The sequence below is a fragment of the Kribbella sancticallisti genome (assembly GCF_039530625.1).
Classification (GTDB): Bacteria; Actinomycetota; Actinomycetes; order Propionibacteriales; family Kribbellaceae; genus Kribbella; species Kribbella sancticallisti.
Genome location: NZ_BAAAOS010000017.1, coordinates 1 through 55,189, shown reverse-complemented (window position 1 = coordinate 55,189; position 55,189 = coordinate 1). Strand labels below are relative to the sequence as shown.

At 68.7% G+C, this 55,189-nt stretch carries 58 protein-coding genes (1 of these 58 cut by a window edge); 30 read left to right on the top strand and 28 right to left on the bottom strand.

Going from position 1 to position 55,189, the window contains the following annotated elements; genetic code table 11:
* On the top strand, positions 1-1,205 hold the 3' portion of the coding sequence (locus tag ABD255_RS07895) for an NACHT domain-containing protein (RefSeq protein WP_344211392.1). It extends 1,078 nt beyond the left edge of the window; only the last 1,205 of its 2,283 coding nucleotides appear in the window; its start codon lies off the left edge, out of view; it ends in the stop codon at positions 1,203-1,205.
* On the opposite strand, the gene ABD255_RS07890 is transcribed toward ABD255_RS07895, so the two are convergent.
* From ABD255_RS07890 to ABD255_RS07870, 5 genes are all read right to left on the bottom strand, one after another.
* On the bottom strand, positions 1,188-1,796 hold the full coding sequence (locus tag ABD255_RS07890) for a TetR family transcriptional regulator (RefSeq protein WP_344211390.1): 609 nt from the start codon (positions 1,794-1,796) through the stop codon (positions 1,188-1,190). The two genes, ABD255_RS07895 and ABD255_RS07890, sit on opposite strands and share 18 nt — an antisense overlap.
* Entirely contained in the window at positions 1,793-2,617 is an 825-nt protein-coding gene (locus ABD255_RS07885; RefSeq protein WP_344211388.1) for an SDR family oxidoreductase, read from the bottom strand. Before ABD255_RS07885 ends, ABD255_RS07890 begins: the two co-directional genes overlap by 4 nt.
* A complete protein-coding gene (locus tag ABD255_RS07880; RefSeq protein WP_344211386.1) occupies positions 2,610-4,175 on the bottom strand; it encodes an AMP-binding protein in 1,566 nt (521 codons plus the stop codon). The genes ABD255_RS07885 and ABD255_RS07880 overlap by 8 nt, the downstream gene beginning before the upstream one ends.
* A 75-nt stretch (positions 4,176-4,250) precedes the next feature.
* A complete protein-coding gene (locus ABD255_RS07875) occupies positions 4,251-5,408 on the bottom strand; it encodes an acyl-CoA dehydrogenase family protein (RefSeq protein ID WP_344211384.1) in 1,158 nt (385 codons plus the stop codon).
* Positions 5,405-7,444, bottom strand: a complete 2,040-nt coding sequence (locus ABD255_RS07870; RefSeq protein WP_344211382.1) for an acetyl/propionyl/methylcrotonyl-CoA carboxylase subunit alpha — start codon at positions 7,442-7,444, stop codon at positions 5,405-5,407. Before ABD255_RS07870 ends, ABD255_RS07875 begins: the two co-directional genes overlap by 4 nt.
* A 59-nt stretch (positions 7,445-7,503) precedes the next feature.
* Here ABD255_RS07870 and ABD255_RS07865 point away from each other — a divergent pair, with 59 nt between their 5' ends.
* Positions 7,504-8,700, top strand: coding sequence for an RNA-guided endonuclease InsQ/TnpB family protein (locus ABD255_RS07865; RefSeq protein WP_344211380.1), 1,197 nt, complete (start codon positions 7,504-7,506; stop codon positions 8,698-8,700).
* A 32-nt stretch (positions 8,701-8,732) separates the two neighbouring features.
* Here the strand turns inward: ABD255_RS07865 and ABD255_RS07860 are convergent, their stop codons facing one another.
* From ABD255_RS07860 to ABD255_RS07840, 5 genes are read right to left on the bottom strand one after another with little or no spacing between them, the layout of a single operon-like run.
* On the bottom strand, positions 8,733-10,319 hold the full coding sequence (locus ABD255_RS07860; protein ID WP_344211378.1) for an acyl-CoA carboxylase subunit beta: 1,587 nt from the start codon (positions 10,317-10,319) through the stop codon (positions 8,733-8,735).
* Complete coding sequence (locus ABD255_RS07855; protein ID WP_344211376.1) at positions 10,316-11,437, bottom strand: acyl-CoA dehydrogenase family protein; 1,122 nt, start codon at positions 11,435-11,437, stop codon at positions 10,316-10,318. The genes ABD255_RS07860 and ABD255_RS07855 overlap by 4 nt, the downstream gene beginning before the upstream one ends.
* On the bottom strand, positions 11,434-13,155 hold the full coding sequence (locus tag ABD255_RS07850) for an acyclic terpene utilization AtuA family protein (RefSeq protein ID WP_344211374.1): 1,722 nt from the start codon (positions 13,153-13,155) through the stop codon (positions 11,434-11,436). Before ABD255_RS07850 ends, ABD255_RS07855 begins: the two co-directional genes overlap by 4 nt.
* On the bottom strand, positions 13,152-13,940 hold the full coding sequence (locus ABD255_RS07845; RefSeq protein WP_344211372.1) for a TIGR03084 family metal-binding protein: 789 nt from the start codon (positions 13,938-13,940) through the stop codon (positions 13,152-13,154). The genes ABD255_RS07850 and ABD255_RS07845 overlap by 4 nt, the downstream gene beginning before the upstream one ends.
* 60 nt (positions 13,941-14,000) lie before the next feature.
* On the bottom strand, positions 14,001-14,456 hold the full coding sequence (locus tag ABD255_RS07840; protein WP_344211370.1) for an NUDIX domain-containing protein: 456 nt from the start codon (positions 14,454-14,456) through the stop codon (positions 14,001-14,003).
* A gap of 72 nt (positions 14,457-14,528) precedes the next feature.
* Between ABD255_RS07840 and ABD255_RS07835 the strand changes: the two genes are divergently transcribed.
* On the top strand, positions 14,529-15,269 hold the full coding sequence (locus ABD255_RS07835; protein ID WP_344211368.1) for a GntR family transcriptional regulator: 741 nt from the start codon (positions 14,529-14,531) through the stop codon (positions 15,267-15,269).
* On the opposite strand, the gene ABD255_RS07830 is transcribed toward ABD255_RS07835, so the two are convergent.
* Positions 15,244-15,714 (bottom strand): MarR family winged helix-turn-helix transcriptional regulator, encoded by a 471-nt coding sequence (locus ABD255_RS07830; protein WP_344211366.1) that lies wholly within the window; start codon positions 15,712-15,714, stop codon positions 15,244-15,246. The two genes, ABD255_RS07835 and ABD255_RS07830, sit on opposite strands and share 26 nt — an antisense overlap.
* 177 nt (positions 15,715-15,891) lie before the next feature.
* Between ABD255_RS07830 and ABD255_RS07825 the strand changes: the two genes are divergently transcribed.
* Positions 15,892-16,287, top strand: a complete 396-nt coding sequence (locus ABD255_RS07825) for a hypothetical protein (RefSeq protein ID WP_344211364.1) — start codon at positions 15,892-15,894, stop codon at positions 16,285-16,287.
* A gap of 41 nt (positions 16,288-16,328) precedes the next feature.
* On the opposite strand, the gene ABD255_RS07820 is transcribed toward ABD255_RS07825, so the two are convergent.
* Positions 16,329-16,772: an SRPBCC family protein gene (locus ABD255_RS07820; protein WP_344211362.1), complete on the bottom strand. Its 444-nt coding sequence runs from the start codon at positions 16,770-16,772 to the stop codon at positions 16,329-16,331.
* A 55-nt stretch (positions 16,773-16,827) separates the two neighbouring features.
* On the opposite strand from ABD255_RS07820, the gene ABD255_RS07815 reads away from it, so the two are divergent.
* The gene (locus ABD255_RS07815) at positions 16,828-18,492 is read left to right on the top strand and encodes an amidohydrolase (RefSeq protein WP_344211360.1); all 1,665 of its coding nucleotides are present in this window, start codon (positions 16,828-16,830) and stop codon (positions 18,490-18,492) included.
* A gap of 84 nt (positions 18,493-18,576) precedes the next feature.
* On the opposite strand, the gene ABD255_RS07810 is transcribed toward ABD255_RS07815, so the two are convergent.
* Complete coding sequence (locus ABD255_RS07810) at positions 18,577-19,407, bottom strand: LLM class flavin-dependent oxidoreductase (RefSeq protein WP_344211358.1); 831 nt, start codon at positions 19,405-19,407, stop codon at positions 18,577-18,579.
* A gap of 145 nt (positions 19,408-19,552) precedes the next feature.
* On the opposite strand from ABD255_RS07810, the gene ABD255_RS07805 reads away from it, so the two are divergent.
* From ABD255_RS07805 to ABD255_RS07795, 3 genes are read left to right on the top strand one after another with little or no spacing between them, the layout of a single operon-like run.
* On the top strand, positions 19,553-20,440 hold the full coding sequence (locus ABD255_RS07805; protein WP_344211356.1) for an N-acetylglucosamine kinase: 888 nt from the start codon (positions 19,553-19,555) through the stop codon (positions 20,438-20,440).
* Positions 20,437-21,126 (top strand): N-acetylmannosamine-6-phosphate 2-epimerase, encoded by a 690-nt coding sequence (locus ABD255_RS07800; RefSeq protein WP_344211354.1) that lies wholly within the window; start codon positions 20,437-20,439, stop codon positions 21,124-21,126. The genes ABD255_RS07805 and ABD255_RS07800 overlap by 4 nt, the downstream gene beginning before the upstream one ends.
* A 43-nt stretch (positions 21,127-21,169) precedes the next feature.
* On the top strand, positions 21,170-22,417 hold the full coding sequence (locus ABD255_RS07795; RefSeq protein WP_344211352.1) for a neutral/alkaline non-lysosomal ceramidase N-terminal domain-containing protein: 1,248 nt from the start codon (positions 21,170-21,172) through the stop codon (positions 22,415-22,417).
* A 29-nt stretch (positions 22,418-22,446) separates the two neighbouring features.
* Here ABD255_RS07795 and ABD255_RS07790 read toward each other — a convergent pair whose 3' ends face one another.
* Together ABD255_RS07790 and ABD255_RS07785 are read right to left on the bottom strand one after the other, a co-directional pair.
* Positions 22,447-24,021, bottom strand: coding sequence for a molybdopterin-dependent oxidoreductase (locus tag ABD255_RS07790; RefSeq protein WP_344211350.1), 1,575 nt, complete (start codon positions 24,019-24,021; stop codon positions 22,447-22,449).
* An 86-nt stretch (positions 24,022-24,107) separates the two neighbouring features.
* Complete coding sequence (locus tag ABD255_RS07785; protein ID WP_344211348.1) at positions 24,108-24,659, bottom strand: MarR family winged helix-turn-helix transcriptional regulator; 552 nt, start codon at positions 24,657-24,659, stop codon at positions 24,108-24,110.
* Positions 24,660-24,844: 185 nt separating this feature from the next.
* Between ABD255_RS07785 and ABD255_RS07780 the strand changes: the two genes are divergently transcribed.
* From ABD255_RS07780 to ABD255_RS07770, 3 genes are all read left to right on the top strand, one after another.
* Positions 24,845-25,639 (top strand): DUF8175 domain-containg protein, encoded by a 795-nt coding sequence (locus tag ABD255_RS07780; RefSeq protein WP_344211346.1) that lies wholly within the window; start codon positions 24,845-24,847, stop codon positions 25,637-25,639.
* On the top strand, positions 25,639-26,931 hold the full coding sequence (locus ABD255_RS07775) for a TrbL/VirB6 family protein (protein ID WP_344211344.1): 1,293 nt from the start codon (positions 25,639-25,641) through the stop codon (positions 26,929-26,931). The genes ABD255_RS07780 and ABD255_RS07775 overlap by 1 nt, the downstream gene beginning before the upstream one ends.
* A gap of 181 nt (positions 26,932-27,112) precedes the next feature.
* Positions 27,113-27,898: a metallophosphoesterase family protein gene (locus ABD255_RS07770; protein WP_344211342.1), complete on the top strand. Its 786-nt coding sequence runs from the start codon at positions 27,113-27,115 to the stop codon at positions 27,896-27,898.
* 25 nt (positions 27,899-27,923) lie between these two features.
* Here ABD255_RS07770 and ABD255_RS07765 read toward each other — a convergent pair whose 3' ends face one another.
* Positions 27,924-28,568, bottom strand: a complete 645-nt coding sequence (locus tag ABD255_RS07765) for a GNAT family N-acetyltransferase (RefSeq protein ID WP_344211340.1) — start codon at positions 28,566-28,568, stop codon at positions 27,924-27,926.
* Between the two features lie 140 nt (positions 28,569-28,708).
* On the opposite strand from ABD255_RS07765, the gene ABD255_RS07760 reads away from it, so the two are divergent.
* Positions 28,709-29,635 (top strand): hydroxymethylglutaryl-CoA lyase, encoded by a 927-nt coding sequence (locus ABD255_RS07760; protein WP_344211338.1) that lies wholly within the window; start codon positions 28,709-28,711, stop codon positions 29,633-29,635.
* Positions 29,636-29,638: 3 nt separating this feature from the next.
* Here ABD255_RS07760 and ABD255_RS07755 read toward each other — a convergent pair whose 3' ends face one another.
* The 3 genes from ABD255_RS07755 to ABD255_RS07745 all read right to left on the bottom strand — a co-directional run bounded on the left by ABD255_RS07755 (position 29,639) and on the right by ABD255_RS07745 (position 31,820).
* Complete coding sequence (locus tag ABD255_RS07755) at positions 29,639-30,013, bottom strand: VOC family protein (protein WP_344211336.1); 375 nt, start codon at positions 30,011-30,013, stop codon at positions 29,639-29,641.
* Positions 30,013-30,708 carry an EcsC family protein gene (locus ABD255_RS07750; protein ID WP_344211334.1) on the bottom strand — a complete coding sequence of 232 codons (696 nt, stop codon included), beginning with the start codon at positions 30,706-30,708 and terminating at the stop codon, positions 30,013-30,015. Before ABD255_RS07750 ends, ABD255_RS07755 begins: the two co-directional genes overlap by 1 nt.
* Positions 30,709-30,902: 194 nt before the next feature.
* The gene (locus ABD255_RS07745; protein ID WP_344211332.1) at positions 30,903-31,820 is read right to left on the bottom strand and encodes a class I SAM-dependent methyltransferase; all 918 of its coding nucleotides are present in this window, start codon (positions 31,818-31,820) and stop codon (positions 30,903-30,905) included.
* 95 nt (positions 31,821-31,915) lie between these two features.
* On the opposite strand from ABD255_RS07745, the gene aat reads away from it, so the two are divergent.
* Both aat and ABD255_RS07735 read left to right on the top strand, forming a co-directional pair.
* Positions 31,916-32,581, top strand: a complete 666-nt coding sequence (aat, locus tag ABD255_RS07740; protein WP_344211330.1) for a leucyl/phenylalanyl-tRNA--protein transferase — start codon at positions 31,916-31,918, stop codon at positions 32,579-32,581.
* Between the two features lie 117 nt (positions 32,582-32,698).
* A complete protein-coding gene (locus ABD255_RS07735) occupies positions 32,699-33,160 on the top strand; it encodes a nitroreductase family deazaflavin-dependent oxidoreductase (protein ID WP_344211328.1) in 462 nt (153 codons plus the stop codon).
* A gap of 1 nt (position 33,161) precedes the next feature.
* On the opposite strand, the gene ABD255_RS07730 is transcribed toward ABD255_RS07735, so the two are convergent.
* Positions 33,162-34,058, bottom strand: a complete 897-nt coding sequence (locus tag ABD255_RS07730; RefSeq protein ID WP_344211326.1) for a DMT family transporter — start codon at positions 34,056-34,058, stop codon at positions 33,162-33,164.
* On the opposite strand from ABD255_RS07730, the gene ABD255_RS07725 reads away from it, so the two are divergent.
* The 6 genes from ABD255_RS07725 to ABD255_RS07700 all read left to right on the top strand — a co-directional run bounded on the left by ABD255_RS07725 (position 34,057) and on the right by ABD255_RS07700 (position 39,852).
* Positions 34,057-35,499 carry an aminotransferase-like domain-containing protein gene (locus tag ABD255_RS07725; protein WP_344211324.1) on the top strand — a complete coding sequence of 481 codons (1,443 nt, stop codon included), beginning with the start codon at positions 34,057-34,059 and terminating at the stop codon, positions 35,497-35,499. The two genes, ABD255_RS07730 and ABD255_RS07725, sit on opposite strands and share 2 nt — an antisense overlap.
* A gap of 30 nt (positions 35,500-35,529) precedes the next feature.
* Positions 35,530-36,606 carry an adenosine deaminase gene (locus tag ABD255_RS07720; protein WP_344211322.1) on the top strand — a complete coding sequence of 359 codons (1,077 nt, stop codon included), beginning with the start codon at positions 35,530-35,532 and terminating at the stop codon, positions 36,604-36,606.
* Positions 36,607-36,646: 40 nt separating this feature from the next.
* Positions 36,647-37,153 (top strand): GNAT family N-acetyltransferase, encoded by a 507-nt coding sequence (locus tag ABD255_RS07715; protein WP_344211320.1) that lies wholly within the window; start codon positions 36,647-36,649, stop codon positions 37,151-37,153.
* A 67-nt stretch (positions 37,154-37,220) separates the two neighbouring features.
* Positions 37,221-37,916, top strand: coding sequence for a PadR family transcriptional regulator (locus tag ABD255_RS07710; protein ID WP_344211318.1), 696 nt, complete (start codon positions 37,221-37,223; stop codon positions 37,914-37,916).
* Positions 37,917-38,068: 152 nt separating this feature from the next.
* Entirely contained in the window at positions 38,069-39,055 is a 987-nt protein-coding gene (locus ABD255_RS07705; protein ID WP_344211316.1) for an ATP-binding cassette domain-containing protein, read from the top strand.
* On the top strand, positions 39,055-39,852 hold the full coding sequence (locus tag ABD255_RS07700; protein WP_344211314.1) for an ABC transporter permease: 798 nt from the start codon (positions 39,055-39,057) through the stop codon (positions 39,850-39,852). Before ABD255_RS07705 ends, ABD255_RS07700 begins: the two co-directional genes overlap by 1 nt.
* Here the strand turns inward: ABD255_RS07700 and ABD255_RS07695 are convergent.
* Positions 39,837-40,265, bottom strand: a complete 429-nt coding sequence (locus tag ABD255_RS07695; protein WP_344211312.1) for a GNAT family N-acetyltransferase — start codon at positions 40,263-40,265, stop codon at positions 39,837-39,839. The two genes, ABD255_RS07700 and ABD255_RS07695, sit on opposite strands and share 16 nt — an antisense overlap.
* Entirely contained in the window at positions 40,265-41,218 is a 954-nt protein-coding gene (locus tag ABD255_RS07690) for a helix-turn-helix domain-containing protein (protein WP_344211310.1), read from the bottom strand. The genes ABD255_RS07695 and ABD255_RS07690 overlap by 1 nt, the downstream gene beginning before the upstream one ends.
* Positions 41,219-41,301: 83 nt before the next feature.
* On the opposite strand from ABD255_RS07690, the gene ABD255_RS07685 reads away from it, so the two are divergent.
* Positions 41,302-41,571 (top strand): hypothetical protein, encoded by a 270-nt coding sequence (locus ABD255_RS07685; protein WP_344211308.1) that lies wholly within the window; start codon positions 41,302-41,304, stop codon positions 41,569-41,571.
* 90 nt (positions 41,572-41,661) lie between these two features.
* On the opposite strand, the gene ABD255_RS07680 is transcribed toward ABD255_RS07685, so the two are convergent.
* From ABD255_RS07680 to ABD255_RS07670, 3 genes are read right to left on the bottom strand one after another with little or no spacing between them, the layout of a single operon-like run.
* On the bottom strand, positions 41,662-42,855 hold the full coding sequence (locus ABD255_RS07680; RefSeq protein WP_344211306.1) for a DUF418 domain-containing protein: 1,194 nt from the start codon (positions 42,853-42,855) through the stop codon (positions 41,662-41,664).
* An 18-nt stretch (positions 42,856-42,873) separates the two neighbouring features.
* Positions 42,874-43,398: a hypothetical protein gene (locus ABD255_RS07675; RefSeq protein ID WP_344211304.1), complete on the bottom strand. Its 525-nt coding sequence runs from the start codon at positions 43,396-43,398 to the stop codon at positions 42,874-42,876.
* Positions 43,395-43,940 carry a superoxide dismutase family protein gene (locus ABD255_RS07670; RefSeq protein ID WP_344211302.1) on the bottom strand — a complete coding sequence of 182 codons (546 nt, stop codon included), beginning with the start codon at positions 43,938-43,940 and terminating at the stop codon, positions 43,395-43,397. Before ABD255_RS07670 ends, ABD255_RS07675 begins: the two co-directional genes overlap by 4 nt.
* 142 nt (positions 43,941-44,082) lie before the next feature.
* Between ABD255_RS07670 and ABD255_RS07665 the strand changes: the two genes are divergently transcribed.
* The 4 genes from ABD255_RS07665 to ABD255_RS07650 are packed head-to-tail and all read left to right on the top strand — an operon-like array spanning position 44,083 to position 46,798.
* Positions 44,083-44,613, top strand: coding sequence for an RNA polymerase sigma factor (locus tag ABD255_RS07665; RefSeq protein ID WP_344211300.1), 531 nt, complete (start codon positions 44,083-44,085; stop codon positions 44,611-44,613).
* Positions 44,610-45,230, top strand: coding sequence for a hypothetical protein (locus tag ABD255_RS07660; RefSeq protein ID WP_344211298.1), 621 nt, complete (start codon positions 44,610-44,612; stop codon positions 45,228-45,230). The genes ABD255_RS07665 and ABD255_RS07660 overlap by 4 nt, the downstream gene beginning before the upstream one ends.
* 33 nt (positions 45,231-45,263) lie before the next feature.
* Positions 45,264-45,791: a hypothetical protein gene (locus ABD255_RS07655; RefSeq protein WP_344211296.1), complete on the top strand. Its 528-nt coding sequence runs from the start codon at positions 45,264-45,266 to the stop codon at positions 45,789-45,791.
* 35 nt (positions 45,792-45,826) lie between these two features.
* A complete protein-coding gene (locus ABD255_RS07650) occupies positions 45,827-46,798 on the top strand; it encodes a DUF6528 family protein (protein WP_344211294.1) in 972 nt (323 codons plus the stop codon).
* On the opposite strand, the gene ABD255_RS07645 is transcribed toward ABD255_RS07650, so the two are convergent.
* Positions 46,762-47,154, bottom strand: a complete 393-nt coding sequence (locus tag ABD255_RS07645; RefSeq protein ID WP_344211292.1) for a hypothetical protein — start codon at positions 47,152-47,154, stop codon at positions 46,762-46,764. The genes ABD255_RS07650 and ABD255_RS07645 overlap by 37 nt on opposite strands.
* A gap of 10 nt (positions 47,155-47,164) precedes the next feature.
* Between ABD255_RS07645 and ABD255_RS07640 the strand changes: the two genes are divergently transcribed.
* Complete coding sequence (locus ABD255_RS07640) at positions 47,165-47,671, top strand: class I SAM-dependent methyltransferase (protein ID WP_344211290.1); 507 nt, start codon at positions 47,165-47,167, stop codon at positions 47,669-47,671.
* A gap of 134 nt (positions 47,672-47,805) precedes the next feature.
* Here the strand turns inward: ABD255_RS07640 and ABD255_RS07635 are convergent, their stop codons facing one another.
* Positions 47,806-47,949: a hypothetical protein gene (locus ABD255_RS07635; RefSeq protein ID WP_344211288.1), complete on the bottom strand. Its 144-nt coding sequence runs from the start codon at positions 47,947-47,949 to the stop codon at positions 47,806-47,808.
* A 144-nt stretch (positions 47,950-48,093) separates the two neighbouring features.
* On the opposite strand from ABD255_RS07635, the gene ABD255_RS07630 reads away from it, so the two are divergent.
* A complete protein-coding gene (locus ABD255_RS07630) occupies positions 48,094-48,951 on the top strand; it encodes a DNA-formamidopyrimidine glycosylase family protein (RefSeq protein WP_344211286.1) in 858 nt (285 codons plus the stop codon).
* An 84-nt stretch (positions 48,952-49,035) separates the two neighbouring features.
* On the opposite strand, the gene ABD255_RS07625 is transcribed toward ABD255_RS07630, so the two are convergent.
* Entirely contained in the window at positions 49,036-50,010 is a 975-nt protein-coding gene (locus ABD255_RS07625) for a trypsin-like serine peptidase (RefSeq protein WP_344211284.1), read from the bottom strand.
* Between the two features lie 197 nt (positions 50,011-50,207).
* Here ABD255_RS07625 and ABD255_RS07620 point away from each other — a divergent pair, with 197 nt between their 5' ends.
* The 3 genes from ABD255_RS07620 to ABD255_RS07610 all read left to right on the top strand — a co-directional run bounded on the left by ABD255_RS07620 (position 50,208) and on the right by ABD255_RS07610 (position 55,101).
* Positions 50,208-50,543: a rhodanese-like domain-containing protein gene (locus ABD255_RS07620; RefSeq protein ID WP_344211282.1), complete on the top strand. Its 336-nt coding sequence runs from the start codon at positions 50,208-50,210 to the stop codon at positions 50,541-50,543.
* A 169-nt stretch (positions 50,544-50,712) separates the two neighbouring features.
* Positions 50,713-54,237 carry a phosphodiester glycosidase family protein gene (locus ABD255_RS07615; RefSeq protein ID WP_344211280.1) on the top strand — a complete coding sequence of 1,175 codons (3,525 nt, stop codon included), beginning with the start codon at positions 50,713-50,715 and terminating at the stop codon, positions 54,235-54,237.
* A gap of 201 nt (positions 54,238-54,438) precedes the next feature.
* Positions 54,439-55,101, top strand: coding sequence for a flavin reductase family protein (locus ABD255_RS07610; protein ID WP_344211278.1), 663 nt, complete (start codon positions 54,439-54,441; stop codon positions 55,099-55,101).
* Positions 55,102-55,189 lie beyond the last annotated feature (88 nt).

Here is a 55,189-nt window from a genome sequence, read left to right as displayed (position 1 = left end):
GGGACATCGCAGCAGGCGCGGTAGAGGACCACCGCCGGGAGTTGTTCGACACCTACGTCTCCGAGGTCCTCGCCCGCTACCGGCCGACCAGCCGTCAGTACGGCTCACGCGCGGCGGTCCGCTCGCTGTGGTGCCTCGCCTGGTGGAGCAAGACCCGGGCCGGCGACCAGATCGCCATCCCGCGCCGCCTGACTCCCACTGGTTGGTACGGCCTGGACCTACCGGCTGTCACCTTCCTGGCCCACATGGTCTGCCTACCGGCCCTGTTCGCCGGCCTCACCGCTGGAGCCACCCTCGCCACCACCATCCTGTACGGCGTACCGGCGGGGCTGGCCGTCGGCGCGTACGGACTCATCCTGGTCCACGTGCACCCACGGACCTGGTGGGTCCTGCAGGACCGCCAGCAGCAGCCGCGAGCTCTACTGGCCGCGGTGATGGTCGCAGCGAGCCTGGTCGCCGGCACGGCGTCGATCTATCTGGTGGTCGGCGTGGTGTCGGTGCTGCCGCCCTGGCTGGCTCTGGCGGCACAGGCGGCGATCGTAGGTGCCTCCTACGGGCTGGAGTTCATCCTGTCGCCCGGCAACCAGCGACGGTTCCTCCTCAGTGGCCGACTGATCACCGTGACCGTGCTCAGCGTCCTGGTCTTCTCCTGGGCGGACGATCCCAGCGCTTTCGTCACCGGCACCGCGATCGGCCTGATGGTTGCCCAGGGCATCCGCTTCGTGAAGGCGCTGCCACTGGATCACCAGGTGCACCCGCACGGCCCGCACGAGTCTCAGGAGACCCGGCAGGCGATCTGGCGGATGGACCCCTGGGTGGCGGCGGGTGTCCTCGCGGCGGTGCTGGCGGCCGCCGTACTGGGTGCTGGACTCGGTGGGCCCGAGGCAGTCCTCGGAGTACTGGCTGGTGGGTTCGCCGCCAAGGCCTGGCGGCGGCGGGCGCCGTTCTTCGCGGGCGGATTCTCCCGGTTGCTGCACGGCTTCCTGCTCCGGTGGAGCGGCTACCTGCCCTGGCGGCTCCGCTCCTTCCTCCGGTACGCCGCCGACCGCTACGTCCTGGCCCGGACCGGCCGAGGCGAGTACGCGTTCATCCACCTGCTCGTCCGCGACCATCTGGCCGACTGCGACCCTGATGCGCTGGCACAGAAAGTAGACGAGCGAGTCGCGGCCCGAGCCGCTCGCCGACAACTAGCGCGCAGCAACTAGCGCCTGGTCGAGGATGTGCGCCCACTGCCGCACGATCCCTCGCCGCCGCGGCGCATCGTCAGTGAGCAGGTCGGCAAGCCCCAGTCCTCGAGCCATGTCCAGCACACCCTGCACGGTCTCGCGGACCCCAGGAGTCCGCTCATCGACCGACAGCACCTCCAGCAGCGCCCGGTGCGCCTGCCGCCCGACGTGAGCTTCCAGCCGCACGATCTGCTGCCGCAGCGGCTCCTCAGTAGAAGCCGCAACCCACAGATGCAGCGCAGCCCGGAACAGCGGACCCGTATAGACGTCCGCCAGCATCCCGACGATCGCCTCTGTCCGCCCCTCACCGCTGGGCAGCCGCCCGGCCTGCTGACGAATCTCCGCCAGCCGCACCTCGGTCATGTACTCCACAGCCGCCGCAAAGAGGTCCGCCCGCGTCGGAAAGTGGTGCTGCGCAGCACCCCGCGACACCCCGGCCCGAGCGGCGACCACGGCGACAGTGGTCGCCGCGTACCCGACCTCGGCCAGGGACTCCAGCGCCGCTTCCAGGAGCTTCTGCCGGGTGGCCCGGCTCCGGTCCTGCTGCGGCTCCCGCAGGGCCTCGCTCACTGCGACTCCAGGAAGATGTCCGGCGCCAACTCCGCCTCACTCGCACCCAGCCTGTACTGCGAAAAGTCCGTCACCCCTGCCCCGGCAAGAACCTCATCATCGATCAGGAACTCCCCGGTCCGCCGCCCCGTCAGTACGACGTACGCCGCGTCCGCCACGATCTCCGGACTCCGCGACCTCTTGCTGGCCTCGGTGCCGCCGAGCAGGTTCTGCACAGCCGCGGTGGCGATCAGCGTGCGCGGCCAGAGCGAGTTCACGCAGATCCCGTCGCCCTTGAGCTCCTCGGCCAGCCCCAGCGTCGTCAGGCTCATCCCGTACTTCGCCATCGTGTACGCGAGGTGTCCACCGGCCCAGCGGGGATCCAGGTTGAGCGGAGGCGACAGCGTCAGGATGTGTCCGGCGGGGGACTTGCGGAGCCAGGGAATGCACGACTTGGACAGCAGGAACGTGCCGCGCGCGTTGATGTCCTGCATCAGGTCGTACCGTTTCATCGCGATGTCCGCGGTCGGCGTGAGGTCGATCGCGGAGGCGTTGTTCACGACGATGTCGATCCCGCCGAACTCCTCGGCCGTACGCCGTACCGCCTCGGCGACGGACTCGTCCGAGCGGACGTCACCGACGATCGGCAACGCCCGCCCGCCGGCCGCCTCGATCTCCGCGGCGGCTGTGTAGATCGTGCCCGGCAGTTGCGGATGCGGCTCGGCGGTCTTCGCCAGCAGGGCCACGTTCGCGCCGTCGCGGGCGGCCCGGAGCGCGATCGCCAGGCCGATCCCGCGACTGCCGCCGGACATCAGGATGGTCCGGCCGGCCAGATCACTCACGCGTCGCCTCCCTTGCCCTCAGCTCGCGCCGCAGAATCTTGCCCGAAGCGGCCTTCGGGACGGCGTCGATGAACTCCACCTGCCGGATCTTCTTGTACGGCGCCACCCGCTCCGCGACGTACTGGATCACGTCCTCAGCGGTCAGCGAGACCCCCGGCATCGGCACCACGAACGCCTTCGGTACCTCGTTGCCCTCAGCCTGTACTCCGATCACGGCGGCATCGGCGATCCGGTCGTCCGTCAGCAGCACCGCCTCCAACTCGGCCGGCGGCACCTGGTACCCGTGGTACTTGATCAGCTCCTTGACCCGGTCCACGACGTACAGGTAGCCGCGTTCGTCCACCCGGCCGATGTCGCCGGTGTGCAGCCAGCCGTCCGGGTCGATCGTCGCGTCGGTCTCCGCGGGCCGGCCGAGATACCCCTTCATCACCTGTGGGCCGCGGATCCAGATCTCGCCGGACTCGCCCTCGGGTACGTCGTCGCCGTCGGCACCGACCAGCCGCATCTCGGTCGACGGGAACAGCTTGCCCACCGCGCCGGACGGCGGATCGATGGCATCCTGCGGTACTGAGTGCGTCCCCGGCGAGAGCTCGGTCATTCCATAGGCCTGCAGCACCGCGTGCAACCCCAGCCGCTTCGCGCACGCCTCGGCCAGGTCGCCGTCCAGCGGAGCCGCGGCACACGTGACGTACTTCAGCGCAGACAGGTCCACGTTGTCGACGGCCGGGTGCTTGGCCAGCGCGAGCACGATCGGCGGCGCCACGAAGGCCCGGGTGATCTTCTGCTCGTCGAGCACGGTCAGGAACTGCTCCAGGTCGAACTTCGGCAGCACCACCACCGTCGCCCCGAGCCGCAGCGGCAGGTTCATCAGCACGGTCAGCCCGTAGATGTGGAAGAACGGCAGGATCGCGATGATCCGCTCGTTCTCGCCGACCTGGATCGTCGGCTCGGCCTGGGAGATGTTCGTCGCGATGTTGCGATGGGTGAGCATCACGCCCTTGGCCGCACCGGTGGTGCCACTCGAATACGGCAGGACCGCGACGTCGTTGGCCGGGTCGATCTCCACCACCGGCTCGGGCGCGGTGGTCGCCATCAGGTCCATCACCGACCGGTATCCCTCGGCCGCGTCGCAGACCAGGATCTCCTCGACGTCGGTGCCTTCCACCGCGGCCGTCGCGACCGGCAGGAAGAGCGAGATCGTCACCAGCAACTTCGCCTTCGAGTCCACCAGTTGCTTGTGCAACTCGTTCGCGGTGTAGAGCGCGTTGACCGTCGTGACGGTGGCGCCGGCCCGGGTCGCGCCGTAGAAGACCGCCGGATAGATGATCGTGTTCGGGCTGTACAGCGCGATCGTGTCGCCGTGCTTGATACCCGACTCGGCGAACCCGGCGGCCATCCGCCGGCTCATCCCGTCGAGCTGGGCATAGCTGATCTCGCGACCGCTGACACCGTCCACTAGGGCCGGCCGGTCGCCGTACTCCTGGGCGCGGCCGAGCACGGCGTCGTGGATCGGCACGTCCAGGATCTCGACGGGTGGGAACTCACTCTGGATGACCACTGGCGGGGTCCTCTCTGCTCGGCCTGTCAGGTGCGGACGACGATGTCTGATTGCGGCGGGGTGTCTCGTGCACAGCTAGTAGGACTTCGGTAGACCAAGGCTGTGTTGCGCGACGAAGTTGAGGATCATCTCCCGGCTGACCGGAGCGATCCGGCTGGCCCTGGCGGCGTTGACCAGCGACGCCACGCCGTACTCCACCGTCATGCCGTTGCCGCCGAGCGACTGGACGGCCTGGTCGGTGGCGCGGGCGGTCGCCTCGCCGGCGGCGTACTTGGCCATGTTCGCGGCCTCCCCCGCGCCGAGGTCGTCACCGGCGTCGTACAGGGCGGCGGCCTTCTGCATCATCAGCCGGGCCAGCTCCAGCTCGATCTTGCACTGGGCCAGCGGGTGCGCGATCCCCTGGTGGGCGCCGATCGGGGTCTTCCAGACCTGGCGTTCCTTGACATAGGCAACGGCCTTGCCGAGGGCGTGCCGGCCGATCCCGATCGCGAACGCCGACGCCATGATCCGCTCGGGATTGAGCCCCGCGAAGAGTTGCATCAGACCCGCGTCCTCCGAGCCGACCAGCGCCTCGGGCGGTAGCCGGACGTCGTCGAGGAAGAGCGCGAACTGCTTGTCCGGGCTGATCAGGTCCATCTCGATCCGCTGGAACTCGACGCCGTCGGCATCGGTCGGCACGATGAACAGAGCGGGTTTGAGCTTGCCGGTCCTGGCGTCCTCGGTCCGCCCGACGACGAGCACGGCCTTGGCCACGTCGAGCCCGGAGATGTAGACCTTCCGGCCCGACAACGACCAGCCCGCGTCCGTACGCCGGGCGGTGGTGGTGATCCCGTGCGAGTTGGACCCGGCGTCCGGCTCGGTGATCGCGAAGGCCATCGTGGTCGTGCCGTCGGCCAGCGTCGGCAGCCACCGCTCATTCTGCCCGTCGGTGCCGAACCGGGAGATGACCGTGCCGCAGATCGCCGGCGACACCACCATCATCAGCAACGGGCACCCGGCCGCGCCGAGCTCCTCCAGCACGATCGAGAGGTCGCCCATGCCGCCGCCACCGCCGCCGTACTGCTCCGGCAGGTTCACGCCCAGGTAGCCGAGCTTCCCGGCTTCCTGCCACAGCTCGGTGGTCTGCCCGCCGCTGCGCGCCCGCTCGTTGAAGTAGGCGTACCCGTATTTCTTGCCCAGTTCGCTCACCGCCGCCCGCAACGCCCGGCGTTCCTCGGTCTCGACGAAGCTCATCCGTCCACCCCTTCCGGTCCCTGTACGACGGCCAGCACCGCGCCGACCTCCACCTGCTGCCCCGCACTCACCGCGAGCTCGACCACCACTCCGTCGGCCGGCGCGGAGATGGTGTGCTCCATCTTCATCGCCTCCAACCAGACCAGCGGCTCGCCTTGCTTGACCGAGTCCCCGGCTTCCACGCCCACTCGGATCACCGTCCCCGGCATCGGCGCCACCAACGACCCGGCCGCGATCTGCTGCGCCGGATCCGGGAACCGCTCTACCGGTGCCAATGCCACCGACCCCAGCGCGGAGTCGACGCACACCAACCCCGGGTACGCCGCCACCGCAAACCTCCGCCGGACGCCTCCGACGTCAAGCACCACCAGCTCGGAGTTGACGTCCACCACCTCGAGATCACCGTCCACAACCCACCCGTCGCGGGTCGCCCGATAATGCACCTCGTACGTCGAGTCGCCGACGCTGTACGCCTTCTTCTGGGACTGGGAAGGCAAGTTTCGCCATCCGGCAGGCAACCCCCGCTGGACCTTCGCCTGACTCCGACTCCTCGCGGCGTCCGCCAGCGCAGCCACTATCGCGGACAAGTCCTCCGTCGCCGGATCAGCAAGCGGTTCCGCCAGCCCAGCCACCTCCGGCTCCGCACTCCGCGCGGTCGCGGCAGGCTCGCGCTTCAAGCCGTGGCGTTCGAAGAACGCCGTGTCGGTGTCTCCAGCGAGGAAAGCGGGGTGTCGCAGGGTCCGAACCAGCAGGTCCCGGTTGGTCCGCACTCCGTGGATCTTCGCCTTCGACAACTCCCCAGCCAGCCGGGTTGCCGCCTCACCCCGGGTCGCGCCCCAAACGACCACCTTCGCCAGCATCGCGTCGTAGTACGGCGAGATTTCCGAACCGCTGTCCACGCCCGAGTCCACCCGCACCCACGGCATGCCCTCCCGCGGACCGCCCGGGGCGAAGGTTGAGCCGGGTAGCTCGAAGCGATGCAGCGTGCCGGTCTGAGGTTGCCAGTCGCGCGCCGGATCCTCGGCGTACAAGCGCGCCTCGATCGAGTAGCCGACCGCAGCGGGTGGCTCACCACCCAGTGCCTCGCCGGAAGCGATCGCGAACTGCAGTGCGACCAAGTCCAGCCCAGTCGTCGACTCCGTCACCGGATGCTCGACCTGGAGCCGCGTGTTCATCTCCAGGAAGTAGAACCGCCCGCTCTCGTCGGCCAGGAACTCGACAGTCCCCGCACCGACGTACCCGATCGCCTCCGCGGCCTTCCGCGCCGCGTCGAACAGCTCGGCGCGCATCGCCGGAAGCCGTTCCACCAAAGGCGAAGGAGATTCCTCGATCACCTTCTGGTGCCGCCGCTGGATCGAGCACTCCCGCTCGCCGACCGCCCACACCGTCCCGTGCTGATCCGCCAGCACCTGTACCTCGATGTGCCGCCCGGTCGCCAGATACCGCTCGCAGAACACCGTCCCGTCGCCGAACGCCGACAACGCCTCCGCGGACGCCGCGTCGATCTCGGCGGCAAGATCCTCCAACCGGTGCACCACGCGCATCCCGCGGCCGCCACCACCGGCCGACGCCTTCACCAACACCGGCAGATCGCTGGAATCGACCTCCGCCGGCGTCAGCTCGGCCAGCACCGGAACCCCGGCGGCCGCCATCAGCTTCTTCGCCTCGATCTTCGAGCCCATCGACGAGATCGCCTCGACCGGCGGACCGATCCAGGTCAGCCCGGCCTCGACCACCGCCGCCGCGAACGGCGCGTTCTCGGACAGAAACCCGTAGCCCGGATGAACCGCGTCCGCCCCGGCCCGCCGCGCCGCCTCGATCACCAGGTCGGCTCGCAAATAGGTCTCACCCGGCGCGTTGCCCGGAAGATGCACCGCGGCGTCCGCCTCCCCGACGTACGGCGCGGTCGCGTCCGCGCTCGAATGCACCGCCACCGTGGACAGCCCGAGTGAGCGCGCGGTCCGGAACACCCGCCGGGCGATCTCGCCACGATTCGCCACCAGTACCGAGGTGATCGTTCGCGCCGGAGTGATCATGAGCGTCGACCTGTCGCCTGACACATTCCTCCGTTCAGAAACTGTCGGTGGTCTGAGGGATGGTTGATGGCATGTCGAGGTTCCGGCTCTATCCCGCACCCGCGCAGGAACGGACGTTGTCTCAGCACTGCTCGCATGCGCGATTCGTGTGGAATCTGGCGGTGGAGCAGCACTCTCATTGGCGAAGAGATCGGCCGAGAGCTCCTGGGCTCGCTGAACAATGCAGGCAACTGACTGAAGCCAGACAGGAATTCGGCTGGCTGGCCGCAGGATCGTGCACGGTTCAGCAACAAGCACTCAGTGACTTCTCCAAATGCATGGCCGGTCACACCGCGGGCCGGACTGGTCGACCAGGCTGGCGGAAAAAGGGCCGCCACGAGGGGTTTCGGATCGTCGCCGTACGCACGAACCAAGTCCGGCGCGTGAGCAAGCGCTACGGACTGGTCTACATACCCAAGGCTGGCTGGGTCCGATTTCGGTGGAGCCGAAGCGTTCCTCCGGCGAAGTCCTATCGAGTGACGAGAGACGCGGCCGGCAGATGGCACATCGCCTTTGCGATGATCCCGGAGCCAGTTCGTGGCCCCGGGACACGGGCCTTGGTCGGGCTCGACCGTGGGGTTGTCAACTCGGTCACCCTGTCGACGGGCGAGCAGCTTCGCTGTCCTAGCATGAGCCCATCGCAGGCGAAGCGTTTCGCCAGGCAGCAGCGTCGCCTCGCACGAGCCCGACGGGGATCGAAGCGACGGGCCAAGGTGTTGCAGGTCCTCGCCCGCAGTAAAGCCAGAGAAGTTGATCGCCGAAAGGACTGGATAGAAAAGGTCAGCACGAACCTCGCGCGACGTTTCGACATCATCCGCGTCGAAGATCTGCAGATTGGCAACATGACCCGCTCCGCCCGAGGCACCCGGGAGGCTCCGTCGCGTCACTCCAGTCGCAAGGCCAAGCTCAACAAGCGGATGCTTGCGAGTGGATGGGGTTTGCTGATCCGTCGGTTGGAAGACAAGGCCGGAAGGCGTGTTGAGCGAGTAAGTGCCTACTACACCTCCCAGAGATGTTCTGTTTGTGGATACCGCGCGCCACAGAACCGCAAGAGTCAAGCGGTTTTCGAGTGCGGAAGATGCGGTCACCGAGACGACGCAGACATCAACGCTGCAAAGAATATCGCGGCCGGACGGGCCGTGACTGCACGAGGAGGCATGCCGATGGGCAAGCCAATGAATCGTGAACCTCGACACGCGACCTCCTCGGGGGCGTAGTTGGAACCTCCACCTATTTGGTGGAGGGGACGTCAAATCCTGAAGACGCCGAAGTTGGCGCCGTCGAAGCGGGTTCCCTCGACCGGGGCCGAGTGGATGGCGGACAGGCACAGGCCGAGTACGGTGCGGGTGTCGCGCGGGTCGATCACGCCGTCGTCATAGAGCCGGCCGGACAGGAACATCGGCAGCGACTCCGCCTCGATCTGACCTTCGACATAGGCCCTCATCGCGGCGTCACCGTCCTCGTCGTACGGCTGGTTCTTCGCGGCCGCGGCGGCCCGCGCCACGATCGACAACACCCCGGCGAGCTGCTGCGGGCCCATCACCGCGGACTTCGCCGACGGCCACGCGAACAGGAACCGCGGATCGAAGGCGCGCCCGCACATCCCGTAGTGCCCGGCCCCGTAGGACGCGCCCATCAGGATCGAGATGTGCGGCACCTTCGAGTTCGACACCGCGTTGATCATCTGCGCGCCGTGCTTGATGATCCCGCCCTGCTCGTACTCCTGACCGACCATGTACCCCGTCGTGTTGTGCAGGAAGATCAGCGGCGTGTTCGCGCGGTTCGCCAGTTGGATGAACTGAGCCGCCTTCTGCGACTCCTCGCTGAAGAGCACACCCCGCGCGTTCGCCAGTACGCCGACCGGATACCCGTGCACCGACGCCCAGCCGGTCGCGAGCGAGGACCCGTACAACGGCTTGAACTCGTCGAACACCGACCCGTCCACCACCCGGGCGATCACGTCCCGCGGGTCGAACGGAATCTTCAGATCGCCCGGCACGATCCCGAGCAGTTCCTCCGTGTCGTGCAAGGGCTCCTCGTACTGCGCTGCCGGCGCCGGCCCGAGCTTCTTCCAGTTCAGCCGGGACACGATCTGCCGCCCGAGCCGGATCGCGTCCCGCTCGTCCACGGCGAAGTAGTCCGCCAGCCCCGACGTCCGGGCGTGCATCGAGGCGCCGCCGAGCGACTCGTCGTCCGCGTCCTCGCCGGTCGCCATCTTCACCAGCGGCGGCCCGGCCAGGAACACCTTCGCGCCGCCGTCGACCATCACCACGTAGTCGCTCATGCCCGGGATGTACGCGCCGCCCGCGGTGGAGTTGCCGAAAACCAGCGCGATCGTCGGGATCCCCTCCGCCGACAACCGGGTCAGGTTCCGGAACATCGCCCCGCCGGGGATGAAGATCTCCTTCTGCGTCGGCAGATCCGCGCCCCCGGACTCGACCAGGCTGATCACCGGCAGCCGGTTCGCCCGGGCGATCTCGTCCGACCTCAGGGCCTTGCGCAGCGTCCACGGATTGCTCGCGCCGCCTTTGACGGTCGGGTCGTTCGCGGTGATCAGGCACTCGACGCCTTCCACCACGCCGATTCCGGTGACCAGGCTCGCCCCGACGGTGAAGTCGCTGCCCCAGCCCGCGAGCGGGGACAGCTCCAGGAACGCGGTGTCGGGATCCAGCAACAACTCGATCCGCTCCCGGGCTAGCAGCTTGCCGCGCTTGTGGTGCCGCTCGACGTACTTCTCCCCACCGCCTGCCAGCGCCTTGTGATGCTCGGCTTCCAGCGCCGCGAGCTTCTCCAGCATCGCCTCACGATTGCCAAGCGAGTTGTCCGTGACTGTCATGCGGTGAACCCCAGTCGTCTGGCTGCCAAGTTCGTCATGATCTCCGTCGTGCCGCCGCCGATCGCGAGGATCCTTTGGTCGCGGTACTGGCGCTCCACCTCGGCCTCGCGCATGTACCCGAAGCCGCCGTGCAACTGCAGCGCCTGGTCGCAAACCCACGCGCCGGCCTCGACTGCGGTGTTCTTCGCGAAGCACACCTCCGCGATGACGTCCTCGCCCGCCTCGGCCCGGCGAACCACCTCGTGCACGTAGACCCGGGCGACGTCGATCCGCCGGGCCATCTCAGTCAGCGTGTGCTGCACGGTCTGCCGCGAGATCAGCGGCCGCCCGAAGGTCTCCCGCGCCCGGCACCACCCGACGGTGAGATCCAGCGCGCGTTGCGCACCGGCGTACGCCTGCACTGCGAGCGTCAATCGCTCAGCCACGAAGTTCTGCGCGAGCTGGACGAAACCCGACCCCGCTACGCCGACCAGGTTCGCCGCCGGAACTCGTACGTCGGTGAACGACAACTCGGCCGTGTCCGAGCAGAGCCAGCCCATCTTCTCCAGCTTGCGAGACACCTCGAAGCCGGGCGTCCCGCGCTCGATCACGAGCAGGGAGATCCCGTGAGCGCCCGGCCCGTCGGTGCGGACCGCGGTGGTGACGAAGTCGGCGCGGCACCCGGAGGTGATGTAGGTCTTCGTGCCGTTGACGATGAAGTGGTCGCCGTCGCGGCGGGCCGTAGTACGGAGGGAGGCGACGTCGGATCCGCCGTCGGGTTCGGTGATCGCCAACGAGCCGATCAGCTCGCCCGCCAGCGTCGGACGGACCCATCGCGCGAGCTGGTCTTCATTGCCCGCAGCAACAATATGTGGAAGGGCGATACCGCAGGTCAGCAGTGACGCGACCAGTCCGCCGGAACCGCCCGCGTAGTGCATCTCCTCGACCACGGCGATCGCGTCGGCGAGTGATCCGCCGCCTCCGCCGACCGCCTCGGGGAAGGCGACCCCGAGCAGGCCGATCGCGCCGGCCTTCTTGTGCAGCTCGCGCGGCAGTTCGCCGTCCCGCTCCCACCGGTCGAGGTTGGGCAGCACCTCCGCGCTCATGAACCGCCGCACGCTGTCCCGGTAGTCGCTCACAGCAGCACCTCCGGTACGTCGATGTACCGCGAGCGCAGCCATTCCCCGACCGCCTTCGCCTGCGGGTCGAACCGCGCCTGCGACGCGACCCCCTCGCCGAGCAGCCCGCTGACGACGAAGTTCAGCGCCCACAGGTTCGGCAGTACGTGCCGCGTGACCGGAAGGCCGGCCGTCTCCGGCAGCAGTTCCTGGAACTTCTCGACCGTCAACGTGTGCGCGAACCACCGCCAGGCCGTCTCGCTTCGGACCCACACCCCGACGTTCGCGTCGCCGCCCTTGTCACCGCTGCGCGCTCCGGCCACCCGGCCCAGCGGCACCTCCCTGGTCACCGACCTCGCAGGCCGGCCCGCGGCGACCAGTTGCGGCAGCGGCATCGGGAGAGTCCCGCCATCCGTGGGCTCCAGTTCCTGCGTCTCGTCCGCCGGCGTGATCACCTTGCGCGTGCCATCCGGCAGTACGACGACGTGCTCCACCTCGCGCGCGTCGACGTATCCCGCCGTGAACACCCCGTACGGCGAGGCGTCCTCGGGCGGAGCCGTCACGTGGAAGCCCGGGTAGCTCGCCAGCGCCAGCTCGATCGCCGCACCCGAGAACGCCCGGCCGACCACCTTCGGATCGGGATCCTTCACCGTGCACTTGAGGAAGACGCTCGCCTGCTCCTCGGTCTCCGCGTTCGGTGTCTCGGTCCACGCCAGCGACCACTTCAGCTCGGCCGGCTTCTTCCGCAGCCCTTGCTCGAGCTGCTGCTGGACCAGCTCCGCCTTCGCCTCCAGGTCGAGCCCGGTGAGCACGAAGTCCACCTCGTTGCGGAACCCGCCCACAGTGTTCAGCGACACCTTGTACGTCGGCGGAGGTGGCTCGCCCTCGACGCCCGAGATCCGCACCCGGTCCGGGCCGTCCTGGCTCAGCTCGACAGAGTCCATCCGCGCGGTGACGTCCGGACCGGCGTACCGGGCACCGGTGATCTCGTAGAGCAGTTGCGCCTTGACCGTGTCGATCGTGACGGCGCCACCGGTGGTGTCGTGCTTGGTGATCACGCTGCTGCCGTCCGCGTGGATCTCCGCGATCGGGAATCCCGGCCGGCCGAGGTCGCGGATCTCGTTGAAGAACGCGTAGTTGCCGCCGGTCGCCTGGCAGCCGCACTCGATCACGTGCCCGGCGACCACCGCGCCCGCGAGTTCGTCGTACTGGTCGCGGCGCCAGCCGTGGTACGCGGCGGCCGGCCCGACGATGACGGAGGCGTCGGTAACGCGCCCGGTGACGACCACGTCCGCGCCCGCGTTGAGCGCTTCGGCGATTCCCCAGGCGCCGAGGTACGCGTTCGCCGTCAACGGCCGGCCGAGCTCGAGCTCTTTCACTCTCGGGAGCAGGTCGTCGCCTTCGACGTACGCGATCTCCGGGTGCAGCCCGAGCTTGTCCGCCACCTCCTGAATCGCCGCGGCGAGCCCAGCGGGGTTCAACCCACCCGCGTTGCTGACCACCTTGATGCCACGATCCAGCGCCTCCCCAAGCCCTTCTTCGAGTTGCCTGAGAAACGTCTTCGCATACCCGAGCGACGGATCCTTCAGCCGATCCCGCCCGAGAATCAGCATCGTCAGCTCAGCCAGGTAGTCCCCGGTCACCACATCCAGCGGCCCCCCGGTCACCATCTCCCGGAACGCACTGAACCGATCCCCGTAGAACCCCGAGGCGTTCCCAATCCGAATCGGCGCGGTCATCCGAACTGCCCTCGCTCCCGACCCTGACCAGGCAGACCGGCGAAGGCTTGGATGATTCCCAGCCATTCAGCTGCCTCGGCGCCGTGCGCCTGGACATCCAAGTCAGCTCGATGCCGCCGCTGGGTGGCCAGCAAACAGAAGTCCAGCGCCGACCCACTCACCTTCTGCTCGGCGTCCTCCGGCCCCCAAGTCCACAGCTCCCCACCAGGCCCCCGCAGTTCGACGTGGAACGCCTCCGACGGCGGCTGCCGATCATTCAGCAAATACGAGAAATCCCGAGTCCGCACCGCCAGATGCGCCACATGCCGCAGCCGAGCAGTCGGCTCACGCCTGATGCCTAGCGCATCCACCACGTCCTGCCCATGCGCCCACGTCTCCATCAACCGCGCGGTCGCCATCGAGGTAGGACTCATCGGCGGCCCGAACCACGCGATCTTCTCCCCGGCAGGCACCCCGCGCAGTGCGTCCGCGAGCTCAGCCCGGGTCTGCCGCCAGTACGTCAGCAACTCAGTAGGCGGCAAGGCGGCAGTCTCCGCAGCACCGTCATCCACGAACCCGGCCGGATTCTCCACAGCCTTCTGCAGTTCGACCTTGAACTCCTCCGGTTCCGCCGCGGCCATCCGAGCAGCCTCATCGGTCCAGGCAAGATGCGCGATCTGATGCGCGATCGTCCACCCCTCGGCCGGCGTAGGCGTCGCCCACCCGTCCGCCGGAAGCCCACCCACGAGCAGATCGAGCTCAAGACTCTCCGCACCCAGATCAGCAAGCACATCGTCCAGTCGCACGCACGGACTCCTCTGCTACAGCAGTAAGTCGTCCGAGCCTCCCACCCCGCCCAAAAAGAATCAAGCCTGCTTGTTTTTATTTTCCGGCAGGATCGAGGCCAGCGCGACATCGACGATGTCGGCCCGTGGAGCCAGCGACCACGCCTCGACGAGTGGCGCCCACCGCGCGAAGGCCGTCGTTCCCCCCACCTCGATGGTGCCCAGCGATCCGCCCGTCACCTCGGCAGCGAAGATCACCCGGACGGACTTGTACGGACGGCTGCCGCGCCTGCTGGTTGGTTTCGTGAAGTGGTCCGTGGCAAGCGGCCTGCCAACCTCGACCGTGTACCCGGTCTCCTCCAGCACCTCACGCACTACGGCCTGCTGTAGTGACTCCTCGTACTCCACGCCTCCGCCCGGCATCGACCAGCAGGCGGGCGAGTGTTCACCGCCGACGAACCAGGTCAGAAGGATTCGGTCGTCGACGACGATCAACGCGTACGCCGCAAGCCGGGTGTCGTACTCGGTGAACTCCACCGGCCGAGGGTAGCGATTCCATGACGGTCGAAGAGTCCGTCGGGAGACCCTTGCGGGTGTTAGGGAAGAGGTATGCACAGTTCGCTTCCGGGCAAGGCTGCGGAGGTGCGAGTGCTGTTGCTCAGCCTGATCGACGGATTGCCTGAGGGGTCCGTGTTGCCGCCTGAGCGGGAGTTGTCGGCTCGGTGGAGCGTCGCGCGGATGACCCTGCGCCGCGCGGTCGACGAACTGGTGATCGAGGAACTGCTGATCCGCCGCCACGGCAGCGGCACCTACACCGCCCGGCCGAAGGTGGCGAAGTGGCTCGGCATGATGGGGTTCTCCGAGAACATCCGCCGCCGCGGCATGCAGCCGGGCAGCAAGATGCTGGAGTTCCGCCGGCGCAAGGCCGAGCGCGCGGTGGCTCGCAGGCTGCGGATCCCGTTCGGCGATCCGGTCCTCACCTTCACCCGGCTCCGGCTGGCCGACGACCTGCCGATGGTGGTCGAGCGGACCACCTTGCCCAGCAGTTACGTCCCGGGCCTGGAGGCGGACGACCTCGGCGGCTCGCTCTACGAACTCCTCACCGATCGCTACGGCATCGAACTGGTCAGTGGTACGTCGAAGCTGGAGCCGGTGCTGCCGGACGCGAAGACGGCCGAGTGGCTCGACATCCCCGCGACCCAGCCCTGCCTGGCGCTGCACGGCGTCAGCTTCGACCGGCGCGAGCGCGTCTTCGAGTACACCTCGGGCGTCTATCGCGGCGACCGCTACGCCTTCACCGCCGAACTCCGGATGACGCCGACGGTCAGGGCCGACGCGAAAGGTCTCTAGCCCGCTGGTTCTCCACGACATCCATGAAGGCGGTCTTGAACGCCGCATAGGTGTCGCGCCCGAGCCGGCGCGCGTGCCGCTCCTGCATCGCCGCCATGATCTTGTCGGCGGCAACCATCTCCGCCCGGCCGCGCTCGGTCGGGCAGACCAGCTTGGCCCGCCGGTCGGCCGGATCCGGCAGCCGCTCGACGTAGCCCAGCGTCTCCAGTTCGTCGATCATCGTGCCGATCACCTGCTTGTGCTGCCCGGACATCCGGGACAGGTCGGTGGCCCGCACCCCGTCCACCTCGAGGTACGCCAGTACTGCGCCGTGCCGCGGGTGCAGGTCGTCGAAGCCGAGCTCCGCCAGCGAGCCGAACAACTCGCGCTGCACCGCGAAGAGCAACTGCCCGGCGAGCACGCCGAGATCCGGATTGGTCTCGCGCCGGTCGGCCCTGGTGGCCACTCGCGACCTCCTCAGCGGGGATCAAAGATAGTCACTAAAGATGACTAACGTAGTCCGCGGCCCGGGCCCGAGGCAAACACCCGGGAGACCCCCCGCTCGCCCGTTGGCCTGGTTTGTTGTCAGTCCGAGACCAAGCTGAAGCACTCCGGAGGGCAGCTCCGGACTTAGCCTGGGGATATGGCCACCTACGGGGGTGACTCCAGCGGTCAGGGGCTGCAGGCACTGATCGACAGCTCGCCGGCGCCGCGCGCGCATACCTCGGTCGCTGCCGAGACAGCGCTCGTCTGCGGCCTCGGCGCGGTGCTCACAGCGCCGTTCTCGATCCTCTTCGGTGTCGCCGCGGTGCTCGGCACGGTGGCCGTCCTCAGCGGCATGATCGGACTGATCACCACGCACCGGCCCGATGTCGCCGGCAGCGCGTTGACCGCGTTCGGCGCCTGCCTCGGCGGGTTCGCGATCGCCTTGATCGGGGTTCGCTATCTCGGCCTGGACTCGGCGTTCGGCGACCAACTCGTTCCCTGGGTCGCCGACCAGTTGCAGCACTGGAACACCAAACTCCCCCAACCGCGCTGATCCTGCGGACCCTGGTCGCTCAGCTGGTCGCTGAGCTGGTCTCAAGCGCGGGATTCGAGCAGCGACTTCAGTCGAGCGAGGTCCTTCTGGTTGGCGCGGCGCATAGCGGCTGACATCAGCGGCGCGGCAACCCCGGCGAACCCGGACGGCTCGCCCCGATTCCGCAAGGTCATCCGAGTCGCCGCCTCACCGGCAGCCGTCCACTGGTAGCTGGTCTCCATCGGAAACGGTCCCTGAGCGGTCCGCATCACCAGCCGTTCCAGCGGCACCAACTCGACCACCTCGTAGGTGTAGGCGAGCCTGCGCCCGAGGAAGTGCGCCACGAAATCCATCCGCGATCCCACCGCCACGGGCGGCGAGGTCAGCCATTTCACCGACTCGATGTTGGAGTACCACTCGGGCGCGTGGGACGGATCCCCGACGTACTCCGCCACCTCTTGCAGCGGCCGGTCGATCAGGGTCTCGGTCATCACGTCAACGGCCATCGGGCATCCCGCGGGTAGGTTCAGCAAGCAAGCCGTACTACGAGGAGGTTGTCCCGTGGACACCGTGTTCGTCAACGGTTCGGTTTTCGACGGCGCCAGCCATCGACCCGGCCTGTCCGTCGGAGTCCGGGCCGGCCGGATCGCCGCCGTCGGGGCGGACCTGACCGAGCTGACGGGACCCCGGACCGAGGTCGTCGACCTGGCCGGCGGTCTGCTGGTCCCAGGTTTCGTCGACGCCCACGTGCATCCCGTCCAGGGCGGCCTCGAGCGGGCCCGCTGCGACCTCTCCCCGATCTCCGGCCGCGAGGCCTATCTCAGCACGATCACCGCGTACGCCGCCGCGCATCCCGAGGTCGAGTGGATCCTCGGCGGCGGCTGGCACCAGCCCGACTTCCCCGGCGGAACCCCGCTCGCGGCCGACCTCGACCTCGCCGTCAGCGATCGCCCGGCCCTGCTGGTCAACGCCGACCACCACGGTGCCTGGGTCAACTCGCGAGCGCTCGAACTCGCCGGCGTCGACGCGAGTACCCCGGACCCGCCGGACGGCCGGATCGAACGCGGCCCCGACGGCTCCCCGACCGGCACGTTGCACGAGGGAGCGATGGAACTGGTCGGCCGGCTGGTCCCGGAGACCACCCACGCGGAGCAGGTCGCCGCCCTGGTCGATGCGCAGGCGTACCTCCACTCGTTCGGCATCACCGGCTGGCAGGACGCGATCCTCGGCGAGTACGTGGGCCTGACGGACGCGACCCCGGCGTACGTCGAACTGGCCCGCGACGGGCGGCTCACCGCGCGGGTGGTCGGCGCGCTCTGGTGGCAGCGCGAGTTCGGCGCCGAGCAGATCCCCGGGCTGCTGGCACGCCGGGAGGCCTTGCAGTACGAGCGGTTCCGGATCGCCAGCGTGAAGATCATGCAGGACGGCATCGCCGAGAACTTCACCGCCGGAATGCTCGATCCCTACTGTACGAATTCTGACCCCGTCCCACCGGCCCGGTCAGGTGACGGCTGCGGTTGCCGTACCGGGAACGCGGGCCTGTCCTTCGTCGACCCGATCGCCCTGCGGGAGCACGTCACGTCGCTCGACGCCGCAGGGTTCCAGGTCCACGTGCACGCGATCGGGGACCGGGCCGTCCGTGAGGCGCTGGACGCGTTCGAGGCTGCCCGCGCGGCGAACGGCGACAGCGATCTGCGCCACCACATCGCCCACCTGCAGGTCATCCACCCCGACGATGTCGGCCGGTTCGCCGCGCTCGGGGTCGCGGCGAACATGCAGGCGTTGTGGGCGGTGTACGAGCGGCAGATGGTCGATCTCACGATCCCGTTCCTCGGGCCGGAACGGACCACCTGGCAGTACCGGTTCGGGGATCTGGCTCGCTCGGGTGCGCGGCTCGTGGCCGGCTCCGACTGGCCCGTCTCGACGCCGGACCCGCTGGCCGCAGTACATGTGGCGGTGAACCGGCGGGCTCCGGCCGAGCACGCGGATGGAGAGTACGAAGCATTCCTGCCGGAGCAGGCGCTCGATCTTGCGACCGCGCTGGCGGCGTACACGTCGGGTAGTGCGTGGGTGAACCACGCCGACGACACGGGCCGGATCGAGGTCGGCGCCCTCGCCGACCTGGCCGTCCTCGACCGCGACCCGTTCACCGGACCCGCCGAGGAGATCGCGGCGGCCCGGGTCCAGGCAACCTACGTAGAAGGAAAGGCCGTCTTCGGCGGGTGATCCGGCGGCCCAGTTCACGGCGCCGAGCCGGCGATCCGCGCGAGCGGAACTCGGCCGCGCGTCTCGGCGGGCCGAGCGCACCCCTCAGCGGTAGGTGTCGAGCTTGGCGGCGATCTTCTCGAAGACGGCTTGCTCGTGCTCCTTCGGGGCGTAGACCACCAGTTCGTCGAAGCCGACGCCGCGGTAGCGCTCGACCAGCCGGGCGAACCCGTCCTCCGACGCCCACGGGTTGATCTGCCCGTAGGCGAGCAGAATCCGCCGGATCTCGCGGCCGCCGAGCAACTCGTCGAGCACCTCGATCCGCTGCACGGACGCCTCGTAGAACTCGACCTCCGACGCGGCACCGGGGAACGTCACCCACCCGTCGCCGTGCGCCGCGACCACGGCCAGCGCCCGGGGAGCGTTCGCCGCCACGATCAGCGGCAACCGCTCCTGCACGGTGCCCGGCGTCATCGCGGCCTGGGTGTACGGGTAGAGCGGCCCGTCGTGATCGGTGACGTCACCCGACAGCAGCCGGTCGACGATCGCCACGAACTCGGCCAGCCGGTCGGTTCGCTCGCGCGTCGTCCAGACCGGCGTACCGGCCATGCCGTGGTCGGTCGGCCAGACGCCGGAGCCGATGCCGAGGTCGAACCGGCCGCCGGAGACGTGGTCCATCGTGGTCGCCTGCTTGGCCAGCACGGTCGGGTGCCGGAACACCATGTTCGCGATCAGCAGCCCGACCCGGATCCGGGTCGTGATCGCCGCCCAGCCGGTGACGACGGTCGGCCCGTCGTGCACCGGAATCGCGGGATCACGCGGATTACGCAGGTTGTCGCCGGTCCAGAGTCCGTCGAACCCGGCCGTCTCCGCCACCCCCGCCCAGTGCACAGCGTCGTCCCACCCCGCCGGATTCACCTTCAGCCCGAACCGCATACAGCCCCCTCACTCAGTTTCCAGCCTGCCACCCGCACCGTACCGGAGCGTGAAAGGCTGAAGTGGTCTACTCGGCTTGCTTTACCCAGCGCGGGCCAGGCAGTCAAAGTAGGCCCATCTCACCCGCTACTACGAGGAGCGCGGCATGACTCGGCTCGCGTTCGACGGTGGTCAGTCGGCCATCAGGCTGCGTGTGCTCCCGGACGGCCGGACCGGCCAGGGACCTGGCTACCGGCATGGCGCGAACAGCCTGCAGGCGACCCTCGACGCGATCCGCTCGGCAGCCGAGCAGGCACGCGTCACAGGTCCGGTGGAGGTCGCCGCTCTCGGGTTGACGGGCTTCCCTCCTGACCTACCGACGGCCGGCAGACTCGCCCGCGACATCGCGGAAACCTTTCAGGCGAAGGAAGTCAGGCTCACACAGGACATGGTCACCGCGCATGCCGGCGCACTGCCCGACGGGTACGGCGTAGTGGTTGCCGCTGGCACCGGCCTGGTCTGCCTGGGGATCGACCGGGATGGTTCGTGGCACAAGATCGACGGGCACGGCTTCCTCTTCGGGGACGCCGGGAGCGCCTTCGCGATCGGCCGCGCGGGTCTGGTCGCAGTACAACGGGACCGGGACGGGCGTGGGCCCGCGACGATGCTTGCGGAGGTCGAGCTGGACCCGGTGACGTTGTACCCGTCGCCGACGCTGGTGGACGACGTGGCCCGATTCGCGCCCGAGGTTTTCCGTTGCGCGGCGGAGAAGGACCCGGTCGCGCAGGACATCGTCGTACGGGCTGCCGGTGACATCGCCGAGACGATCGGTGCGGCGGTTCGGCTGACCGCGGGCGACGGGCAGGTGCCGGTCGCCTGCGTGGGCGGCCTGTTCGACGGCGCAGGTGAACAACTGCTGGAGCCGCTGCGAGCGGTGTTGCCGCGCCGGGCCCAGCTCACCGAGGCCGCCGGCAACTCGCTCGACGGAGCCGCCCGACTGGCCGGCAGCCCACCCGGCCCGTACGCCGATCTGCTGGTGATCCACCGATCATGACGATCTTCGAGCCAGGCACTCTGGTGGTTTCGTGCCAAGCCGGTCCCGGCAATCCGTTCTTCTCGCCCGAGGCGATGGCGCTGATGGCACGAGCAGCACAGGCCGGGGGCGCCGGGGGGATCCGGGCCAACGGTGCGGCCGACGTGGCCGCGATCCGGGCCGTGACGGACCTGCCGATCATCGGGCTGAACAAGGTCGGCGATCCGGACGGGGTGTTCATCACGCCCACGTTCTCCTCGGCCGTCGAGATCGTGGAGGCCGGCGCGGACCTGATCGCGCTCGACGGCACGCTCCGGCCGCGCCCGGACGGAGAGCCGCTCGCTCGGCAGATCCAGCGCATCCACGACGAGCTCGGCGTACCGGTGCTGGCCGATGTCGACAGCCTTGGGGCGGGTCTCGCGGCCCGTGCGGCCGGCGCCGATCTGATCGCGACGACTCTCTCCGGCTACACCGACGGCAGTACTCCGCCCGGCCCCGATAGCGGGTTGGTCAAGCTGCTCGTGGCGGAACTGGACTGCCCGGTTGTCGCCGAAGGCCGCATCCGTACGCCAGAGGACGTCCGCGCCGTGATGGATGCGGGCGCGTACGCCGTCGTGGTCGGCACTGCCATCACCAACCCGATGGACCTCACCGCCCGGCTTGTCGAAGCGATCTCGTCTCCAGAGGTTTGGCGGTCGTCCCCGTGACGCAGGGTTCTGATAGTGCCCACTCCGGACTGGAGCGTTGAAGATGAGTGAGCTGTTGCTGGCCGCGGTGTCCCTCGACGTGACGCCACCACCAGGACACCGGCTGGATGGGTACTCCGCTCGCACGGGCCTGGCCACCGGGACCGCCGATCCGCTCCGCGCCACGATGATCTGGCTCAGCACCGAGGACTCGTCCGGGGTGCTGTGGATGAGCCTGGACGCGATCGCGGTCGGCTCGGAGTTGGTGTCCGAGCTGTCGACGGCTGCCGGGATCGCCGCGGGGATTCCGCCGGAGAACGTGGTGGTGTGCGCCTCGCATACCCACTCCGGGCCGGCCGGGTGGACCGGGCAGATCCACCCGGTGATCCCGGCTGATCGTGAACCCTCGTTGTGTCAGCCGCTGATCGCGGCAGTGGAGTCCGCCGAGCTTCGGCGCCAGCCTGTGCGTGCTTCCTGGCGATCGGTCGAGGTCGTGGGCGTGGGGACCAACCGGCATCGGAAGAACGGCCCGCATGACAACACGGCCGGCGTTCTAACGTTGCACTCGCTGGATGGGACGCTGGCCGCAGTACTGCTGGATTTTGCGTGCCACCCGACGACGTACGGGCCGGACAATTTGCTGTACTCCGCGGACTGGCCCGGCGCCGCCCGTACTGCGATCGGCCCGGACGTGGTGGTCGGATTCATGCAGGGAGCGGCTGGAGATGTCAGTCCACGCTTCACCCGCCAGGGCCGGGGTGCAGCCGAGGTAGAGCGTCTCGGCAGCCTGCTAGCCGCCCGAGTCACCGAGGCCCTGAATGAGCCAGGCCTGGAGCTGCCACCCGTCGCCCCCGCCATCCGCCGTACGACAGTGAGTCTGAAGGTGCGGGACCTCCCGTCCGCACCTGAAGCAGAGCAGATCGTCGCGGCGGCCACTGCCGGAGTACATGGCGGTCTGGACGACCCAGCAGTCCGCATCGCCCAGACCCGCCTGGACGGCGCTCGCGGCCAAGCCCTGATGGCAGGCGCTTCGCTCCCACCCACTCTGGATCTCCCCATCAGCGTGGTGACCCTGGGCTCTGTCGCCTGGGTCCACCTGCCGGTAGAACTCTTCGCCATCTTCGGCGCCTACCTCCAAGCCGACAGCCCTCACCCCATCACCCGAGTGATCGGCTACACCGACGGCTACTTCGGCTACGTGGTCGATCCCGACGCAGCCACCCACGGCACCTACGAAGCCCTCATCACCTACTTCGACCAGCCCACCACCCAGTCCCTCCTGACCGCCGCCACCAACCTCCTGGCCGACTGAATCAGAGCGCGAGTTCGGGCTGGAGGCGGTCAGCCGACCTTGATGTCGACGCTGTGCAGGCCGGTCGAGCCGTTCGGCGCCGGCGGGGCCTGGGACTCGATCTGGGGATTGCCCTGGGCGTCGAAGGCGCGGACCTGGAGCACGTGGTTGCCACGCGGTGCGTCCCAGGTCCAGTGCCACTGCCGCCAGGTGTCGATCGAGGCGTCGGTGGCCAGCTCGGCTTGTTGCCAAGGGCCTCCATCGACGCGGACCTCGACCTTGGACACGCCCACGTGCTGGTCCCAGGCGACCCCGGCCACGGTGACCTGACCCGCTGACGCCTTGGACCGCGGTACGTCGATCCGCGACGACAGCTTGATCGGCCCGAGCTCGGACCACCCCCGCGGCGTCCAGTACGCCTCGAACTGGTCGAACCGGGTCACCTCGATGTCGACCAGCCACTTGGTCGCCGACACGTACCCGTACAGCCCCGGTACGACGATCCGCACCGGGAACCCGTGCTCCACCGGCAGCGGCTGCCCGTTCATCGCGAAGGCGAGCATCGACTGACGGTCGTCCAGCAGCGTGCTCAGCGGCGTACCGGCGGTGAATCCGTCCTTGGAGGTCGACTGAATCGCGTCAGCGTCCTTGGCCGGGCCGGCCTCGGTCAGCAGATCCTTCAGCAGTACGCCGGACCACAGCGCGTTGCCGATCAGGTCACCGCCGACCTCGTTGCTCACGCAGGTCAGCGTGACCCACTTGTGGACCACGCTCCGCTTGAGCAGATCCTCGAAGGACAGGCTGATCTCGCGCTCGACCATCCCGTGGATCCGCAGCTTCCAGTCCGCCGGCATGATCAACGGCACGGACAAGGCGGTGTCGATCCGGTAGAAGTCATCGTTCGGCGTCGCCCACGGCGTGGCACCGGCCGCCTGTACTCCGGCCGGCGGGTCCAGGCTCGGCGGCACCGGAAGTTGGAGTGCGGCGCGAGCGTCCGTCACAGCTGATCGGCGACCACCGACCACCCGGCCGAGGGCTCCAACGGCCACCGTGCCGAGCGCGACTCCCGCAGTGAGTTGGAGGAATCCGCGTCGGCTGACCGCGTCGTCGGGCTGGTCGAGCAGGCCCGACAGGCGGGTGGCGAACATCCTCAGGATGATGAGCGCGACGGCTCCGGCCACGAGCGACGGGACGAATCCGGTCTGGCCGGTGTCGGGACGGGTTGCCGCCGCGATGACGGCGACGCCTGCCAGGACGATGACGACGGCGGCGCCCACCCAGTACCGCCGTACGGCGAGATAGCCGCCGAGAGCGGCGAAGGCGAGCAGCACGGTCAGGATGCCGATCCTGAGCGCGGTCTTGTCGTTGGTCCCGAACAGGGAGATCGCGAGGTCCTTCAACCACGGCGGGACCCGGTCGATGAAGGCCGAACCGATGGCGACGACGGGCGTCTGCCGGGTGCCGAGGAGTGCGGCGGCCACGGATCCGGCCGCCAATCCGGCCAGCGCGGCCAGGATGCCGCCGATCGCCGACCTGAGAATGAGGCCGCGTCGGCCCGGGCGTACGGGAGCGCTGCGATCGGGGCCGTCGAGATCGTGGGGAGACCGGACCAGAGGTTGGTTCACAGCTCAACCATCGCTCGGCGCGACGCCCGGCACCAGCCGGGCGCCGCATCCGTTAGTAGCGGGTAATGCGTTGGAAACGGCGGGGTTCAGATCCGGTCGGAGCCGATCGGGCCGAGGTTGGGCCGGCCGTGCGGCCAGCGACGGGCGTTGTCGCGGACGCGACGGAGCTTGCCGAGGACGAGATCCCGCTCGTCCGCCAGTTGGGACATCCACAGGCTGTCGATCTCCAGGAGGTGGTCCGGCAGCGCTTCGCGCAGCCGCCGCTTGCCCTCCTCCGTGAGAACCGCGAACGACCCACGGGCGTCGTCGGGACAGGGCTCCCGACGCACCAGCCCGAGGTTCTCGGCGCGGTCGACCAGCCGGGTGATGCCGCCGGTGGTGACGGTCAACTCCCGGGCGAGTGAGGTGAGACGCTGCTTCTCCCCGTGGCTGCGGGCAAGCCGCAGCAACAGTTCGAACATTGCCATTTGCAGACCACTGCGCTTGAGGGAATGGCGCATCAGGTGATCGAGTTCGGCTGCTGCTTCACGCAGCAGGCCGTACGCGGTGATCACGTCGCTTTCCCAGGGTTCGGCGGCGCGAGTGGGTTCTGCATCGGCGAGCGCTAGGGGCGAGCAAAGCGAAGGCGCGATGGTCATGCGCGGACTCTATTGGCTGACTAGGTCACTTCGCTACACGGGGTGACCTATCGGCTACAGGTCGAGACGCGATCGATGGCTGATTGAGCGTGACGTCGGGCCGCCTGTGGATAACTTCCGCGGCGCCCGGCCGATCTTTGCCAGGCTTTCCCCGTCAGCGAAAACACCGGGAAAGCGGGCCTCCGATGGACGAGAACGAAGACCAGTCACCCTTCGGCCGGGGCTTCGTAGCCGCCTGCGTAGTCCTCACCGCCATCCTCGCCTGCGGCGCCGTCCTGATAGTCACCGGCTCATCCTCCGACCCAGCCAACGCCTCCTCCACCAACCCCAACGTCCTCGGCCCACCCACCTCCGGCCCGGCGACGCCCGGGCAGTCCGCGGGGACCGGCGCGACGTCGGGTTCGGGCTCGGTCAGTACTTCGACCGCCTCCGCCGGAGGCCAGGCCGGCTGCAAGCTACCTGACGGCGAGCAGTCGGTCCCAGCCGTGCCGCCCGCCGTGGACGCCTGGGAGGTGAACCGTCGGGTGGTCGTCCCGCGCTCGGCCGCCTTTGGGCCCGGCAGCGTCGACTCCGACGGATTCCGCCGGTGTTTCGCGCACTCGCCGACCGGCGCGGTCTACGCGGCGTACAACGCGATCGCCGCACTCGCCGACCAGCGCAAGGCCGTCGCGACCGTCGCCAAACTGATGGTGCCGGGCCGCCACACCGACGCGCTCCTCAAGCAACTGAAAGCGGACCGCCCCGACGACCGCTCCGCGCCCACCCAACTCGCGGGCTACCGACTCCTCGACACAAGCCCCGACCGCGCGACCGTGATGCTCGCCTTCCCGGTGCAAACGGCGTACATGAGCGCCACCCTCACCCTGACCTGGCAAGCCGGCGACTGGCGAGTGGTCCCACCACCGCCCGGCCAGCCCGTGGGCGCGCCGTACTCACAACACCGTGACCTCGACGAATTCGTAGCTTGGAGTGGTGTCTGATGTGCGGTCCCGTCGACGTCGGCTGCCAGATCACCGAAGGCTTCCAGGCGGTCATCAGCAACGGCTTCGACGAGTTGAGCCGCCAGTTGGCCAACGGCGCGCTCGACAGCCTGCACTCGCTGTCCACCTTCTGGATCGACCTCAAGGCGCCCACGCTCGCCACCGGCAGCGGTGAGGACTGGGCAAACAGCGGCACCGTCGGCTTCCTCCAGGACAACATCCTGCAGGTGTCCGCCGCCATCTTCACCGTCGCGGTGCTGATCGCCGGCATCCGGATCGCCTGGGAGCAGCGCGCCGAACCGCTCCAACAGTTGCTCAAGGCAACCATGCTGTTCATTGTGGTCTCCGCGGCCGGTACTGCGACGCTCCAGCTGCTGGTCGGCTGGTCCGACGAATTCGCCCTCCACATCGTCCAGCAGGCGGTCCCCAGCGGCCAGACCTTCGACTCCGCCATGAGCGACCTGGCGATGGGCGGCGACGCCGAGAACGCCGCGGCCCGGGCGCTGCCGATCCTGCTCGCGATGTTCTCCTCCGTCCTGGTGTTCGTCGCGGCGGCGATCCAGGTGGTGCTGCTGCTGATCCGCTCGGCGATGCTGGTCCTGCTGGCCGGCACGTTCCCGCTCGCCGCGGCTGCCACGAACACGGAGGTCGGCAAGGTCTGGTTCAAGAAGTACTGCGGCTGGGCGTTGGCGTTCATCGCCTACAAGCCCGCCGCCGCGCTGATCTACGCCGCCGCCTTCCGGATGAACGCTGAAGGAGTCAACGGCCAATCCGGCAACACCTTGGTCCAGGTCCTCACCGGCCTGATGATGCTCGCCCTGGCCATCCTCGCCCTGCCGGCCCTCCTGCGCTTCGCAGTACCAATCACCGCGGCCGTAGCCGGCGGCAGTTCGGCTATGGGCAGCGCGGTAGCCGACCCCGGCGGTATAGCCTCCGGCGCCATCAACGTCGCCCGATCCCGTACTGGCGGCGGCTCAAGTGGCTCGGGCGGCGGTTCGGGAGGCTCGGGCGGCGGCTCAGCAGGCGGAGGCGGAGGGGGCAGCAGCGCCTCGGGTGCAATCGGAGCAGCCGCCGGCGCAGGCCTAGCCGCAGCAGGCGCAGGCGTAACCGCCGCCAAAAAGGCCTCCAACGCCCTAGCCGGCGCCGCCACCCACTCGGCCGGCGAGGGAGGCGGCGGCACCCCCACCTCGTCTTCATCCTCCCGAGGCCCCATGTCCCGCCCCTCCTCCCGCTCCACCCCCGCCCCCTCGAAACCCACCCCCCAACCAGTAGGCCCCAGTGGCAGCAACTAACCCCGACCACCAACTGCAGTCCTCCACGGCCCCGTCCACCGCATCTCCATCCCACGAAGCTCACCCCACCGCTTCCCGCTCCTCGGCCCAAGCAGCCGGCACCTCCTCAGCGACGGCGAGGGCGGGCCGCAGTACGGACCCTCCGAGAAGGCCGGACCCGGGAGCGGCGGAGGATGGGGGTATGGGTTTGGAGCGGATCGCACTTATCTCTGATGTTCACGGGAACCTGACGGCGCTGGAGGCGGTGCTCGGGGATATCGAGCAGCGGGGGATCGAGCGGATCTTCAATCTCGGGGACTACGTCGGGAAGGGGCCGCGAGGGAGTGCGGTGGTCGACAGGTGCCGTGAGGTCTGCGAGGTGAACATCCTCGGGAACTGGGACGACTTCCTGCCGGATCCGGAGCGCGAGATCGACAGCGAAGGTATGCGCTGGTGGAAGAAGGAGCTCCGCGAGGACCAGGGGAACTGGCTGCGGGCGCTGCCGTTCTGCCATGACTTTCTGCTCAGCGGCCGGCAGATCCGGCTGTTCCACGCGTCGGCGACGAGTGTGCACACGCGGGTGCGGTTCGACCATGACGAGCAGGAGTTTCTCGGCATGTTCGAGAACACCGAGGCGACCGGCGACGGCCCGATCCCGACCGTGGTGGGGTACGCCGACACCCACGATCCCTTCTACGAGGTCGATCTCGCCGGCACTCTGTTCAACATCGGCAGCGTCGGCAACAGCATGGGCGACCCGACGCCGGTCTACGTCATCCTCGAAGGCGTCCCCGACAGCGAACAGGCCGCGCCGTTCTCGGTCCAGTTCGTCCGCGTCCCGTACGACGCTGCCGCCGAACTACAGGTCGCCACGGACCTCGGCATGCCAGAACTCAACGGCTACGAAGCTGAGATCATCCACGGCGTCTACCGAGGCAACATCTACGCCAACAGGACCCCCACCTACCACCGCCGTCCCCGCACCTGACCAGCAAAGCCGCCCCTGACGGAGGTCAGCGGACCAGGAGAGCCTCGGAGCCCACGGGGAGGTAGCCGGCGGCCAGGAAAGTGCGGAAGGACGCGGCGTTGCCGGGGGTGACCTGAGCCCAGAGGTGGGAGTCCGGGGGAATGAGGGCGCGGGCGGCCAGGGCCAGGCGGCGGCCGTGGCCCTTGCCGCGGACGTTGTCGGGGATCTCCAGCGCGACTTCGTGACGACCAGCCAGGCCGACACCCGTGAGCACCAGCCCGCCGAGCGGATCGACGTACGCGCGAACCTCGTCGCGGTACCGCCAGGCTCGCTCGACGCGGGGGTGGTCGCGGGCGGTCAGCTCAGTCAGGCCCTCGACCGCAGCGGCGCGCTTCGCGTCATCCGTGAGGGCAGGCGCGAGCAACATGGCGTCGATCGCGTTCACCCGGCGCCCGGTCTGCTGCTCGAGCGCGTGAAGGAAGGGCGGGTTGAGCGGCGCGGAGAGATCGCCCGCCGGAATCCGCTCGGCGACCCAGGCGGGATCGACGTCCGCGGCGATCACGATGTGTGCGGTCAGCGCGACCACGCAGGTGTAGCGCTCGGACGGCGCCGGCACCACGGTGACGCTCAGGTCCGGGGCGGGGAAGACGCCGGCTTCGATGCCGCGCAGAATGTCAGCCAGAGTTGTCATCACGAGCCATTGTGGAGGAGAACCCTTCCAGGGCTCACCCCGGCCGACCCGCCCGTACGGCGGTCGCGGCCGGCCCGGATCCACACCCCTGGACCCGGCAGACGATGATCCGCGGACCGCGGGTCGAAAGGGAGGTCGTGGTGCGGAAGCCGGAGCGGGTCGGGGCCGAGGGACTGCCGAACCGGGTCACGATCTACGAGGTCGGACCGCGAGACGGGCTGCAGAACGAGGACGCGATCGTCGATGTCGCGATCAAGGCGGAGTTCATCCAGCGGCTCGCCGACGCCGGCCTGACCACGATCGAGACCACCAGCTTCGTGCACCCGAAGTGGGTGCCCCAGCTCGCGGACGCCGCCGAACTCCTGAGCCGCCTCAACCTTCCGGAAGGCCTCCGTACGCCGGTCCTGGTACCGAACGAGCGCGGTCTCGACCGGGCCCTCGAGGCCGGCGTGAGTGAGATCGCGATCTTCGCCAGCGCCACCGAGACCTTCGCCGCGAAGAACCTGAACTCCACCGTGGACGACCAGTTCGCCATGTTCGCCCCGACGGTCCGGCGCGCGCTCGACGAGGGCTTGACCGTCCGCGGCTACGTCTCGATGTGTTACGGCGACCCGTGGGAAGGCGACGTACCGATCGACCAGGTGGTCAAGGTCGGTGCGCGCCTCGTCGAGCTCGGCTGCCACGAGCTCTCCCTCGGCGACACGATCGGCGTAGCCACTCCAGGTCAGGTCACCGCGCTGATCAAGGCGTTCGAGGCCGCGGGGGTCGGCGTCGACAGGCTGGCCGTGCACTTCCACGACACCTACGGCCAGGCGCTCGCCAACACCCTCACCGCCCTCCGCGAAGGCGTCACCACCGTCGACAGCTCAGCGGGCGGCCTCGGCGGTTGCCCGTACGCCGAAAGCGCGACCGGCAACCTCGCCACCGAAGACCTCGTCTGGCAACTCGACGGCCTCGGCATCGAGACCGGCGTCGACCTGGAGAAGCTCGTCACCACCAGCGTCTGGATGGCCGGCCAACTCGGCAAGCCCTCCGCCAGCCGGGTGGTACAGGCCCTCGCGGGCTAGCTTTCACGGGGAGTCCGGCGCACTCCAGGTCGACAGGCAGAACGGGTGACCGGCTGGATCCAGGAACACCCGGAACGACGAAGGAGCCGGCTGTACTGCGGTCTTGGTGGCGCCGGCCGCGATGACGAGGGCTTCTTCGGCGTCGAGGTCGGTGGTCTTGAAGTCCAGGTGGCACTGCTGCGGTACGCGCGGATCGGGCCAGGTCGGCGCGCGGTAGTTCAGGTCCCGCTGGAAGCCCAGGCTGTACCCGTCGAAGCGCAACTCCGCGAAGGTGTCGGTCGCGACCACCAACGACCCACCGCTCACCCGCTGGTAGAACTCGGCGAGCGCGCGCGGATCCGGGCAGTCCAGCATCGCCCCCCAGAACGGCGCGACCACTACGGCTCGATCGGGCGCCGGATCCGCCGGACCAGGCTCTTGTCGGCGTACTGCCCGATCCGGTACGTCGACCAACCGTCGACGCCGGCGCCCACCGCACCGCCCAGCAGCGGTACTCGCCGGGTCACCATCAGGCCGACCCGCTTGCCGCTGATCCGGGCGATCAGTTCGCCCACCACCTCGGCGGCCACCAGCCGGTCCAGCTCCGGGTCGAACACCGGCGCGGTCGCGATCGCCAGCGGTGAGGTCGGCAGGCTCGACTTCTTCAGCCGGTCGGTGACGCCCTCCTCGCCGAGCAGGCAGGTGATCACCGCGGTCCGGACCCGCGGGTCGTCCAGGTCATAGCCGCGTAGGTGTGCGATCGCGGCGACCATCCGGGCCTGCACGACCGCGAGCCCGGTCAGGTTGGCCGGCAGCGCGACCGGAAGGGTGACGAGCCCGCCGACACTGGTGGCGAATCCCTGCACGCCGGCCAGCCGGATGTGCTGGTCGACCACCGCGTCGATCGCCAGTTGCGTGTCGTTCGGGGTCTTCTCCAGGTGTCGCTCGGCCACCTTCTCGGCGCCGGGGAACCGCTGGTAGCCGTCGATCGCGATCTCGAGGACCTGACGGAGTACTCCGGCCGCGGCCTGCGGGGCGAACCGCTGGGCGGCAGGCGCGAGACTGCTGGCGACGAACCTGGCTACTCCGGCCACAGCACTCCTTCGAAAACCTCGGACACCCTCCCCCGGAGTCCGGCGGGCGGGCGCAGCACTGTCAACTCTACGTGGCACTCCAGCGCGCGCCACTCGGGACAAACCCCGGCCGGTCCCTCAAAGCCGGCGGATCATGTGCAGCTTGGCTACCGGCTGTCCATCGACCATCACCGCGGCAGATTCCTGCATCGTGATCATCGCGCCAACTGCGCGCGCGTGCAGCGGGTGAGGTACGGCATCGTGAGCTTCTTGCGCCCGCGGAGGTCCAGATGCGTGTCGAGCAGTTCCGAGACCTGGTTCATCAGCTCGGCCCGGTCGTCCTTGGGCATGGTGATCACGTAGCTGCGGGACGCGACCAAGTCGAGCAGTTCCGCACGCGTGAGCACGTGCTCCCAGCGCACCTCCAGCCGCTCGACCGGCCCGAACGACCCACCGATCTCGGGCCGGGTCTCGATCTCCTGCCGGGTGTGCCGATGCAGCACCCGATCGAGCTCGGTCACCCACGGCTCACTGTGGTCACGGACGTTCCAGACCAGCCCCAATGTGCCGCCGGGAACCAGTACTCGCGCGATCTCCGGCACCGCCAGCGCCGGCTCGAACCAGTGCCAAGCCTGCGCGACCACGACGGCATCGACGCTCGCATCCCCGAGTGGAATCAGCTCGGCCGACCCATCCAGTACTGCGACGCCCGGCACCGCTGCGACCAATCGCTCGCGCATCTCCGCCAGCGGCTCCACAGCCGTCACCTCGAGCCCACGCCCGACCAGCAGCTGCGTCAGCTTCCCAGTCCCAGCTCCCAGATCCAGGACCCGCCGAGCCTCATCAGGGACGAGCCAATCGACCGCCGAAGCGGGGTACGAGGGCCGTCCGCTCTGGTACGCCGCGGCCGCGTCCCCGAACGAGGTCGCCTGCGCCTGCTTCGACCACCGTCGGCTGGCCCCCTGCCGCGTCATCCCGCAGGCCTGCCCGATCTCCTCCCAGCTGGCGAGCCGCTGCGACCTCAACTGCTCGATCAGCTCCGTACGCCGGGTCTCCAGCTCCGCGATCACCTCGGTCATCCGCGCCAGGCCCCCGAGCCCACCTGTTCCCACGATCTCGTCGACGATCTTCACGGCGGCAGCATATGTTGCTCCCGCCCGATCCTGTCAACAATCGTTGCGTGGTAGCCGCGCGTTTCCCGCGTCGGGCGGTAGGTCAGGATGGTGGCGTGCCAGTTGAACCACCTGCCTCCGTGTGGGACTTCCCGCCGGTCGCGGTCGCCGGAGCCGGCGATGTCGTCGCGGCCGGGGCAGATCTCGAGCCAGGCACCGTGCTCGCGGCGTACCGGCGGGGGCTGTTCCCGATGCCGGACAGCCACGGCCCGCTGTTGTGGTGGTCGCCGGTCGAGCGCGGCGTGATCGAGGTCGACGGGTTCGCGCCGTCGCGGTCGTTGCGGCGAGCGCGGCAGCGGTTCGAGATCCGGGTCAACACCGCGTTCGACCAGGTGATCCGGGCCTGCGCCGATCCGAGCCGGCCCGGCGCGTGGATCGACGCGGACATCATGGCGGCGTACACCCGGCTGCACGAACTCGGCTGGGTCCACTCGGTCGAGGCCTGGGACGGCGACGAACTGGCCGGCGGCCTGTACGGCGTCGCGATCGGCGGACTGTTCGCCGGTGAGTCGATGTTCCACCACAAGACCGACGGCTCGAAGGCGGCCGTGGCCGGCCTGGTCGAACTCCTCAGCGACAAGTACGCCGCCGACCGCGTCCTCGACATCCAGTGGGTCACCAGTCACCTGGCCACCCTGGGGGCCGTCGCGATCCCGCGCGACGACTACCTCCGCCGCGTCGACCGCGCCCTCGCCCTCCCGCTGCCCGACGCCTTCAGCTGACCTCTTCCTGGAAGCACTGCTCTACACCGAGAGCAGTGCTCTTGACTCATGCCCACCTTCGATGGTTGACTGGTGTCAACAGAGAGCACTGCTCTCACAAACCGGGAGGCGATTCCGATGCAGAACTACGACGACAAGCGACTGGTCACCGTCGGCGGCCGCAGCGGCGCGCTGCTGAACAAGACCGTCGGTCGGTTGGCGAAGCTCGGCATCAGCCTGATGGGCAGCCGTCTCCTCTCGGTCCGCGGCCGCAAGTCCGGCGAGTGGCGCAGTACGCCGGTGAACCTGCTCACCATCGACGGCCAGCGCTACCTGCTCGCGCCGCGCGGCCACACCCAGTGGGTCCGCAACATCCGCGTCACCCCCGAAGCCCAACTCCGCGTCGGGCGCCGAATCGAGACCTTCCGCGCCGAGGAGATCGCCGACGCCGACAAGCCGGAGGTCATCCGTGCCTACCTGAAGAAGTGGGCCTGGGAAGTAGGCGCCTTCTTCGGCGACGACGTCAAAGCCGACTCCTCCACCGAAACCCTCCTCCGGGTGGCCCCCGGCTTCCCCGTCTTCAAGGTCCACGCGGTCTGAACTAGCTCCGCAGTCGTTGGGTGACCGCGACGCAGCCCAGGACGATCAAGGCGGCGATCGGCGTCAACGGCGAGAGGTGCTCTCCCATCAGGAGCACCGACCAGACGAGTGTGATGAGCGGTTGCGCGAGTTGGATCTGGCTCGCCTTGGGTACGCCGATGGCGGCCATGCCCCGGTACCAGAGGACGAAGCCGCCGAACTGGGACACCACCGCGAGGTACGCCATTCCGGCGAGTGATTGCGCGGTCGGGTGAACCGGTTCCTGGGGCAGAGCAAGGGCGGTCACGAGAGTGGAGATCGGGAGCGCGGCGACGACGCCCCACGCGATGACCTGCCAGCCCGGCATCGAGGACGCGAGTCGGCCGCCCTGGGCGTAGCCGGTGGCGCACAGCAACAGGGCGCCGAAGAGATAGGCATCGCCGAGCGTCGGCAATCCGTGGCTTTGCTGCAGAGTGAAGACGACGACCGTCAGGGCGCCGACCACAGCAGCGGCCCAGAAGGCGCGAGAAGGCCGATGGCCGGTCAGTGCCGCGGACATACCCGCGGTAGCCAGCGGCAGTAGCCCGATCACCACCGCTGAATGAGCGGTGGTCGACGTCTGCAGCGCGAACGTGGTGAGCAGTGGGAAGCCGACAACGCAGCCGCCGGCGACGACGAGCAGCGCGGGCCAGTGCCGACGCTCGGGCCAGGGCACGCGGGCCACGAAGAGACAGGTTGCTGTCAGCACTCCCGCCAAGAGTCCCCGCAAGCCGGTTGCCGTCCATGGACCGAAACCGCCGAGAGCCCAGACAGTGGCCGGGAAACTAAAGGAGAAGGACGCCACCGCGAGCGCGGCCAAGAGCGTGCCACTGCTCACTGCTTTCGCGCGAGTTTGGGTAGCGCTATCTTGTGCTGTCATGCGAGAGCGTAGCAGTGTGGGTGACCTCGTGGCTTCGCTGAAGCTCGACGTGATGCGCTACCACGAAGGCGAGAGACTCCCGTCCAGCCGGGAGTTGGTGCAGAGGCATCAGGTCAGCCCCGGGACGATGTCGCGTGCCATCGCGGTCCTGGTCGCGGAAGGGCTCGTCGTCTCCCGGCCTGGATCCGGCGTCTTCCGGGCCGTCGGCCGCGGCAAGGTGGAGATCCGTGGTGATGTCTCCTGGCAGGACGTCGCGCTGAACGCAGACCCGGCTTCGACCGTCGACGCGGCGGCGCGGAGCGCGGGTGCGGCCGCAGTACTGGCTACTCTCACCACGCCGCCGGCTGAGGTGATCGACCTCAACAGCGGCTATCTCCACACGTCGCTGCAACCGGAGCGTGCACTGGCGACGGCGATGGCTCGTGCTGGCCGCAGACCTGGCGCATGGTCGCGTCCCCCGGTGGAAGGACTTCCTGAGCTCAGGGACTGGTTCGCCCGTGACATCGGCGGGCCGAACAGCCCACTGAGCGCCTCGGACGTACTGATCACCGCCGGCGGTCAAAGTGCGCTGACCACCGCCTTGCGCGCCTTGGCCGCGCCAGGCGCTCCGGCTCTGGTCGAATCCCCCACCTACTCTGGCATCCTTGCGGTCGTACGAGCCGCCGGCCTGCGCCCGTTCCCGGTCCCGGTTGACGTCGACGGAGTACGTACGGATCTGCTGGCGGAGGCGTTCGAGGCGACGCGGGCCAGGGTGTTCGTCTGCCAGCCGCTCTTCCAGAATCCCACCGGTGCCACGATGTCCGCGCAGCGACGGCAGGACGTACTGCGGGTCGCCCGCGCCGCGGGTGCCTTCGTCATCGAGGACGACTTCGCCCGCCGGCTGGCGCATACCGACAGCGCGCCGCTCCCGCCACCGCTGGCGGCCGACGACCCAGACGGTGTGGTCGTCCACGTTCGCTCATTGACCAAGCCGGCCTCACCGAGTCTGCGGATCGGCGCTCTCACGGCCCGCGGCCCGGTTTTCGAACGGCTCCGGACGATTCAGGCCGTGGACAGCTTCTTCGTCCCGCGCCCGTTGCAGGAGACCGCACTCGATCTGCTCGGAACCTCGGCGTGGGCCAGCCATCTGCGCGCTCTCGGGCTCGCCCTTCGCGACCGGCGCACCACGACGCACGATGCGCTGCGCCAAGCGCTCCCCGACCTCCTCGCGAGCAACCCTCCGCAGGGCGGCTACCACCTGTGGCTGCGACTCCCCGACGGCACTGACGAGAACGCCGTCGTCGCCGCGGCGTTCCGGTCCGGTGTAGCGGTGACCGCCGGCAGCCCTTACTTCGCCGCCGAAGCCTCCGCCGCCCATATCCGGCTGAGCTACGCGAGCGCCGCTAGTACGGGACAGCTCGAAGAAGGCGTTCGCAGACTTCAGCAAGCCTTGCCGGCCTGACGAACAGCGCCGGCCTGGCAAGATGGCTGGATGATCACGCAGGAGCAGTTGAGGGACGCGCCGAAGGTGTTGTTGCACGATCACCTCGACGGTGGACTGCGGCCGGAGACTGTGCTGGAACTGGCCGCGGAGATCGGGCACGACCTGCCGCGGACCGACGCCGCCGAGCTCGGGCAGTGGTTCGTGGAGTCGGCGGACTCCGGGTCGCTGGAGCGATACCTGGAGACGTTCGACCACACGGTCGCGGTGATGCAGAACGCCGAGGCGATCAAACGGGTCGCGAGTGAGTGTGTGCAGGACCTGGCCGCGGACGGAGTCGTGTACGCCGAGATCAGGTACGCGCCCGAGCAGCACCTGACCGCGGGGTTGAGTCTCGAGCAGGTGGTGGACGCGGTCCACGAGGGCTTCGAGCACGGGATGGCGACCGCTGAGCGGCCGATCGTGGCCCGCCAACTGCTGACGGCGATGCGGCACAAGGCGCGCTCGATGGAGATCGCCGAACTGGCCGTCACCTACCGCGACGCGGGCGTGGTCGGCTTCGACATCGCGGGCGCCGAGGCCGGCTACCCGCCCACCCGGCACCTCGACGCCTTCGAGTACCTGCAGCGTGAGAACGCGCACTTCACCATCCACGCCGGTGAGGCGTTCGGCCTGCCGTCGATCTGGCAGGCGATCCAGTGGTGTGGCGCGGACCGGCTCGGGCACGGCGTACGGATCATCGACGACATCACGTACGACGAAGCCGGGCTGGACGGGAAGGTCGAGCTCGGCCGGCTGGCGGCGTACGTGCGGGACCGGCGGATCCCGCTGGAGATGTGCCCGAGTTCCAACCTGCAGACCGGCGCGGCGGACTCGATCGCGGAGCACCCGATCGGGCTGCTCGCGAAGCTGAAGTTCCGCGTCACCGTCAACACCGACAACCGGCTGATGAGCGGTACGTCGATGAGCCGCGAGTTGGCGTTGCTCGCCGAGGCGTTCGACTACGGCCTGCTCGACTTCCGCTGGTTCGCGATCAACGCGATGAAGTCCGCGTTCGTCCCCTTCGACGAGCGGCTCGCGATCATCGACACCGTGATCAAGCCCTGGTACGCCGAGGCGCTGCGCTAATCCAGTGGACGCGCCAGGGCGCGGGCAGGAGCATCGGACGGTGAAGCAGATCAAGTTGGTGGAAGTGTCCGGTACGACGATGGCCGCGTTGCTCGCGGACGACCTGGAACAGGCGAGCCGGGAATCCGGGGTCCGGCTGACCGAGTTGTTCCTCGACGAACACTCGAAGTGGCTCTGGAACTACCGCCTCAAGCAACTGGAAGACGAGCCTGAGGCGGCCGGGTGGCTCGTGCACGCGGCAGTCTCTGAGCCCGAGGGTGTCGTGATCGGCCACGGCGGCTACCACGGACCACCCGACGCCAACGGCATGGTGGAAGTCGGCTACACCGTCGACCTGCAGTACAGGCGGCAGGGCTACGCCAAAGCAATCCTCGCCGCCCTCATCGACCGCGCCGCCACCGAACCCGGAGTACGGGTTGTCCGTGCCTCCATCAGCCCTACCAACGCCGCTTCCTTGGCCACCATCGCCAACTTCGGCTTCCTCGAAGCCGGCGAACAGTGGGACGAGGAAGACGGCCTGGAACTCCTCTTCGAGCGGTCCGTCTGATTACTTGACATCGGATACGCGGCAACGAATACTCGATTTCGAGTAGTTGAGATCGAGGAGGCCGGGCATGGTCAAGCGCAAGGTGGCCAATCCGCTGGCGTTTGCCGTGCTCGGCAGTCTCAGCGAGCGGGCCATGCATCCGTACGAGATCTCCACGATGCTCAAGGCGCGCGGCAAGGACATGAGCATCAAGCTCAACTACGGGTCGCTCTACTCGGTTGTGGCGGCGCTGGAGAAGCACGGGTTCATCGAGGCGGTTGAGACTCTGCGCGACGGCAATCGCCCGGAGCGGACCGTCTACGCGATCACCGAGGCCGGCGGGGCGGAGTTCCAGGACTGGCTTGCCGAGCTGCTCGGCAAGCCCGAGAAGGAGTTCAGCCAACTGGAGGCCGGGCTCGCCTACCTGCCGGCCTTCCCGCCGGATCGTGTGGTCGAGCTGCTCGAGCAGCGCGCGGACGTGCTGGACGCCGAGATCGAGCAAGTCGAAGGCACCCACGCGTCCATGGCCGCGAAGGGCCTCCCGCGGATCTTCTACGTCGAGTCCGAGCTCCAGCTCGCGCTGCTGAAGACCCAGGTGGAGTTCGTCCGGGAGCTCGCCCGGCAGATCGCCGCCGACGAACTGGAAGGCAGTGCCTTCTGGCGCAAGGGATTCGAGCTGGTCGAGAAGCTCGGGACCACCCCGGCCGACATGCTCAAGGATCCGGTCAAGTACTTCGGGGAGGAGTTCGCCTGGCTGCAGGAACTCCCACCGGAAGCAAAGTAGGACGGCCCCCGGCTCGAGTGCGGCAACACCCGGGCCAAGGGCCGCAGTTCCTCGAGTCGGTCCCCGAAGAGACCTGGCACCCAAGGCGCAACCATCAGGATAGCCAGCTCACCCGGACCGACTCCTCACCCATCAAGAGGAGTCACGTCACCATGCCATCAACCAGTCATGCCCTAGTGGCCTCAGACCTGGTCAAGACCTACCCCGCGGGGCGGAAGAAGCCACCCCTGCGAGCGCTCGACGGCCTCACGTTCGCCGTCCCGGAGGGCGTAGTACTGGGGTTGCTCGGGCCGAACGGCGCCGGCAAGTCCACCACCGTCAAGATCCTCACCACCTTGTCCCGAGCCGACTCCGGTACTGCGCGGGTGGCCGGCCACGACGTCGTCAACGAGCAGGACGCCGTACGGCGCGCGATCGGCTACGTGCCGCAGAAATCCAGCTCGGATCCGATGGCGACGGGCGTCGAGAACCTCGTCCTGAGCGGCCGGATCTACGGCCTGACCAGGCAAGAGTCCGTACGCCGGGCCGCCGAGCTCCTCGACCGGTTCGACCTCGAGGAGGCGGGTGGTCGCCAGGTCCGGACCTACTCGGGCGGCATGCAGCGCAAGCTCGACGTGGCTCTCGGCCTGGTTCATCGGCCGCGGGTGCTCTTCCTCGACGAGCCGACCACCGGCCTCGACCCAGAGGCTCGGGCGGAGCTGTGGAAGGAGGTCGAGCGGCTCTCCGGCACCGAAGGCCTGACGGTGCTGCTGACCACCCACTACCTGGAGGAGGCGGACCGCCTCGCTGACCTGCTGGCGATCGTGGATCACGGCAAGATCGTTGCCGAAGGCACGCCCGAGGCACTGAAAGCCGAACTGCGCGGTGATTCCGTGCAGGTCGAGCTGGTCGAACCCGATGTCGAGGGCAAGGTTCGCCGACTGCTTGCCGAGCTCCCCGGAATCGGCGAGATCGTTGTCGATGGCAACACGCTACGGGCGCGAGTGGATCGGGGTGCGACGGCGGTGCCCGCAGTACTGGGAGCGCTTGAGGAGAAGGCGATTCCGGTCACCGCGGTGACGGTGTCGCGGCCGTCGCTGGACGATGTTTACCTGAGCTACACGGGTCGTTCCTTCGAGACGGCTGAGAGGGCCGCCTGATGAGCACGGCGACGATGCAGCGGGGTGGATTCCTCCCGCACACGAACGTCATCTTCGGCCGGTGGCTGCGAGCGCAGTACCGGTCGCCTGCGCTGATCGCGTTCACCCTGATCCAGCCCGCGATCTGGCTGCTGTTGTTCGGTCAACTGTTCCAGGGAATCGTGGCGCTGCCCGGGTTCGGCGATACGTCGTACATCGCGTTCCTGACGCCCGGCATCGTGATGATGACCGCGCTGATGACGAGCGGCTGGAACGGCACCACCTTCATCGCCGACATGGAACGCGGCGTGATGGACCGGATGCTGACCTCGCCGGTCCGCCGCGGCGCGCTGATGGCGGGCCAGTTGCTCAGCAACGCGACCACGACGGTGATCCAGACGATCCTCGTGTTCGCGATCGGGATCGCAGCCGGCGCCCGGTACGACGGGGGCGCGGTCGGCTATCTCGTCACGATCGCGGCGTCCGTGCTCGTCGGCACCGCGTTCGGCTCGCTCTCGAACGCCGTGGCGCTGCTGACCCGTCAGCAGGAGGCGCTGATCGGCATCTTCCAGTTCGTCTCGCTCCCGCTGACGTTCCTGTCCTCGATCATGCTCGACCCGAAACTGGCCCCGCACTGGGTCGAGGTCGCCGCCCGCTACAACCCCGTCGACTGGGCCGCCATCACCGCCCGCCAGGCCCTCTCCGCCAACCCCGACTGGGACTCAGCCACCCGCCACGGCCTCTACTTACTCACCTTCACCGTGGTAGTCGGCTACCTCTCCACCCGAGCCTTCCGCACCTATCAACGCTCGGTCTGAAGAGGTTTCACCCAGCGGGACCAGTTGGGTTGGCGGGTGTAGCCGGCGGTGGTCCAGGTGGGGTGGGCTTCGGTGTTGGTGTCGAGGACCATGGCGTCGGCGCGGGTGCTGCCGTAGGTGGTGAAGCGGGACTCGGCGAGGGTGATGAGGGTGCGGGCGATGCCGCGGCGGCGGTGGGTGGGGGCGACGGCGAGGCGGTAGAGGTGGCAGCGCCAGCCGTCCCAGCCGACGATGATCGAGCCGACGATCGTTTCGTTGTCGAAGGCAAGGATCAGGGCTTCGGGGTCGCGCTCGATCAGGCGCAGGACGGCTTCCGGGGAGTCCGGTGGACGATCGGAGTCCTCGGCGGCCGCCGCCCAGAAGGCAAGCACGGCTTTGGCTTCCGCCGCTACGGCGGACCGGTAGGCGAGCATCAGCTGGCGGTTTGGAAAGTGCGGCGGTAATCCTGCGGGGGCACGCCCACCACTCTACGGAAATGGTGGCGCAGCAAGGCGGCGGTGCCGAAGCCGGATTCGGTGGCGATCTGTTCGATGCCTAGTTTGGTCTGCTCCAGCAGGGTTCTGGCGTGCAGGACGCGCTGGGTGGTGACCCACTTCAGCGGCGTCGTCCCGGTCTCGGCGACGAAGCGGCGGGCGAAGGTGCGGTCCGACATCCGCGCGCGACGGGCGAGCTCCGGCACCGTGTGCTCGATGGTGAGGTTGCCGACCATCCAGTCGAGCACCGGCTGCAGGCTCTCGCTGGACGATTCGGGCACCGGAACCTCGACGTACTGGCGTTGGCCGCCGTCGCGCTGGGGCGGGACGACCATCCGGCGGGCGATCCGGGTCGCGACCGCGCTGCCCAACTCGCGGCGGACGAGGTGCAGGCACGCGTCGATCCCGGCGGCCGTGCCGGCGCTGGTGATGATGTCGCCGTCGTCCACGAACAGCACGTCCGCGTCCAGCTTCGCGGAGGGGAACTGCCGGCGGAACTTGTCGGCATAGCGCCAGTGGGTCGCGCAGCAGCGGCCGTCGAGCAGGCCGGCCGCACCGAGGACGAAGGCGCCGGAGCAGACCGTCAGCAGGATCGCGCCGCGCTCGTGCGCCTTGCGGAGCGCGCTGAGGATGCGTTCGTCGTACTCGCCGCGCCAGGTGGTGGCCGGGAGCGCGACCAGGTCGGCGTCCTCCAGTTCCTCCAGCCCGTACGGCGCGATCACCGCGGAGTGGCTGCTGGTTCGCAGCGGCTCACCCGGGCGGGTCGAACACACCTTGAAGTCGAACGGGGGCACGCCGTCGTCGGTCCGGTCGATCCCGAACACCTCCGACAGCACGCCGAACTCGAACAGGGCCACGTCCTCCATCAGGACGACGGCGATCTTCCGCAGCATGCGGACCAGTATGGCAGGAATTTGTGGGAGAGTGTCAATAGTGCCAATTGTGGCGGGATCTAGACGAGAGGATAGTTACTGCCATGACCGGAATCATCGTCCTCGCAGTACTCGCGCTGGCCGTGATCGCGGCCCTCGAAAGCAGCAACAGGCGGCACGCAACCGGGCTCGGACACGGGCCCAACGGCTCCTGGGTTGCCGACGACCGCGATCTCGCCAGGTCCAAGTTCGACCTGCTCGCCCTCGGGGGCGCAGCGGAGCCGTTCACCCACAAGCCCGTCGCCAACACCGGCAGCGTCGTCACCATCCGCGCCGCCCGGATCCTTCACCACCACGGTCGCCACGCGGCCTGAGGTACTACCAATCAACAGTGGCGGGAGAGGCCGAAGCCCTCTCCCGTCACTCTTATGCGGTGGGCGGTGGGCGGTGGCGGTTGGCGGAGGCTACTGCTGCGCTCGCGGACGCGCAGGCACGGAGTACCTGATCGGGGTGGCGTTGGTGACGGCTCGCAGTACGCCTTCGACTGGGCCGTAGCCGTAGCGAGCCATCCACCAGTGGCTCAGACCGACCTGGAGGATGAAGATCCCCAGAGCGAAGGTGACCGTCTCCAGCGGCGAGACCTGCCCGACCAGGCCGAAGCCCACGCCGGTGAAGATCAGCAGGGTTGCTACCGACTGGCCGAGATAGTTCGACAGGGCCATCCGGCCGGCGGGCGCCAGCAGCCTGCGGAGGTCAGTGCCGCGCTCGGAGTGCATCACCCGCAGCAGCGTCGCAACGTACGCGGCAGCGAGGAAGGGAGCGGTCATCACGCTCACCCAGGTGGCGAAGGTGTCACCGGTGCCTCCGGCCGTCGCATAGAGGACTCCGCCCAGTAGGCCGATCGGGAAGCAGGCCAGCTGAACCCTGCGCAGCAGGGGCTCCTCGCCGGTCAGGTCAGCGAGCAGCCGCCGTCGACCAGCCACCATGCCGAGCAGTAGCGCTGCAAGGGTCGTCGGGCCTTGCACTGTGAGCTGCGACAGCCCGTAGAGCGGTAGCGCCTTGAGGTGCTCGCCGATCACGTCTCCGAACGAACCGGCCAGGTTCGCCGTAGTCTCCTGTGCCGCGGTCACGGCAGCGACCGGATCGATGAACGCCGAGCTGTCGACGAACAGCACCGCCGCGCCGAGCGTGACGAAGACGTAGGCGTAGCAGCCGACGGCGACGAGCAAGGCCGTCCTGTCCTTCACCCTGCGCATCGCCAGCAGGACCAGGCCGACCAGGGCGTAGACCGTCAGGATGTCGCCGGTGATCAGGAAGATCATGTGCAGCCAGCCGATCACGAAGAGCGCGCCCAGCCGCCGCAACATCCGCGGCTTGAACGCGGCCCCGGCCCGCTGCGCCGCCTCCATCTGCAGTTGGAAGCTGTACCCGAACAGGAACGAGAACAGCAGATAGAACTTCATGTCCACGAACACCGAACTGACCCAGTGCACCGCATGGTCGACCCCCGACGAGTACTGCGGGTCGTCGGCCACGTGGATCGGATACCCCGACGCCGCGAAGGTGATGTTCACGATCAGGATGCCGAGCAGCGCGAACCCGCGCAGCGCGTCGATGTCGAGAATGCGCGGCCGGCCCGGGGCGAGGTCTGAGCTCATGCTCCCAGTCCAGCGGCCTCACCCCCCGCCGGTCACGCGGTCCACCACCCGCACAGGGGTGGACTTTCCCCTACCCCTCGGTCGATAGATCTCGGCTGCTCCGGCCGTTAGTGCCAGCGAGAGCAGCAGGAATCCGCCGTACATCAGCACCGGATCGAACCCCGCCGGCTCCTGCTGGTTGAGTCGCCAGAGCAGGACAACGCCGCTCACGACAGCCGCCGCCCCGAGCAACTTCCAGTGGAGGCGGTGCAGGTGCAGCAGCCCACCCAGGAGAAACGCCGGAAGGAAGACGAAGCCAGGACCGGCGAAGACGAACAACCAGACCACCGACAGCAGCCGCCACCAGCGGGACCAGCCTGCTCGGCGTACGCCGTACAGGAAGCCGAGTACGAGGCCGCACACGGAGGTGGACGCGAGGATCACACCCGTTCCGGTCCAGGTGAACTCGGGATCGGTGGAGATCAACCGCATCCACACCCGCGCCGCCGCACCCCACGCGAGACCGAACGCGGAGCCGGCGGCAGCGGCCCGGGGGATGGTCACCAAGACACCGGGAGGCAGGCGAGGCGCGGGCCCGCGGCGCCCTGGGAATCGGTGGGCTCCTGGTGGATGACGACCGATCGCCGGCCCGGCAGCGGAATGAACGGCACCTGGGTGATCGCGAACCCGGTACCCGCGCGGGTCACTTCGAAGTCGAGCCAGACCTCGGTCATGTCGTTCACTCGTGGTGGAACGCGCCCGGCGACGGTGTCGGAGTTGTAGTGGGGCCCGGCCGCGGCTCCGTCGCCGGTGACGCATGGACCCACGTGCAGGTGGGCGCCGAAGTCCTGACCCGCAACTGCCCGGTTGATCCCGCGTACCTGGAGGATCACCAGGCTGCGGCCGCGGTGCTGGATCATCAAGAGGGTGGCCCGAGCATGGTCGAAGGGGCCGGCGGTGGTCGGCTGTAGGTCTCTGAGGTTGCCGTGGGCCGTCACGACCTTGCCTGTCTGGTGAGCGGGCGCGGCTTGGGCTGTGGTCGGAGCGAACAGGCCGGCGGTCAGGAGGACAGCCGCGATCGCTGCTGTGTGCTTCGTGCTTGTCATGTCTCCCCCAATCGGGTCCATGCTGGGTGCACAGATCACTGCAACAGACGGGCAGTGACGGGGTTCGGGTGACAGGAAAAAGAGATTCCTCGTGCTGTCACCCGGTCGGTCCGCTCGCTCGTCCGTCAGGGTGATGGGGGCTATGGACGCGGCTGCGGAACTGCCCGGCGCCGGTGTGCGGCAGGACGGCGACGCGCTGGTGGTCGCGCTGTTCCAGGTCGAAGGTGCGCGGCTGGTCCAGTTGGCCCGATGGTTCGTCGACGACCGGACGGCCGCTGAGGACCTGGTCCAGGAGGCGTTCCTGCGGCTGGCCCGCAATCAGCACCGGATCAACGACCTGGACCGGGCGGCGGCGTACCTGCGGTCGATCGTGGTGAACCTGGCCCGCGACCACAACCGGCGCGGGTTGGTCTCGCTGCGGCACCGGCCTCCCGCCGAGGTGGACGACCGCTCCGCGGAAGATCACGCCGCGGCCGACGAGAGCCGCCGTGAGGTGATCGAGGCGCTCCGCGGCCTGCCCCGCCGGCAACGCGACTGCGTGGTCCTGCGGTACTTCGTCGAACTGCCCGTCGCCGCGATCGGCGAGACGCTGGGGTTGTCGCCGAACTCGGTCAAGACCCACCTGCGACGCGGCCTGCGAGCGCTCAAGGTGGAACTGGAGGAACCGCTGTGACAGCTGACCAGCCGTCCGCCGAGTCGACGCCCGTCGAGCGGCGGTTGTACGAGGCACTCGCGCCGGGGGAGCCGCGGAGTACGTCACCCGACCTGTTCGAGCGGGTGCTCGGCAGCATCGCCGACGACCGGGCGCGCCGACGCCGGATCCGGCGCGGCGCCGCGACCGTGTCCCTCGGCATTGTGTTGCTCGTAGCAATTGTTTTGCTGACCACTCCGACGAAGAACGGACGGCTGCTGATGGACTGGTGGATTCTCGAGTTGATCACCACGGCCGTGCTGATCGGTCTCGCGCTCTGGCTGGGGCCGTTCATCAAACGGTTCGGCCGGGCTTATGCCGCGGACGTCTTCCACGACAATCCGCAGACGGGCAAGAGCTACATCGTGCTGACCGACATCGTCTACTACCTGATCTTCGCGGCGTACATCCTGTTCACCGTCAACTTCGAGCCGCGGCCGGCCTGGGGACCGACCGTGCTGGCGGACCAGGTGGCGTTCGAGGCGGCCCGGCTCGGCGGCATCCTGCTCGTCATCGGGGTGCTGCACGGCCTGAACATCGTGCTGATGCCTGTTCTCGGCCGCCTCTTCTCGCTCAACCGGAGACTGCCCGGGCGCTAGGCGACCTCCATACCATACGGTATGGTCCGGTCTATGGGTCTTCCTTGGGTGTGGCAGGCGACGGCGGAGGAGGTCGCGGCGGAGTACCCGTGCGACCGGTACGTCGAGGGGGCGGTGGCGAGCTGTCTCCGGGCGGTGGATTCGGCTGCGGATGCCGAGACGGTGTTCCGCTGGTACTGCCAGCTGCGAGTGGCGCCGTACAGCTACGACTCGCTCGACAACTGGGGGAAGCCGAGCCCGCGGACGCTCACGCCGGGGCTGGATGAGCTGGAGGTCGGGCAGTCGGTGATGACGATTTTTCGGCTGGTCGATTTCACCCCTGGCCGGCAGCTGACCCTGCGCCTCCGTAACCCTGCCAGCCGACGCCTGTACGGCGATATCGCCGTCAGCTACACGGTCACACCGAGGCCCGGTGGTTCGCGTCTGGTCGTCAAGCTGGTGATTCCCGCAGAAGTAGGCGCAATACGCCGTCGCCTGCTCGCCTGGGGTGACCTCCTGATGATGCGCAAACAACTCATCACCCTCTCTACCCTCGCCGAACAAACCTCCAGAAAAGCTTGACCCCTCGTGTTGGCAGGGTGGGGAGCTCGCATCGGATGACGGAGGACTACTTGATGGAGCGCAGGACCCTTCTTCGCGGGCTGGCTGCGGCGGCGGTTGCCGCACCGGCGGCCGCAGTACTCGGGCAGCAGCAAGCTCAGGCCGCGGCGACTGCCAACTACTACGTCGGCACCACCGAGCAGACCAAGAACAAAGTGCTCGTCTTCCCCAAGAACAAGGCGTTCTCGGACGCGAACGTGCACTGGAGCTTCAGTCCGGGCGGCGGTGCCTGGGCGAACCTGTCCGACGTGAAGTTCCGCGCCACCGAGGCGCAGGGCTGGATCGGGCTGATGGTTGCCTCCGGCGGCAAGGCCGGCATCGTCAACATCGGCAGCGAGAAGCACACCGAGCTCAATGACCTCGCCTGGTCCGCGACGCCGGGCGGCAATCCGCACGCGATCGAGCGGGTCCCGGGCAACGGTTCGGTGATCGTCGCCAGCTCCGAGGGCAAGCTCACCGTGTATGCGCCGAGCAGCGTCGCGAACCTGGGCAGCCTGGCGAAGGTGCAGACCGTCGACTACGCCGGCGCCCACGGGGTGCTTTGGGACCCGACGTACGAGCTGCTCTGGGTGGTCGGCAAGAACCGGGTCAGCCACTACGCGGTCACCGGCAGCAAGCGGAACACCCGCCTGAAGTACGGCCGGCACTTCAGCCTCGGCAGCGGCAACCTCGGGCACGACCTGCAGCCCGACTACACGAACCGCCAGAAGATGTTGCTCACCGCAACCAAGGGCGTGTACGAACTGCTCACCGACGGCGGCAGCTTCCGGACCCGGCGGATCTCCACCGAGCGCAGCGTCAAGTCGTACGTGAAGCACTCCTCGGGCGAGGTGGTGTCGGTCAAGGGCGACGGCACCCAGCCGCGCGAGTGGGCGAACAAGACCGTCCGCTTCTCCGCCTCGCCGGACCGGACCCGTTCGGGCGCGCAGTTCTACAAGGCGCGGATCTGGACGACCGCCTTCCAGTAGAAAACCCCGAGCGCTGTCCCGGGAAGCTGTGTCACAGTCGCCGGATGGACGACTACCGCGCAGTGAACCGGGCCAGTTGGGACGAACGGGTCCCGGCGCACGCCGCCTCCCCCGACTACCGGGTGCAGCGGTTCACCGAGGATCCGCAGTACCTCAGCCAGGTGGTGCAGTTCGACCTGCCGCGACTGGGCGACATCTCCGGGCTCCGCGGGGTGCACCTGCAGTGCCACATCGGCACCGACACGGTGTCCCTCGCGCGGCTCGGCGCCCGGATGAGCGGGCTGGACTTTTCGGCTCCGGCGATCGCGCAGGCGCAGTCCTTCGCGGACAGCCTCGGGCACGAGATCGACTTCCACGGAAGCCGACGTGTACGACGCGGTCGCAGTACTGGGCGAGTCGAAGTACGACCTGGTGTTCACCGGGATCGGGGCGATCGGGTGGCTGCCGAGCATCGAGAAGTGGGCCGGTGTCGTGGCGGGTCTGCTGAAGCCGGGCGGCCGGCTGTTCATCCGGGAAGGCCACCCGATGCTGTGGTCGCTCGGGATCTCGAAGGACAGCGGCGAGATCATCCTCGAGACGCCGTACTTCGAGACCGAGCAGCCGCAGGTCTGGGACGAGGGCGGCACCTACGTCGAGACCGACGCGGAGTTCAGCCACAACGTCACCCATGAGTGGAACCACGGCCTCGGCGAGATCGTGACCGCGCTGCTGTCGGCCGGCTTCGAGCTCACCAGCCTGGAAGAGCACGACAGCGCGCCCTGGGATCCGCTGCCGGGCAAGATGACCCGGGACGACCAGGGCGAGTGGCGCCTGACCGAGCAACCGGAACGGCTGCCCGCCACCTACACCTTGCAGGCCCGCCTCCGCGCCTGACCGACAGCGCCTGCTCTACAGCGCCTGATTGGCAGCACAAGCCCAGCCGATGGCGGTACGGCGTACTTTCGGTTGGGCGTGGTTGTCGCCCAGAGCGGGTCTCATCCACCGCTCTGGGCGCCCAGGCTGATGGCCTAGTGGCCGCTCCGGCGCTGCTGCACCTTCTGGAACATCTCCTTGGCCTTGCGCTGGTTCTCCGGCTTGCTGAGCTCCCGCTGCGCGACCTGCAGCAGCTTGGCGACCACAGCACCCTTGACCAGTGACTTCATGAAACCCATCGGGGGCCTCCTTCTCTACTTCCTACGAAGGTATCGGTACCCACAACCATTCCCCATGGGTGATGCCCCGCAGCGGACCCCGGTTGGCGCCCTCGGCGCACAGAAGTACGGGAAAGTGTCGGCGGTGTAGGGCACACTTGTCGGGTGCCCGAGTTGCCGGAGGTGGAATCGCTGGCGGGGTTCCTGCGGGAGCGTGCCGTCGAGCGGGCGTTCGTGCGTGCCGACATCACGGCGATCAGCGCGCTGAAGACGTACGACCCGCCGATCTCGTCGCTGGTCGGGCTGTTCATCGAGGACGTGCGGCGGCACGGGAAGTTCCTCGACATCTCGGCGCAGGGCGTCCATCTGATCATCCACCTGGCCCGCGCGGGCTGGTTGCGCTGGCGGGAGGAGCAGTCGACCGGGCTGGTCCGGCCGGGCAAGGGACCGATCGCCTGCCGGGTGGTGCTCGATGACGGCTCCGGGTTCGACCTGACCGAGGCGGGAACGCAGAAGAAGCTGGCCGTGTACGTCGTCCGCGACCCCGCGGAGGTGCCGGGGATCGCGCGGCTCGGGCCCGATCCGTTCTCGCTCACCCTCGAGGACTTCGGCGACATTCTCAAGCAGGCCGGCCGGGTCCAGCTGAAGGGCGTCCTGCGGAACCAGTCGGTGATCGCCGGCATCGGCAACGCGTACTCCGACGAGATCCTGCACGTCGCGAAGATGAGCCCGTTCAAGCCCGCCTCCAACCTGACCACCGACGAACTCCAGCAGTTGTACGACGCGATGCAGGACACCCTGCGGGACGCCGTCGCGAGGTCGGCCGGACTCGCGGTCCAGGATCTGAAGTCGGAGAAGAAGAGCGGCATGCGCGTGCACGGCCGCAAGGGCCAGAAGTGCCCGATCTGCGGCGACATCGTCCGCGAGGTGAGCTTCGCCGACTCCTCCCTGCAGTACTGCGCCACCTGCCAGACCGGCGGCAAACCCCTCGCCGACCGCCGCCTGTCCAAGCTCCTCAAGTGATCCACGATCCTCAAGTGAGCTGAACTCCTCGAGCGAGCTGAGCCGGGGCCGCTCACACCGGCCCCGGCTCGCTCGACCCGAGGCTCAGGTCATCTGGTCGAACATCGCCTTCACATCGGCCGAGTTCGGCGTCGCCAGCAGGATCGCGGGGCCGCTGGTGGTCCGGCGCGACGTCACGGCGAAGACGTACCCGAGGTTGGCGTCGATCCGGTCCTTCAGCCACGGACCGCCGCTCGCGCCGCCGTTCATGGTGCAGCCGAGCGCGGCGTCGGTGCTGCCCCACGCGTAGGTGTTGCCGTCGCAGTAGTACGGCACCTCCCCGTTGTAGGGCGCCTCGGCCGGCCAGCCCCAGATCCGGGTGTTCGCCTGCGCCCGGCTGTTGCCCCAGACCAGTCCGTTGCCGCCGACGGCGTCGATCAGGTTCTGGCCGTTCCGCTGCCCGAGCGTCACGAACGCCTGGTCGTGGCTGAAGTCGCTGCTGTTGATCCAGGAGTTGAACGTGCGCGCTCCGGTCCAGTTCCACAGGCCGGCGCTGGACTGGCCGTTGTAGTAGGACGGCGCGAACACGATGTTCGCGTGCCAGCCGCCGCCGGCGCCGCCGTGCACGCAGTGGCCGGCGGTGATGATCAGGTTCTTGTAGTTGTTGTTGATCGTCGACGCCGAGCAGACGTAGTTCAGGCCGTTGTAGCTGAAGAAGACCTTGCCCGCCGTACTCGGTACGACGTCGTTGGCGACCATCTTCGCCTCCGGCGCGACCGGCCGGGAGGCGATGCCCGACGAGGTCGACTCCCCTTGTTTCGCAGGCGTCGGGGCATTGGCGGGCAGGTCGGCCGGGATCGCGTTCCGCAGCTTCTCGGCGGTCCAGTAGCCGGTCGCGTCCAGCGAACCGCCAGGTACCGACCTCGGCACCGCCGGCGCCCGTACTGCGGACGTCGCGGCCGCGGGTTCGGCGGTGGAGGTCGTCGCGAGGGCAGGTGATGCTGCGGCTGCGGTGCTCAGCAGCACGCCGGCGGCGAGCAGCCGGAGTGATCGTGGTCCGGGCAGCACGGAGTGGCGCATGAAGTGACTCCTCGTTTCGGGGCGGAAAGAGTCCTGATCGACCACCGGAAACGCCTCACTGTCACTCCGGTCGCACGGTCAATCACTCACAGTAGAAGGGAAGCATGTCCGGAATTCAACCCGTTGCCAGGTTTTGCTCAGCTCGCGTCAACCCCGTCCCCCTTCCACCCGTCGTGCAGGGGGTTGAGCAGCCTGCGATGATCATGGGCATGTACCAGACTCCGGAGATTCCTGCCGTCGTGGTGGCTGACGTCGATGACGAAATGCTGGCCGAGGCGTTCGTGCTCGACGTACGCGAGCCGGACGAGTGGGCCCGTGGCCACATCGAGGGTGCGACGCTCATCCCGCTCGGGCAGTTGCAGGAGCGGGTCGGCGAGGTGCCGCTCGGCCAGAAGGTGCTCTGCGTCTGCGCGGTCGGCGGCCGGTCGTCGATGGCGACCCAGTTCCTCGCCGCCGAGGGCCGCGACGCGCTGAACTTGGACGGCGGCATGCACTCCTGGGAGACCTCGGGCCGCCCGGTCTCCTTCGACTGACCGACACTGCCCGCCGGATCTGGCAGGCGGATTGTTGACAGAAAGCTTCCGGTTCGCCGCTGGGGACGTTACTTTGTCACCGTTCGGTTGACCGGCGTACACCTGCGCCTCACACGGCGGTAGGTCGCACGGCGTCGGATGGCCGCGTCCGTCCAGCTCAGGAGGCCCCGTGTCCACGCCTGCCCCGCCCGCCTTCCGTCCACCATCAGCAGCACCAGCAGCGAGGACCGGCGTCCTGCCGGGCCGTCGCTCGGGGGCCAGGGCGGCTCGGCTGACGACCGCCGCCCTCGCCGCCGGGGGACTGGTGGCTGCGATCGCCATCAACCCGGCGGCCGCCCAGCCCGTTCCCGAGCACCTGCGGACGGCGGCTGAGGCCCACCGCGGGTCCTCGGCGGCCTCCGACATCCCGGACGTCGCGATCGCGCCGGCCGGCGAGGGGATCATCACCCGGCGCGAGGACACCCCGGTCGCGCCCGGCGTGACCTACACCAGCTTCGACCGGCTCGACGCGCGCGGCTGGCTCCGCGGCGACATCCTGGTCGCCGACCTGGACAAGCGCGGCGTCACGGTCGACTACCTCAACCCGGGCACCGTCTCGGGCCGCGAGGTGCTCAGCCAGCAGGTCGCGCGCAAGGGCGCGATCGCCGGCGTCAACGGCGACTTCTTCGACATCAACGACACCGGTGCCCCGCTCGGCATCGGCATCGAGCGGGACGCGGACGGCGGCGCCGGCCGATTCGTCAACGGCCCCGCGGCCGGCCACAACGAGACGGCGGTGATCGACGCGAACGGTCTCGGCCGGATCGCGCAGGTCTTCCTCGAGGGCAGCGCCACCGACGACGACGCGAGCAAGGTCGGCCTCACCAACCTGAACTCGCCCTCGGTCAACAGCGGCGGCATCGGCCTCTACACCCCGCAGTGGGGCGAGGCGGCCCGCACCCGCACGGTCGACGGCCTCCCGACGGTCCGCGAGGTGATCCTCCGCGACGGCGTCGTCGTCTCCACGGCCGCCCTCCCCGCGACCACCCCGCTGGCCGCCAACGAACTCGCGCTGATCGGCCGTGAGGCCGGCGCGACCGCGCTCACCACGTTCGAGCCCGGTGACAAGGTCGATGTGCAGTACGGCCCGCGCGCCGACGCGGCCGATGTCGCCGTCGGCCTCAGTGGCAACATCCAACTGGCCCGCGACGGCCAGATCCTGAACGTCGACGACACCGCGCTGCACCCGCGCACCGCGATCGGCTTCTCCGCCGACGGCCGCCGGATGGTGCTGCTCACGGTCGACGGCCGGATGGTCGACTCGCGCGGTCTGACCGAGAAGGAACTGGCCCGGCTGATGCTGGATCTCGGCTCCGACGACGTGCTCAACCTGGACGGCGGCGGCTCCTCGACGATGCTGAAGCGCTCGCCGGGCGAGGCGACGCCGGAGGTCGTCAACAAGCCGTCCGACGGCTCCGAGCGGCTGACCCCCAATGGCCTCGGCCTCCTTCCGGTCAAGGGATCCGGCCTGCTCAAGGGCTTCCGGATCGAGGCCACCGGTACCGCCGCCGAGCTCGCCGACGCCGACATCACCCGCAGCTCCCGGGTCTTCACCGGCCTCAGTCGGGCGCTGACCGCTCGCGGCCATGACGAGACGTACGCGTCGGCCGCCGGTACGCCATACTGGTCGACGGGCAGCAACGCGAAGGTCACCAGCGACGGCATCGTCACGGGTCGCCGTGCGGGTGACGCCGTCGTGACAGCGGCCAAGGGGACTGCGCGCGGGCGCTTCCCGATGACCGTGCTCGGTACGCCGGTCCGGCTCGCGCCGTCGCTGCGCCAGGTGTCGCTGCCGAGCGCGACCTCGAAGGGGTTCTTCGCGGTCAACGGCTATGACGCGGACGGGTTCTCCACCTGGGTCGAGCCGCGCGACGTCGAGCTCACGTACGACGCCACGCTCGTCAAGGTAGTTGCTAGAGGCAATGGGTTCGACGTGACCGCGGTCGGCGCGGACGCGGTGTCCACGGTGGTGACGGCGAAGGTCGGCGCCCTGACCACACAGCTGACGGTCACCGCGGGGTTGAGCAGCGAGGTTGTGGACGAGGTCGACGACCCCGCCCGCTGGGTGGCGAACGCAGTACCGGTGGGGGCCGCGACGGCGAGTCGGTCGGTTGCCGAGGGCCACGACGGCGGTCAGGCGATCGCGCTGGACTACTCGCTGACGGGGAGCACCGCCACCCGCGCGGCGTACCTGGCGCAGACGCCGCAGCAGACCTTGCCCGGGCAGCCGCAGAAGCTCGGCGCCTGGGTGTACGGCGACGGCAAGGGCGCCTGGCTGCGGGCCAACGCGTACGACGGTGCGGGTGGCTCGGCGCAGACGCTGAACCTCGCGGCGGCCGTCAACTGGACCGGCTGGAAGTACGTGGAGGCGGACATCCCGGCAGGGCTGACGATGCCGTTGCGGTTCTGGCGGATCTACGTCGTCGAGACGGTGCCGACCCGGCAGTACTCGGGCCGGATCATCATCGACGATCTGACCGTGCGGGGCGCTCCGCCGGTGAACGTGGCACCGCCGGCCAAGGTGGTCGACCCGATGGTGGTCACGGACGGCACGGCGACGGGCGGCGGCCGGTGGAAGTTCGCGGTGATGTCGGACGCGCAGTTCACCGCCGACGATCCCGACTCCGACTTCGTGAAGCAGGCCCGCCGGACGATCCGCGAGGCGCTCGCGCAGCAGCCCGACTTCCTGGTGATCAACGGCGACTTCGTCGACCGCGGCTTCGCGAACGACATCGCGCTGGCGAAGAAGATCATCGACGAGGAGGTCGCGGGCAAGGTGCCGGTGCACTATGTGCCGGGCAACCACGAGAGCTACGGACCCGGTGACCTGTCGGAGTGGACGAAGGTGTTCGGCGCTCCGACCAGCACGTTCGACCACAAGGGCACCCGGTTCGTCCTGCGGGACTCGTCGCTCGGCTCGCTCCGGGCGGGTGGGTTCGCGCAGATTCTCGACCTGCGCAAGCAGTTGGACGAGGCCGCCGAGAACAAGGCGATCCGCAACGTCGTGGTGATGGCCCACCACCCGATCGACGACCCGTCGCCGACGCAGAACTCGCAACTCGGTGACCGCAAGGAGGCGGAGTTGCTCGGTCGTTGGCTCGCGGACTTCCGCGCGTCGACGGGCAAGGGCGCCGCGTACATGGCGGCGCACGCCGGGACCTTCGCGGCAACCCGCACGGACGGTGTCCTGCTGCCGCTGACGGGCAACTCGGGCAAGGGCCCTGCCGCAGCACCTGACGCCGGTGGGTTCACCGGTTGGGCGCTGGTGGGGATCGATCCCGCCGCGAAGGAGGCCGCGGCCGGCGAACGTCACTGGTCCGCCCCGGAGCGCTCCTGGCTCCAGGTCGAGCTCCGCCCGCACGTGGACTCGCTCGAACTGGCCGCACCCACCTCAGTCCGGATGGGCACGAGTGCGTCCGCCTCGGCGACCGTAGTACAGGAGAGCCGGCGGGTGCCGGTGTCCTTCCCGGTCTCGGCCGACTGGTGGGGCTCGGCGCTGCTACACATCGGCCCAGCCGATACGGCCCCGTTCTGGGCAGTTGCCGCCTACGACCCAGCCACAGGACAGCTCACAGGCATCCGCCCCGGCACCGTCCAACTAGGCGTCACCGTCAACAGCACAACCAAGAGCGCAACAGTCAAGGTCGACTGGTAGGTCACTGCGGCTGGATCGGATCAAGATCGTCGAGTACGACGTACGCTGGCCGGCGCTGTTCGAGGAGCAGCGCCGGCGAGTGGAACCCGTTCGACGTGCGGTGGGTTGGCGAAGTATGGGCCGATCAGGCCGCGCCAGGTGGTGAAGGCGTCGCTTGCGCGGCTGCCCTCACACGTTGGTGGCTGTGACCGTTCTCTGGGCATGAAGCGAATTGTCGATCCCAAAGTTCTGTACTTCGGCACGCCGGTGGTGCTGATCGGATCCCGGAACCCGGACGGGAGCACCAACCTCGGGCCGATGTCGTCGGCCTGGTGGCTCGATCACACCGCGATGCTGGGCATGAGTGTCGGCTCGCAGACGGTGAAGAACCTGATGGAACGGCCCGAGTGCGTGCTCAACCTGGTCGATCCCGCGATGGTCGCCGCCCTCGACCGGATCGCCTTGCTGACCGGGTCCGAGCAGATGTCCGAGGCGAAGCGGGCGCGCGGCTACCGCTTTGAGCCGGACAAGTTCGCGGCCGCCGGACTGACTCGTACGCCGGGCAGCCTGGCTGACGTGGACCTGGTCGAGGAGAGCCCGATCAACCTCGAAGGCCGGGTCGAGGCGATTCACCGGATCGGCGGCCCCGACTCCAACCTGCGCGCGCTGGAGATGTCCGTGCAGCGCGTCCACGTGCGCGAAGACCTGCTGATGAACCAGGACCGCTACATCGACCCGCTCCGCTGGGACCCGCTGATCATGAAGTTCACCGAGTACTTCGCCGGCGGCAGCCCGGCGTACGCGTCGTCGCTGGCCCGCGGCTGGCAGATGCCGCCGTTGGCGATCGATCTGGACACCGAGCCAGTCGGAGGCAGCATCGCTTGACGGCGCTCGCGCGGCGCAGGACTCTCGACCTAGTGTCCTGCTTCTGAAATTCGCTGTATAAGTCTAGGATGGGTTGTATGCCTAGGAC

What these genes read in the sequence shown, in the direction of transcription:
- ABD255_RS07775 (WP_344211344.1), top strand. Translation starts at nt 25,639, where the DNA reads ATGTGCGGTCCCGTCGACGTCGGCTGCCAGATCACCGAAGGCTTCCAG.
- ABD255_RS07635 (WP_344211288.1), bottom strand. Translation starts at nt 47,949, where the DNA reads ATGGGTTTCATGAAGTCACTGGTCAAGGGTGCTGTGGTCGCCAAGCTG.
- ABD255_RS07865 (WP_344211380.1), top strand. Translation starts at nt 7,504, where the DNA reads ATGGTTGATGGCATGTCGAGGTTCCGGCTCTATCCCGCACCCGCGCAG.
- ABD255_RS07710 (WP_344211318.1), top strand. Translation starts at nt 37,221, where the DNA reads ATGGTCAAGCGCAAGGTGGCCAATCCGCTGGCGTTTGCCGTGCTCGGC.
- ABD255_RS07730 (WP_344211326.1), bottom strand. Translation starts at nt 34,058, where the DNA reads ATGACAGCACAAGATAGCGCTACCCAAACTCGCGCGAAAGCAGTGAGC.
- ABD255_RS07655 (WP_344211296.1), top strand. Translation starts at nt 45,264, where the DNA reads ATGGGTCTTCCTTGGGTGTGGCAGGCGACGGCGGAGGAGGTCGCGGCG.
- ABD255_RS07685 (WP_344211308.1), top strand. Translation starts at nt 41,302, where the DNA reads ATGACCGGAATCATCGTCCTCGCAGTACTCGCGCTGGCCGTGATCGCG.
- ABD255_RS07610 (WP_344211278.1), top strand. Translation starts at nt 54,439, where the DNA reads ATGAAGCGAATTGTCGATCCCAAAGTTCTGTACTTCGGCACGCCGGTG.
- ABD255_RS07705 (WP_344211316.1), top strand. Translation starts at nt 38,069, where the DNA reads ATGCCATCAACCAGTCATGCCCTAGTGGCCTCAGACCTGGTCAAGACC.
- ABD255_RS07800 (WP_344211354.1), top strand. Translation starts at nt 20,437, where the DNA reads ATGACGATCTTCGAGCCAGGCACTCTGGTGGTTTCGTGCCAAGCCGGT.
- ABD255_RS07650 (WP_344211294.1), top strand. Translation starts at nt 45,827, where the DNA reads ATGACGGAGGACTACTTGATGGAGCGCAGGACCCTTCTTCGCGGGCTG.
- ABD255_RS07860 (WP_344211378.1), bottom strand. Translation starts at nt 10,319, where the DNA reads ATGACAGTCACGGACAACTCGCTTGGCAATCGTGAGGCGATGCTGGAG.
- ABD255_RS07825 (WP_344211364.1), top strand. Translation starts at nt 15,892, where the DNA reads ATGGCCACCTACGGGGGTGACTCCAGCGGTCAGGGGCTGCAGGCACTG.
- ABD255_RS07770 (WP_344211342.1), top strand. Translation starts at nt 27,113, where the DNA reads ATGGGTTTGGAGCGGATCGCACTTATCTCTGATGTTCACGGGAACCTG.
- ABD255_RS07620 (WP_344211282.1), top strand. Translation starts at nt 50,208, where the DNA reads ATGATCATGGGCATGTACCAGACTCCGGAGATTCCTGCCGTCGTGGTG.
- ABD255_RS07850 (WP_344211374.1), bottom strand. Translation starts at nt 13,155, where the DNA reads ATGACCGCGCCGATTCGGATTGGGAACGCCTCGGGGTTCTACGGGGAT.
- ABD255_RS07875 (WP_344211384.1), bottom strand. Translation starts at nt 5,408, where the DNA reads ATGAGCTTCGTCGAGACCGAGGAACGCCGGGCGTTGCGGGCGGCGGTG.
- ABD255_RS07665 (WP_344211300.1), top strand. Translation starts at nt 44,083, where the DNA reads ATGGACGCGGCTGCGGAACTGCCCGGCGCCGGTGTGCGGCAGGACGGC.
- ABD255_RS07735 (WP_344211328.1), top strand. Translation starts at nt 32,699, where the DNA reads ATGCAGAACTACGACGACAAGCGACTGGTCACCGTCGGCGGCCGCAGC.
- ABD255_RS07720 (WP_344211322.1), top strand. Translation starts at nt 35,530, where the DNA reads ATGATCACGCAGGAGCAGTTGAGGGACGCGCCGAAGGTGTTGTTGCAC.
- ABD255_RS07810 (WP_344211358.1), bottom strand. Translation starts at nt 19,407, where the DNA reads ATGCGGTTCGGGCTGAAGGTGAATCCGGCGGGGTGGGACGACGCTGTG.
- ABD255_RS07625 (WP_344211284.1), bottom strand. Translation starts at nt 50,010, where the DNA reads ATGCGCCACTCCGTGCTGCCCGGACCACGATCACTCCGGCTGCTCGCC.
- ABD255_RS07765 (WP_344211340.1), bottom strand. Translation starts at nt 28,568, where the DNA reads ATGACAACTCTGGCTGACATTCTGCGCGGCATCGAAGCCGGCGTCTTC.
- ABD255_RS07670 (WP_344211302.1), bottom strand. Translation starts at nt 43,940, where the DNA reads ATGACAAGCACGAAGCACACAGCAGCGATCGCGGCTGTCCTCCTGACC.
- ABD255_RS07805 (WP_344211356.1), top strand. Translation starts at nt 19,553, where the DNA reads ATGACTCGGCTCGCGTTCGACGGTGGTCAGTCGGCCATCAGGCTGCGT.
- ABD255_RS07725 (WP_344211324.1), top strand. Translation starts at nt 34,057, where the DNA reads ATGCGAGAGCGTAGCAGTGTGGGTGACCTCGTGGCTTCGCTGAAGCTC.
- ABD255_RS07695 (WP_344211312.1), bottom strand. Translation starts at nt 40,265, where the DNA reads ATGCTCGCCTACCGGTCCGCCGTAGCGGCGGAAGCCAAAGCCGTGCTT.
- ABD255_RS07835 (WP_344211368.1), top strand. Translation starts at nt 14,529, where the DNA reads ATGCACAGTTCGCTTCCGGGCAAGGCTGCGGAGGTGCGAGTGCTGTTG.
- ABD255_RS07795 (WP_344211352.1), top strand. Translation starts at nt 21,170, where the DNA reads ATGAGTGAGCTGTTGCTGGCCGCGGTGTCCCTCGACGTGACGCCACCA.
- ABD255_RS07870 (WP_344211382.1), bottom strand. Translation starts at nt 7,444, where the DNA reads ATGATCACTCCGGCGCGAACGATCACCTCGGTACTGGTGGCGAATCGT.
- ABD255_RS07700 (WP_344211314.1), top strand. Translation starts at nt 39,055, where the DNA reads ATGAGCACGGCGACGATGCAGCGGGGTGGATTCCTCCCGCACACGAAC.
- ABD255_RS07785 (WP_344211348.1), bottom strand. Translation starts at nt 24,659, where the DNA reads ATGACCATCGCGCCTTCGCTTTGCTCGCCCCTAGCGCTCGCCGATGCA.
- ABD255_RS07690 (WP_344211310.1), bottom strand. Translation starts at nt 41,218, where the DNA reads ATGCTGCGGAAGATCGCCGTCGTCCTGATGGAGGACGTGGCCCTGTTC.
- ABD255_RS07680 (WP_344211306.1), bottom strand. Translation starts at nt 42,855, where the DNA reads ATGAGCTCAGACCTCGCCCCGGGCCGGCCGCGCATTCTCGACATCGAC.
- ABD255_RS07820 (WP_344211362.1), bottom strand. Translation starts at nt 16,772, where the DNA reads ATGGCCGTTGACGTGATGACCGAGACCCTGATCGACCGGCCGCTGCAA.
- ABD255_RS07780 (WP_344211346.1), top strand. Translation starts at nt 24,845, where the DNA reads ATGGACGAGAACGAAGACCAGTCACCCTTCGGCCGGGGCTTCGTAGCC.